The 56,682-nt window shown below is 69.1% G+C and carries 53 protein-coding genes (1 of these 53 cut by a window edge); 36 read left to right on the plus strand and 17 right to left on the minus strand.

Annotated elements, in window-relative coordinates:
• Together ASF27_RS04335 and ASF27_RS04340 are read right to left on the minus strand one after the other, a co-directional pair.
• On the minus strand, positions 1 to 411 hold the 5' portion of the coding sequence (locus tag ASF27_RS04335) for an aspartate-semialdehyde dehydrogenase (RefSeq protein WP_056174782.1). 621 nt of this gene lie to the left of the window's left edge; the window shows 411 of its 1,032 coding nt (coding positions 1-411); it begins with the start codon at positions 409 to 411; its stop codon lies off the left edge, out of view.
• Positions 412 to 657: 246 nt separating this feature from the next.
• Positions 658 to 1,668: an LLM class flavin-dependent oxidoreductase gene (locus ASF27_RS04340; protein WP_056358056.1), complete on the minus strand. Its 1,011-nt coding sequence runs from the start codon at positions 1,666 to 1,668 to the stop codon at positions 658 to 660.
• A gap of 265 nt (positions 1,669 to 1,933) precedes the next feature.
• On the opposite strand from ASF27_RS04340, the gene ASF27_RS04345 reads away from it, so the two are divergent.
• The 4 genes from ASF27_RS04345 (at position 1,934) to ASF27_RS04360 (ending at position 6,116) form a co-directional block, all read left to right on the plus strand.
• Positions 1,934 to 2,806 carry a hypothetical protein gene (locus tag ASF27_RS04345; protein ID WP_244480920.1) on the plus strand — a complete coding sequence of 291 codons (873 nt, stop codon included), beginning with the start codon at positions 1,934 to 1,936 and terminating at the stop codon, positions 2,804 to 2,806.
• Positions 2,807 to 2,911: 105 nt separating this feature from the next.
• The gene (locus ASF27_RS04350) at positions 2,912 to 3,313 is read left to right on the plus strand and encodes a hypothetical protein (protein ID WP_056174784.1); all 402 of its coding nucleotides are present in this window, start codon (positions 2,912 to 2,914) and stop codon (positions 3,311 to 3,313) included.
• Between the two features lie 173 nt (positions 3,314 to 3,486).
• Positions 3,487 to 4,320 (plus strand): VTT domain-containing protein, encoded by an 834-nt coding sequence (locus tag ASF27_RS04355; RefSeq protein WP_056358059.1) that lies wholly within the window; start codon positions 3,487 to 3,489, stop codon positions 4,318 to 4,320.
• Positions 4,321 to 4,631: 311 nt separating this feature from the next.
• Positions 4,632 to 6,116 carry a HAMP domain-containing sensor histidine kinase gene (locus tag ASF27_RS04360; protein ID WP_244480921.1) on the plus strand — a complete coding sequence of 495 codons (1,485 nt, stop codon included), beginning with the start codon at positions 4,632 to 4,634 and terminating at the stop codon, positions 6,114 to 6,116.
• A 31-nt stretch (positions 6,117 to 6,147) separates the two neighbouring features.
• Here the strand turns inward: ASF27_RS04360 and bioB are convergent, their stop codons facing one another.
• Positions 6,148 to 7,170: a biotin synthase BioB gene (bioB, locus tag ASF27_RS04365; protein WP_056358064.1), complete on the minus strand. Its 1,023-nt coding sequence runs from the start codon at positions 7,168 to 7,170 to the stop codon at positions 6,148 to 6,150.
• A 58-nt stretch (positions 7,171 to 7,228) separates the two neighbouring features.
• Positions 7,229 to 8,113 carry a fumarylacetoacetate hydrolase family protein gene (locus tag ASF27_RS04370; RefSeq protein WP_056261767.1) on the minus strand — a complete coding sequence of 295 codons (885 nt, stop codon included), beginning with the start codon at positions 8,111 to 8,113 and terminating at the stop codon, positions 7,229 to 7,231.
• Positions 8,114 to 8,491: 378 nt separating this feature from the next.
• Between ASF27_RS04370 and ASF27_RS04375 the strand changes: the two genes are divergently transcribed.
• Complete coding sequence (locus ASF27_RS04375) at positions 8,492 to 9,811, plus strand: outer membrane protein transport protein (protein ID WP_082478814.1); 1,320 nt, start codon at positions 8,492 to 8,494, stop codon at positions 9,809 to 9,811.
• Positions 9,812 to 10,555: 744 nt separating this feature from the next.
• On the opposite strand, the gene phaC is transcribed toward ASF27_RS04375, so the two are convergent.
• Positions 10,556 to 12,358, minus strand: a complete 1,803-nt coding sequence (gene phaC / locus ASF27_RS04380; protein WP_056358067.1) for a class I poly(R)-hydroxyalkanoic acid synthase — start codon at positions 12,356 to 12,358, stop codon at positions 10,556 to 10,558.
• 148 nt (positions 12,359 to 12,506) lie between these two features.
• Between phaC and ASF27_RS04385 the strand changes: the two genes are divergently transcribed.
• The 4 genes from ASF27_RS04385 to ASF27_RS04400 all read left to right on the plus strand — a co-directional run bounded on the left by ASF27_RS04385 (position 12,507) and on the right by ASF27_RS04400 (position 15,116).
• Positions 12,507 to 12,854 carry a hypothetical protein gene (locus ASF27_RS04385; protein ID WP_244473858.1) on the plus strand — a complete coding sequence of 116 codons (348 nt, stop codon included), beginning with the start codon at positions 12,507 to 12,509 and terminating at the stop codon, positions 12,852 to 12,854.
• A 186-nt stretch (positions 12,855 to 13,040) separates the two neighbouring features.
• Positions 13,041 to 14,288 carry an LL-diaminopimelate aminotransferase gene (locus tag ASF27_RS04390; protein ID WP_056175075.1) on the plus strand — a complete coding sequence of 416 codons (1,248 nt, stop codon included), beginning with the start codon at positions 13,041 to 13,043 and terminating at the stop codon, positions 14,286 to 14,288.
• A 155-nt stretch (positions 14,289 to 14,443) separates the two neighbouring features.
• The gene (locus ASF27_RS04395; RefSeq protein ID WP_056174792.1) at positions 14,444 to 14,656 is read left to right on the plus strand and encodes a hypothetical protein; all 213 of its coding nucleotides are present in this window, start codon (positions 14,444 to 14,446) and stop codon (positions 14,654 to 14,656) included.
• A 142-nt stretch (positions 14,657 to 14,798) separates the two neighbouring features.
• Entirely contained in the window at positions 14,799 to 15,116 is a 318-nt protein-coding gene (locus tag ASF27_RS04400; protein ID WP_244472897.1) for a hypothetical protein, read from the plus strand.
• Here ASF27_RS04400 and ASF27_RS04405 read toward each other — a convergent pair.
• Positions 15,104 to 15,466, minus strand: coding sequence for a DUF2809 domain-containing protein (locus ASF27_RS04405; RefSeq protein ID WP_056358138.1), 363 nt, complete (start codon positions 15,464 to 15,466; stop codon positions 15,104 to 15,106). The genes ASF27_RS04400 and ASF27_RS04405 overlap by 13 nt on opposite strands.
• Positions 15,467 to 15,631: 165 nt before the next feature.
• Between ASF27_RS04405 and prfB the strand changes: the two genes are divergently transcribed.
• Positions 15,632 to 16,760, plus strand: a protein-coding gene (prfB, locus tag ASF27_RS04410) for a peptide chain release factor 2 (RefSeq protein ID WP_156368860.1) whose coding sequence is annotated in 2 segments (ribosomal slippage) — positions 15,632 to 15,700 and positions 15,702 to 16,760 — 1,128 coding nt in all. Because the reading frame shifts where the segments join, the coding sequence is not laid out codon by codon here.
• A gap of 22 nt (positions 16,761 to 16,782) precedes the next feature.
• Here the strand turns inward: prfB and ASF27_RS04415 are convergent.
• Both ASF27_RS04415 and ASF27_RS04420 read right to left on the minus strand, forming a co-directional pair.
• Positions 16,783 to 18,039 carry a M23 family metallopeptidase gene (locus tag ASF27_RS04415; protein WP_082478816.1) on the minus strand — a complete coding sequence of 419 codons (1,257 nt, stop codon included), beginning with the start codon at positions 18,037 to 18,039 and terminating at the stop codon, positions 16,783 to 16,785.
• A gap of 112 nt (positions 18,040 to 18,151) precedes the next feature.
• Positions 18,152 to 18,619: a peroxiredoxin gene (locus ASF27_RS04420; RefSeq protein WP_056358071.1), complete on the minus strand. Its 468-nt coding sequence runs from the start codon at positions 18,617 to 18,619 to the stop codon at positions 18,152 to 18,154.
• A gap of 138 nt (positions 18,620 to 18,757) precedes the next feature.
• On the opposite strand from ASF27_RS04420, the gene ASF27_RS04425 reads away from it, so the two are divergent.
• Positions 18,758 to 22,207: a DUF3971 domain-containing protein gene (locus ASF27_RS04425; RefSeq protein WP_056358075.1), complete on the plus strand. Its 3,450-nt coding sequence runs from the start codon at positions 18,758 to 18,760 to the stop codon at positions 22,205 to 22,207.
• Between the two features lie 24 nt (positions 22,208 to 22,231).
• On the opposite strand, the gene tyrS is transcribed toward ASF27_RS04425, so the two are convergent.
• Positions 22,232 to 23,509, minus strand: a complete 1,278-nt coding sequence (gene tyrS, locus ASF27_RS04430; RefSeq protein WP_056174806.1) for a tyrosine--tRNA ligase — start codon at positions 23,507 to 23,509, stop codon at positions 22,232 to 22,234.
• Positions 23,510 to 23,622: 113 nt separating this feature from the next.
• Here tyrS and ASF27_RS04435 point away from each other — a divergent pair, with 113 nt between their 5' ends.
• The 4 genes from ASF27_RS04435 (at position 23,623) to ribB (ending at position 28,248) form a co-directional block, all read left to right on the plus strand.
• A complete protein-coding gene (locus ASF27_RS04435; RefSeq protein WP_200918687.1) occupies positions 23,623 to 24,762 on the plus strand; it encodes an anhydro-N-acetylmuramic acid kinase in 1,140 nt (379 codons plus the stop codon).
• Positions 24,763 to 24,842: 80 nt separating this feature from the next.
• Entirely contained in the window at positions 24,843 to 25,934 is a 1,092-nt protein-coding gene (locus tag ASF27_RS04440; RefSeq protein ID WP_056358078.1) for a catalase family protein, read from the plus strand.
• An 83-nt stretch (positions 25,935 to 26,017) separates the two neighbouring features.
• Positions 26,018 to 27,121 carry a chorismate synthase gene (gene aroC, locus ASF27_RS04445; RefSeq protein ID WP_056303513.1) on the plus strand — a complete coding sequence of 368 codons (1,104 nt, stop codon included), beginning with the start codon at positions 26,018 to 26,020 and terminating at the stop codon, positions 27,119 to 27,121.
• A gap of 50 nt (positions 27,122 to 27,171) precedes the next feature.
• Positions 27,172 to 28,248: a 3,4-dihydroxy-2-butanone-4-phosphate synthase gene (gene ribB / locus ASF27_RS04450; protein ID WP_056174811.1), complete on the plus strand. Its 1,077-nt coding sequence runs from the start codon at positions 27,172 to 27,174 to the stop codon at positions 28,246 to 28,248.
• Between the two features lie 91 nt (positions 28,249 to 28,339).
• Here ribB and ASF27_RS04455 read toward each other — a convergent pair whose 3' ends face one another.
• Positions 28,340 to 29,269 (minus strand): histone deacetylase family protein, encoded by a 930-nt coding sequence (locus tag ASF27_RS04455; RefSeq protein WP_056175080.1) that lies wholly within the window; start codon positions 29,267 to 29,269, stop codon positions 28,340 to 28,342.
• Positions 29,270 to 29,477: 208 nt separating this feature from the next.
• On the opposite strand from ASF27_RS04455, the gene ASF27_RS04460 reads away from it, so the two are divergent.
• From ASF27_RS04460 to ASF27_RS22995, 7 genes are all read left to right on the plus strand, one after another.
• A complete protein-coding gene (locus ASF27_RS04460) occupies positions 29,478 to 30,113 on the plus strand; it encodes a L,D-transpeptidase (protein WP_056358081.1) in 636 nt (211 codons plus the stop codon).
• 209 nt (positions 30,114 to 30,322) lie between these two features.
• Positions 30,323 to 30,760, plus strand: a complete 438-nt coding sequence (locus ASF27_RS04465; RefSeq protein ID WP_056261806.1) for a hypothetical protein — start codon at positions 30,323 to 30,325, stop codon at positions 30,758 to 30,760.
• Positions 30,761 to 30,956: 196 nt separating this feature from the next.
• On the plus strand, positions 30,957 to 32,960 hold the full coding sequence (locus tag ASF27_RS04470) for an acetyl/propionyl/methylcrotonyl-CoA carboxylase subunit alpha (protein ID WP_056261809.1): 2,004 nt from the start codon (positions 30,957 to 30,959) through the stop codon (positions 32,958 to 32,960).
• 13 nt (positions 32,961 to 32,973) lie between these two features.
• Positions 32,974 to 33,405: a gamma-glutamylcyclotransferase gene (locus tag ASF27_RS04475; protein ID WP_056174820.1), complete on the plus strand. Its 432-nt coding sequence runs from the start codon at positions 32,974 to 32,976 to the stop codon at positions 33,403 to 33,405.
• Positions 33,406 to 33,418: 13 nt separating this feature from the next.
• On the plus strand, positions 33,419 to 33,700 hold the full coding sequence (locus tag ASF27_RS04480) for an acylphosphatase (RefSeq protein WP_056358083.1): 282 nt from the start codon (positions 33,419 to 33,421) through the stop codon (positions 33,698 to 33,700).
• A 90-nt stretch (positions 33,701 to 33,790) separates the two neighbouring features.
• Positions 33,791 to 34,513: a DUF599 domain-containing protein gene (locus ASF27_RS04485; RefSeq protein ID WP_056174824.1), complete on the plus strand. Its 723-nt coding sequence runs from the start codon at positions 33,791 to 33,793 to the stop codon at positions 34,511 to 34,513.
• Between the two features lie 188 nt (positions 34,514 to 34,701).
• On the plus strand, positions 34,702 to 34,977 hold the full coding sequence (locus ASF27_RS22995) for a DUF3253 domain-containing protein (RefSeq protein ID WP_056175082.1): 276 nt from the start codon (positions 34,702 to 34,704) through the stop codon (positions 34,975 to 34,977).
• Here the strand turns inward: ASF27_RS22995 and ASF27_RS04495 are convergent.
• From ASF27_RS04495 to epmA, 3 genes are read right to left on the minus strand one after another with little or no spacing between them, the layout of a single operon-like run.
• Entirely contained in the window at positions 34,920 to 35,771 is an 852-nt protein-coding gene (locus tag ASF27_RS04495) for a YdcF family protein (RefSeq protein ID WP_056358086.1), read from the minus strand. The genes ASF27_RS22995 and ASF27_RS04495 overlap by 58 nt on opposite strands.
• A 48-nt stretch (positions 35,772 to 35,819) precedes the next feature.
• Complete coding sequence (locus ASF27_RS04500) at positions 35,820 to 36,869, minus strand: lysine-2,3-aminomutase-like protein (protein ID WP_056358145.1); 1,050 nt, start codon at positions 36,867 to 36,869, stop codon at positions 35,820 to 35,822.
• A complete protein-coding gene (epmA, locus tag ASF27_RS04505) occupies positions 36,866 to 37,915 on the minus strand; it encodes an EF-P lysine aminoacylase EpmA (RefSeq protein WP_056358148.1) in 1,050 nt (349 codons plus the stop codon). The genes ASF27_RS04500 and epmA overlap by 4 nt, the downstream gene beginning before the upstream one ends.
• A 191-nt stretch (positions 37,916 to 38,106) precedes the next feature.
• Here epmA and efp point away from each other — a divergent pair, with 191 nt between their 5' ends.
• Positions 38,107 to 38,673, plus strand: coding sequence for an elongation factor P (gene efp, locus ASF27_RS04510; protein ID WP_056174827.1), 567 nt, complete (start codon positions 38,107 to 38,109; stop codon positions 38,671 to 38,673).
• 4 nt (positions 38,674 to 38,677) lie between these two features.
• On the opposite strand, the gene ASF27_RS04515 is transcribed toward efp, so the two are convergent.
• Positions 38,678 to 39,643 (minus strand): heparan-alpha-glucosaminide N-acetyltransferase, encoded by a 966-nt coding sequence (locus tag ASF27_RS04515; protein ID WP_244480922.1) that lies wholly within the window; start codon positions 39,641 to 39,643, stop codon positions 38,678 to 38,680.
• A gap of 228 nt (positions 39,644 to 39,871) precedes the next feature.
• Here ASF27_RS04515 and ASF27_RS04520 point away from each other — a divergent pair, with 228 nt between their 5' ends.
• The 8 genes from ASF27_RS04520 to ASF27_RS04555 all read left to right on the plus strand — a co-directional run bounded on the left by ASF27_RS04520 (position 39,872) and on the right by ASF27_RS04555 (position 45,648).
• A complete protein-coding gene (locus tag ASF27_RS04520; protein WP_056174832.1) occupies positions 39,872 to 40,489 on the plus strand; it encodes a cold-shock protein in 618 nt (205 codons plus the stop codon).
• 85 nt (positions 40,490 to 40,574) lie between these two features.
• Positions 40,575 to 41,042: a DUF192 domain-containing protein gene (locus ASF27_RS04525; protein WP_244473866.1), complete on the plus strand. Its 468-nt coding sequence runs from the start codon at positions 40,575 to 40,577 to the stop codon at positions 41,040 to 41,042.
• A gap of 128 nt (positions 41,043 to 41,170) precedes the next feature.
• The gene (locus ASF27_RS04530; protein WP_056358151.1) at positions 41,171 to 41,677 is read left to right on the plus strand and encodes a hypothetical protein; all 507 of its coding nucleotides are present in this window, start codon (positions 41,171 to 41,173) and stop codon (positions 41,675 to 41,677) included.
• 108 nt (positions 41,678 to 41,785) lie between these two features.
• Positions 41,786 to 42,622, plus strand: coding sequence for a dienelactone hydrolase family protein (locus ASF27_RS04535; protein ID WP_056175091.1), 837 nt, complete (start codon positions 41,786 to 41,788; stop codon positions 42,620 to 42,622).
• A gap of 172 nt (positions 42,623 to 42,794) precedes the next feature.
• Positions 42,795 to 43,262, plus strand: coding sequence for a response regulator (locus ASF27_RS04540; RefSeq protein ID WP_056358093.1), 468 nt, complete (start codon positions 42,795 to 42,797; stop codon positions 43,260 to 43,262).
• A gap of 285 nt (positions 43,263 to 43,547) precedes the next feature.
• Positions 43,548 to 44,732: a hypothetical protein gene (locus tag ASF27_RS04545; protein ID WP_056358096.1), complete on the plus strand. Its 1,185-nt coding sequence runs from the start codon at positions 43,548 to 43,550 to the stop codon at positions 44,730 to 44,732.
• A 30-nt stretch (positions 44,733 to 44,762) separates the two neighbouring features.
• A complete protein-coding gene (locus tag ASF27_RS04550; protein WP_056358155.1) occupies positions 44,763 to 45,371 on the plus strand; it encodes a glutathione S-transferase in 609 nt (202 codons plus the stop codon).
• Between the two features lie 76 nt (positions 45,372 to 45,447).
• The gene (locus ASF27_RS04555) at positions 45,448 to 45,648 is read left to right on the plus strand and encodes a hypothetical protein (protein ID WP_056303532.1); all 201 of its coding nucleotides are present in this window, start codon (positions 45,448 to 45,450) and stop codon (positions 45,646 to 45,648) included.
• 103 nt (positions 45,649 to 45,751) lie between these two features.
• Here the strand turns inward: ASF27_RS04555 and ASF27_RS04560 are convergent, their stop codons facing one another.
• A complete protein-coding gene (locus tag ASF27_RS04560) occupies positions 45,752 to 46,933 on the minus strand; it encodes a hypothetical protein (RefSeq protein ID WP_056358099.1) in 1,182 nt (393 codons plus the stop codon).
• A gap of 208 nt (positions 46,934 to 47,141) precedes the next feature.
• Between ASF27_RS04560 and ASF27_RS04565 the strand changes: the two genes are divergently transcribed.
• The 5 genes from ASF27_RS04565 to hpnK all read left to right on the plus strand — a co-directional run bounded on the left by ASF27_RS04565 (position 47,142) and on the right by hpnK (position 52,630).
• The gene (locus tag ASF27_RS04565) at positions 47,142 to 48,242 is read left to right on the plus strand and encodes a flippase-like domain-containing protein (RefSeq protein WP_056261831.1); all 1,101 of its coding nucleotides are present in this window, start codon (positions 47,142 to 47,144) and stop codon (positions 48,240 to 48,242) included.
• The gene (locus tag ASF27_RS04570; RefSeq protein ID WP_056303534.1) at positions 48,233 to 48,844 is read left to right on the plus strand and encodes an ABC transporter substrate-binding protein; all 612 of its coding nucleotides are present in this window, start codon (positions 48,233 to 48,235) and stop codon (positions 48,842 to 48,844) included. Before ASF27_RS04565 ends, ASF27_RS04570 begins: the two co-directional genes overlap by 10 nt.
• Before the next feature lie 94 nt (positions 48,845 to 48,938).
• Positions 48,939 to 50,117, plus strand: coding sequence for a bacteriohopanetetrol glucosamine biosynthesis glycosyltransferase HpnI (gene hpnI, locus ASF27_RS04575; protein WP_056358102.1), 1,179 nt, complete (start codon positions 48,939 to 48,941; stop codon positions 50,115 to 50,117).
• Between the two features lie 58 nt (positions 50,118 to 50,175).
• On the plus strand, positions 50,176 to 51,609 hold the full coding sequence (hpnJ, locus tag ASF27_RS04580; RefSeq protein WP_056094321.1) for a hopanoid biosynthesis associated radical SAM protein HpnJ: 1,434 nt from the start codon (positions 50,176 to 50,178) through the stop codon (positions 51,607 to 51,609).
• 178 nt (positions 51,610 to 51,787) lie between these two features.
• On the plus strand, positions 51,788 to 52,630 hold the full coding sequence (gene hpnK / locus ASF27_RS04585; RefSeq protein ID WP_056303535.1) for a hopanoid biosynthesis-associated protein HpnK: 843 nt from the start codon (positions 51,788 to 51,790) through the stop codon (positions 52,628 to 52,630).
• Positions 52,631 to 53,024: 394 nt separating this feature from the next.
• On the opposite strand, the gene ASF27_RS04595 is transcribed toward hpnK, so the two are convergent.
• Together ASF27_RS04595 and ASF27_RS04600 are read right to left on the minus strand one after the other, a co-directional pair.
• Complete coding sequence (locus tag ASF27_RS04595; protein ID WP_056358104.1) at positions 53,025 to 53,291, minus strand: type II toxin-antitoxin system prevent-host-death family antitoxin; 267 nt, start codon at positions 53,289 to 53,291, stop codon at positions 53,025 to 53,027.
• A gap of 158 nt (positions 53,292 to 53,449) precedes the next feature.
• Entirely contained in the window at positions 53,450 to 56,104 is a 2,655-nt protein-coding gene (locus ASF27_RS04600) for an MMPL family transporter (RefSeq protein WP_056358107.1), read from the minus strand.
• Positions 56,105 to 56,682: the final 578 nt, after the last annotated feature.

The raw sequence follows: 56,682 nt of genomic DNA on the forward strand, positions 1-56,682 counted from the left end.
GACGACGAGCTGGGCCGTGGAGCAGTTCGGGTTGGCGATGATGTTGAGCTTGGAGAAGCCCAGGATCGCGTCCGGGTTCACCTCGGGCACGATGAGCGGCACGTCTTGATGGTAGCGGAACGCCGACGAGTTATCGATGACGACGCAGCCGGTCTGGCCGATGCGCGGCGACCATTCCTTGGAGGTCTCGCCGCCCGCCGACATCAGGCAGATGTCCGTGTCGGAGAAATCGTAGGAATCCAGCGCCTGCACCTTCAGGATCTTGTCGCCGAATGAGACCTCCTGCCCCATGGAGCGGCGCGAGGCGATGGCCACCACCTCGTCGGCGGGAAACGCCCGCTCGGACAGGATATCCAGCATCTCGCGGCCCACATTGCCCGTGGCACCGACGACGGCGACCTTGTAACCCATGATCCTCACCAATCCGCTCGAAGCGCCCGGCCCGGGGCCGGCGCCCGGCACGAGCGCGGCGGCACCATTCGGGATCGGACGCCGTGTCCAGACCCTCCCCGCCGTGCGCCGCGCCGCCCCTTCGGGTGGTGCGGTCGCCTGCCGGCCGCGGAGGTCACACCGCAGCGCGGCATGATTCGTCAAGGGCGGGAGCAAGACGCCTTGCTCCCGAACCTGTCAAGGGTTCGGAGCCCCGGGGAAGGGCGCCTACGCCACCCGCGCCGGCCGCTGCGCGAGCCCGTCGCGGATCTCGGCCAGGATCGCGTAGGAGCGCCGGCGGGCCGCCGGATCGTGGATCGCGCTCGCGACCATGAGTTCGTCCGCTCCGGTCTCGGCCACCAGATCGACGAGGCCCCGCGCGACGGTCTCGGGCGACCCGACGAGGGCGCGGGCGAGCATCCGCGAGGCCTGGGCCTTCTCCGCCGGCGACCAGTAGGTCTCGATGCTGTCGATGGGGGGCTGCAGCAGGCCGCGCGTGCCGCGCAACAGGTGCGTGAACTGCTGCTGGGCCGAGGTGAACAGGCGGCGCGCCTCGGCATCGGTGTCGGCCGCCACCACGTTCACGCCGATCATGGCGTGGGGCTTCGGGCACTGCGGGGAGGGGGTGAAGTTGGCGCGATACGTCGCCAGCGCCGGCAGCAGGGCGTCCGGGGCGAAATGCGACGCGAAGGCGTAGGGCAACCCGAAGGCGGCGGCGAGTTGCGCCCCGAACAGGCTCGACCCCAGGATCCACAGGGGCACCTTCAGCCCCGTGCCCGGCACGGCCTGCACCGCCTGACCCGGCTGGAGATCGCCGAACAGCGCCTGAAGTTCACGCACGTCCTGCGGAAAGGTGTCGGCTGCCTCCGGCATGCGGCGCAGGGCCCGCGACGTGCGCGGATCGGTGCCGGGCGCGCGGCCGAGGCCGAGGTCGATCCGGCCGGGATACAGCGCCTCGAGGGTGCCGAACTGCTCGGCGACCACCAGAGGCGCGTGGTTCGGCAGCATGATGCCGCCGGCACCGACGCGGATGCGCTGCGTGCCGGCAGCGAGATAGCCGACCACCACCGCCGTGGCCGCGCTGGCGATGCCGATCATGTTGTGGTGCTCGGCCACCCAGTAGCGCCGGTAGCCGAGATCCTCCGCGTGTCGGGCGAGCGCGAGGGCGTTGCGCAGGGCATCCCCGGGGGTCGAGCCCTCGGGCACCGGGGCGAGGTCGAGGACGGAGAGCGGAATCATAGCGTGTCGGTATCCCTGATCGCGCCCGAGCTCGGACCTGAACGTCCCCCGTTCGAGAGATCGCGACGGGGAAGCGCGGAGACAAGCCGGGGCTCCCATGCGGCCGCCGCATGGGTCGGCGCCCCCGACCTTTAAGGTGCGATTCACCGAGACCGAGAAATCCGCCGCCGATCCCCGCGTGGGAAACCGGATCGTACCGGGTGATCCGCGAGGGTCGACGCCACGGGTCGTCCAGGGGGGCCGCTCGTCCGGCGGAGGGGTGCGGTTGCGGCGGATCACCACGAGCGACGACACGGGGGAGAGACCCGGTTCGACCGGCGGCCAGCGGCATCCCTCGACGGCCCTGCGGATCTCCGCGCGCCTCGCCTGCGCGGCGGCCGCCATCGCAGCGCTCAGCCTGCTCGCCCGCGAGAGTCGCGAGAACGGCAGGACCGGCCCGCCGCCCGGGGCGCTGGCGGGCGATGCCCCGACGGTCATGTCCGAGGCGCCGAAGCCGTTCGTGCCGAGCGTGGGCGTCGCCGTCCGGCCGGCCGTACCCACCGCCATGGCAGCGCCGCGTTTCCGCCTCGACGATCCCGATGTCCTGGAGCCGGCCCGTGCCGAGGGAACCCGCATCGATCCCGCCAGCGGGCGTCGCGAGGAGACCTTGAACCAGGGCGCCTTCCCGAACATCGAGGCGCCCTATCTGCGCATGACCGTCGGCGATACGGGGCAGGGGGACCCCACCCCCGGCCTGTTCGTCACCCTGGTGCGGCGCGCGGCGGACGGGCCGGGCCTGTCGGTGATCCGCACGGGCGAGCGTGGACGCCTCGCGACCAAGTTCGGCCTGATCGAGACCCTGGAGGCGACCTTCAGCGGCCCCCTCGACCGGGTCTGCACCGGTTTTGCCGGATCGGCCGGCGCGGCGCTCCGCTTCGAAGGCTGGCTCTGCGCTCCCCTCGGGCAGGCACCGGAGCCCCGCGCCGTGGCCTGTGCCCTCGACGCCCTGGTACCCCTGGCGCCAGGCGTTCCCGGCTTCGATGGTCCGCGCGATCCGGCCTGCCGCCCGGCCCCCGACACCCGAACCGGCTCCCTAGCGGTGGTGGGCAAACGAAAAAATGAGGCTCAAGTGCGGCGGAACACGCAAGCGCGGCCATAATTGTGGAACCAGCCCTGGGCTCGCACGTCGTATCCCCATAAGGACGGCCGAGTTTCTTAATCAGTTCGGCCTACACATCCTCCTCTCATCTGAACAAGGTGCATCATGCGCGCTGCCACGATTGCCCTGATGGGCGCCCTGACCCTCTCCGGCGTCGGACTCAACACCGCCGCCGAGGCCCAGGGCCGCTACGCTCCCGCCGGCGTGCGCGTGAGCCAGCCGCTTCCGATCCGCATTCGTCCGCGCAGCTGGCTCGATGCCGGCAACGTCGTCGAAGCCAACAACGGTTCGGTCAGCAACCCGGCCACCAACCCGCAGCTCATCACGGCGAGCTACCTGAACTCCCCGCCCTACGGCCGCAACGATCGTTTCGGCACCGGCATCCTGGCCGATCCGATCACCAACGGTCCCTTCATCGGAGCCCGGTCGAGCGCGATCCGCAACATCGATTTCTCGCCACTCGACCCGATCCTCGATCCGACCTCGCCCCTGGCCGGTCGCTACTGAGCGATCCGATCGCGACGTGAATCGAGCGGCGTCGTCCCCCGGGACGGCGCCGCTTTCGTTCGCCTCGAAGACATGTCCGTTCGCCTCGAAGACATGTCGAATTCCCGTCGCGTCGCGATTACAACGGCGAATCTCCGGCCGCACCGTCGCCCGCCGGGTCGGACGCGCCGCACATGATCACAGAGGAGACGGCTCGCGACGTGCCCCGAGGGTCTGGCTGGCGCCGAGCCCTGCGCTGGCTGCCGATCGCGTCGCTGGTCACCGTATCGCTGGCGATCCTCGTCTCGGGGGTCGCACACCTCCTCGACCTCGACACGCTCCTGGCCTCCCGCGCCTGGCTGACCACGGCGGTGGCAGGGAATCCGATCGGCGCCATGGCGGTGGCGGCCCTCGCCTACGTGACTGCGGTGGTCGTTTCCGTCCCCGCGAGCCTGTTTCTCACGGTCCTGTGCGGCTTCCTGTTCGGCATCGTGCCGGGTGCGCTCATCGCCGTGGCCTCGGCGAGCACGGGCGCGGCCATCGTCTTCTCCATCGGCCGCGGGCCCGCCTCGGAACTGCTGCAACGGCGGGCGGGTCCACGCCTGGCCGGCCTCGCCGAAGGGTTCCGCCGCGACGCCTTCGGCTACGTCGCCTTCCTGCGGCTCCTGCCCATCTTCCCGTTCTGGCTGACCAACCTCGCGCCGGCCGCGTTCGGCGTTCCCCTGCGCACCTTCCTGCTCGCCACGATCGTCGGCCTCAGCCCCGGTGCCCTGGTCTACGCCACCACGGGTGCCGCCATCGAGGAAGTGGTGGCGGCGCACGAGACCGCGAAGGCCGCCTGCATCCTGGCGGACGGCGCGGATTGCGGGCAGACCCTGACCCTGCGCAGCCTGATCACTCCGAAAATGCTCGCCGGCCTCGGTGCCCTGGCGGCCTTCGCGCTCCTGTCCGTCGTGCTGCGCCGCCGCCTGGCCCGACGACCGGGACGGGATCGAGGCGACGACGCGGAAATCGGTTCCGGCATCTGACCCGCGCGGCCGAAAGCGCAGCCCGGTTTTCGTTCATGTAGAATCGTACTAGAAACGGCGTCCAAGCCAACCACATTCCTGTCATGATGCGGGAAAAGCATACCGGCGGGGAGACATCCCGCCAAAACCTGGACTGTCGCCTCGTATATTTTATTCAGAACGGCGATCCGAGCATCGAATTTCGCGTCGCTGTTCCGATGGACCTTGCTGGGCATGATACGTGATGTTCGATGGATCGAGACTTCGATCCGGAACAACGATCACGATTGAGAGCTTTTCACACGAAATTCCTATTGCCGAGGTTGAAAGTCTTGACCAGGTCTCGCTCCGAACCCGAGACTCTCTCCATGGGCACGCCCGTCACCGCCCCGGCGGCGGACGCGGAACCGGTCCATTCCTGGTGGATCCGCCGGAGGATCGGCCTCTCCGGCCGGGTGTTCCTGCTGACCGTCGCCCTCGTCGGCCTGTGCGAGGTCCTGATCTACGTTCCGACGGTGGCGAACTACCGGGTGATGTGGTTGTCGGACCGGATCGCGGCGGCCCGGGTGGCCGCCCTCGTGGTCGATGTCTCGCCCCGTTCCGGCGTCTCGAACGACCTCACCGAACGGCTTCTGCGCGGCGTCGGCGCCCGCGCGGTGATCGTGTCCGGCAGCGACGCCCGCAAGGTCATCGCCCGTGAGCCCCTGCCGGACTCCGTGTCCCGCGTCGTCGATCTCGGGGCCAACAGTTGGGGGCACTCCATCGCGGGCACGTGGTCGACCCTGTTCCTGCCGGCATCAACGCCGATCCGGGTCGTCGGCAAGCCCCAGGAGGGCTTCGATCCGGTGGAGGTCATCCTCGACGAGGCCCCCCTGCGGCGCGCCATGGTGGCGTTCTGCCTGCAGTTGCTCGGCACCTCGCTGATCATCGCGGCGGTCGTCGCCGGCCTCGTCTTCTTCGTGCTGCAGCGGGTCATCGTACGGCCGGTGCGGCTGCTCGTCTCGAACATCACCGCCTTCGCCGACGATCCGGAGGAGACCGCCCGGGTCATCGTTCCGTCGGGGCGCAACGACGAGCTCGGCGACGCCGAGACGGCCTTGGCGCGAATGGAGACGGCCCTGGCCGGCGAGCTGCGGGCCAAGAGGCACCTGGCCGATCTCGGCCTCTCCGTCAGCAAGATCAACCACGAGATGCGCAACCTTCTCACCACCGCGCAACTGCTCGGCGATCGCCTCGAAGGGGTCACCGATCCGGTGGTGCAGCGCGTCGCCCCGCGCCTGGTCGCCACCCTCGGCCGCGCGATCCGGTTCTGCGAGGAGACCCTGGCCTACGGGCGGGCGACGGAACGCCATCCCCAGCAACGCACGGTTCCGCTCGCGCCGCTCCTCGCGGATCAGGCCGATCTGTCCGGGTGCGCGCCGGACTCGCCCGTGGTCATCCAGGAGCGCTGCGCAGCGGACCTCACCGTGCATGCGGATCCCGAACAGCTGTCGCGGGCGCTCGCCAACCTCGTGCGCAATGCGGTCCAGGCCATGGCGGACGAGAAATCGAACGATGCCCCCCGGATCATCCTCGAGGCGAGCCGGACCGGCGACACCGTCATGATCCTCGTCAGCGACAACGGTCCGGGCCTGCCGGCACGCGCGCGCGCGCACCTGTTCGCCCCGTTCAAAGGGTCGACGCGGCCCGGCGGTACCGGCCTCGGCCTCGCCATCGCGGCGGAGCTCATCGGCCTCAACGGCGGCACGATCACCCTCGATCAGAGCGAGACCGGCGTCCGGTTCCGGATCACCCTTCCGGCGGAGAAGCGGGCCTGACTTAAGGCCCCGCGCCGACGCCCCGGCAGGCCTACTCGGCCGCCGCCAGGGTGAGACCCGGGACGGTGATGCCGATGTCGCGCAGCAGTTCGGCGTCGGCATCGGTCTCGTTGTTGGCCGTGGTCAGCAGGCGCTCGCCGTAGAAGATCGAGTTGGCCCCGGCGAGGAAGCACAGGATCTGCGCCTCGCGGGTGAGGTCCTTGCGTCCGGCGCTGAGGCGCACGCGGGCGCGCGGCATCACGATGCGGGCCGTGGCGCACATGCGCACGAGGTCGAGGGGATCGACGGGCGGGCGCTCCGCCAGGGGCGTGCCCGCGACCGCCACCAGGGCGTTGATCGGAACGCTCTCCGGGTGCGGTGCGTGGTTGGCCAGCACCTGCAGCATGGCGGCGCGGTCCGTCACGCCCTCGCCCATGCCGACGATGCCCCCGCAGCACAGGCCGATGCCGGCGTCGCGCACGTTCTGAAGGGTGTTCAGACGGTCCGCGTAGGTCCGCGTGGAGATGATGTCGCCGTAGAAATCCGGCCCGGTGTCGAGGTTGTGGTTGTAGGAGGTCAGCCCGGCCTCGGCCAGACGCATCGCCTGCGAGGGGTTGAGCATGCCCAGCGTCACGCAGGCCTCCATGCCGAGATTGCGCACGCCGCGCACCATGGCGAGGACCGCGTCGAACTCTGGCCCGTCCTTGGGCTGGCGCCAGGCCGCGCCCATGCAGAAGCGGTGTGCGCCGGAGGCCTTGGCGGCGGCGGCCTCCTTCAGCACGGCGTCCACGGGCATCAGCCGCTCGCGCGGGACGCCGGCCTCCTTGTGGTGGGCCGATTGCGGGCAGTAGGCGCAATCCTCGGGGCAGCCGCCGGTCTTGATCGACAGGAGCGCCGCCCGCTGGATGTCGGCCGGGTCGTTGTGGGCGCGGTGAACCTCCGCCGCCCGATAGACGAGGTCGAGAAGCGGCAGGTCGTGGATCGCCTGGATCTCGGCCACGGTCCAATCGTGCCGGATGGCGGAGGTCGCCAGGGCGGGGCGGGGTGCGGCAAGCGCGGTCATCGTCTCGATCATGGCTCCAGAAGACGAATCCCGGCCGGAAAATCAAGCCGGCCGCCGAATTCCCGCGCCCTCAGTGGGTCGGCTCGCCCGCCGCGACCTTGGCGGTCCAGTCGTCGAAGGCCACCACCTCCTGGCGCTGGCTGCCGAGGCCGTCGATGCCCAGCGTCACCACATCGCCGCTCTTGAGGAAGCGCGGCGGCTTGGCGCCCATGCCGACGCCGGGGGGCGTGCCCGTGGTGATGACGTCGCCGGGCATCAGCATCATGAAGTGCGACAGGTAGGCGACGATCTGGGCGACGCCGAAGATCATCGTTGCCGTCGAGCCGGTCTGCATCCGCTCGCCGTTGACGTCGAGCCACAGGCCGAGGGCGTCGAGGCGCGGGATCTCGTCCAGGGTGACGAGCCAGGGACCCAACGGTCCGAAGGTCGGGCAGCCCTTGCCCTTGGTCCAGGTTCCACCGCGCTCGAGCTGGTATTCGCGCTCCGACAGGTCGTTGCAGACGCAGACGCCCGCCACGTAGGACAGCGCCTCGTTGGCGTGGACGTAGGAGGCGCGCGCGCCGACCACGATGGCGAGTTCCACCTCCCAGTCCGTCTTGGCCGACCCCTTCGGCAGGATCACCCGGTCGTTCGGACCGACGATACAGGACGGCGCCTTGTTGAAGACGATGGGCTCGGCCGGGATGCTGGCGCCGATCTCGGCGGCATGGTCGGCGTAGTTGAGGCCGATGGCGATGAAGTTTCCGGTGCCGGCGACGCAGGGGCCGAGGCGCGTGTCGGGCGGCAGCAGGGGCAGGCTCTCGGGGTCGATGATGCGCAGGCGGTCGAGCCCTTCCCGCGAGAGAGCCAGACCGCCGAGATCGCGCACGTGCCCGGACAGGTCGCGGAGACCGCCCCCCGCGTCCACCATCCCCGGCTTCTCGTCCCCGCTCGCACCGTGCCGCATCAGCTTCATCGCGCAACTCCCTCGCATGAACCCAGAGACGCCATCGCTCACCGAGGGCGCCGCCGCAAGGGTGACGCAGACGCGGCCAGACCGAAACCCCACAGCCCGCTGTTACAGGAATGCGACACCCGTCGACGGAAACCGAGCCTCGATCACTTTTGCGTCGAATTGGGGAACGATCACGAGACGGTTCACATCTGAACTAAAATTATCCGTCGTCGGGGCGATACGTGAAGCGCACGAGAACGACAATCATTCGACAGGTCAGTCATGAAAATATACTAGTCAATTCAAGCAACGCTCCGATTTGCGAAGTCGCGAACAGTCCGCCACTCTGCCCCTCAAGATGCCGGCTTCGAGCATCATTCCAGGGCGGGGAAGACATCCATGGCAATCACGTTGCGTTCCATCGCCCTCGCGGGCGTCTCGTCGGCGATGCTCCTCGGCGGGATCGCGGATGTGTCCGCCGGCGCCTTCGGCATCCGCGAGCAGAGCACCCTGGCCCAGGGCCAGGCCTTCGCCGGCGCCGCATCCGGATCGGGCGGCGTCTCGTCCATGTTCTGGAACCCGGCGGCCGTGACCATGCGTCCGGGCTGGGTCACCGAGCAGAACCTCACCTTCATCGGCCTGTCCGGGCACATCACCCCGCAGACCGGCACCAATCCGGGCTTCCTGCCGCTCGGCGGCAGCAACGACATCGGCCAGGGCGCGATCGTGCCCTCGGGCGCGACCTCGTACCAGCTCACCGACCGGCTCTGGATCGGCATCCAGACGGGCGCCCCGTTCGGCCTCGTGACCAAGCCGCGCAACGTCTGGGCCGGCGAGCTCTACGGCCGCTCCAACCGGATCTTCACCCTCGCCTTCAATCCGGTGATCGGCTTCAAGGTGAACGAGTGGCTGTCCGTCGCGGCCGGTCCGAACATCGAGTATTTCCGCCTCACCCTGCGTCAGGCGGTGCCGCTGCCGATCAACCCGGCCGTCCTGCCGAGTTCGTTCCTCAAGGGCGATTCGTGGGGCGTCGGCTTCACGGCGGGCGCGCTCATCACGCCGCGGGACGGCACGATCTTCGGCGTCGGCTACCGCTCCTCGGTCCATCACGACATCGAGGGCTCCATCGGCGTGCCGCTGCTGGCCCTCGCGCCCCTGGGCGGTCAGGTTCGGGCCAACCTCAACACACCGGAAAAGCTCAGCGTCGGCCTCACCCAGGCGGTGTCGCCCGTGGCGCGCGTCAGCCTCGGCTTCGAGTGGGACAACTGGAGCCGGCTGGGCACCGTCGGCATCGTCTCGAAGACCCGCGGCGTGCCCGTGAGCTTCCTGCCCCTGAACTACAAGGACGGGTTCACCTACTCCATCGGCGGCGAGTACGACTGGTCGCCCGCTCTCACCGTGCGGGCCGGCGTGGCTTACGAGGAATCGCCCATCGACGTCTCGAACCGCTCCGTGCGCCTGCCCGACAACGACCGCGTCAACGTCTCGGTGGGCGCGAGCTACCGCTGGAGCGAGAAGCTGACCCTGAACGTCGCCTACTCGCACCTCTTCCTGGACAAGGGCCGCATCCTGTCGGGCGCGGGCCGCGACTACAACGTCCAGAACATCGCCTTCGCGGGCGTGGCCGAGGGCAGCGCCGACCTCGTCTCCGTCGGCTTCCGCTACGTGTTCGGGGACGTGGCGGTGCCGGCCGCCGCACCGATCATCCGGAAGTATTGAGCGCCGCGTCCCATCCCCGACCGTCGCGCGGAGCACCTGGGCCAACCCTCTCCCCTGTGCGGGAGAGGGTGCCTGCGGAGCAGGCAGGAGAGGGGCGACCTCTCCGGATGGGGCGCTCCCCTCATAAGGAACTTCGTCCCGGCCCGACCCGCTGCGCGGGCCACCTTCTTCCGCACAGGGGGAGAAGGATTCTTCGGTGCGTCGCCGGCGCCCGACACCGAAATTTCTTGACAATATTCCTATTTCGTGGTTCAGTCCGGTCACTCGCCTCCCACGCGGGAGGCCCCCCGGCGGACCGGGTCGGGGGGCTCGGGGGAGGAGACGGCGCCTGCGTCGATGGCCCGGTTCGCCATCGCCCCGGGCGGCACACGCGACGCAAGGTGCCCTGGACGGGGAGGCCGTGTTGAGGCTGACTCCGGGACCCTGGGGCGCACCGAGACAACGGACGGTCCGCCCACTACGAGGCGGGCTCGGGGCTTGACCCTGATCAGTCGGCTGCCGCACCGGCGTTCCCGAAAAGGGGCGTCGCGTCGCGCGGAGGTGGGCCGCTACTAGCCGAGTCGTGTCGTGCCGTGTTGGACGCCGTGACGTCGAAGAGGGTCGGCTCCGCCAGACGGGGCCGGGCCGAGGGACGCCGGGAAACCGGCTCAAACCTTTACAAACGTGGTTTCGCGGCGTCCCGCGTCTCCCGTTGCCAGCCGTCCCCCGCGCCGAACCGGCGGCGGGGCGCTGGCGCGTGCGCGGTCAGGCCTTCATCCGCACATACGTTCCGGGCGCGGGCCCGAGGGAGGGAAGACCGGCCGCGCCGGGTACACGCGCCGGCACGCGGGCCGGGGCCTGATGCTCCAGCCACGTGAACCAGTACGGCCACCACGAGCCCTTGGTCTCCGTCGCCGCCGCGATCCACTGGTCCAGGGTCCCGCTCACGGGGCCTCCGGTCCAGAAGCCGTATTTCGGCTTGGCCGGCGGGTTGACCACCCCGGCGATGTGGCCGGATCCGGCCAGCACGTAGTCGACGGGACCGCCGAACTTGGTCGAGCCCTCGAACACCGACAGGGCCGGGGCGATGTGGTCCTCGCGGGTGGCGAGGTTGAAGACCGGCACCTCGACCTTCTTCAGGTCGAGGCGGACGTTGCCGAGCATCATCTTCCCCTGCGCCAGGGTGTTCTCGAGGTAGCAGTTGCGCAGGTAGAACGAGTGGTTGGCCGCCGGCATCCGGGTGGCGTCGGCGTTCCAGTACAGGAGGTCGAAGGGCATCGGCGTCTTGCCCTTCACGTAGTTGTTCACGACGTAGGACCAGATCAGGTCGTTGGGCCGCAGCATGTTGAACGCGGTGGCCATGCCGGTGCCCTCGAGGTAGCCGCGCTTCTTCATGCGGGCCTCGATGAGGCGGATCTGGGTCTCGTCGGCGAACACCTTCAGGTCGCCCGCATGGGTGAAATCGACCTGGGTGGTCAGGAAGGTGGCGCTCTTGATGCGCTTGTTGCCCGTGGCCGCCTGCATCGCCAGGGTGACGGCGAGCAGGGTGCCGCCGACGCAGTAGCCCGCCGCCGCCACCTCGTTCTCGCCCGTGGCGATGCCGATGGCGTCGATGGCCGCCTCGATGCCCTCGCGCATGTAGGCCTCGAAGTCCTTGTCGGCGTGGCGCTCGTCGGGGTTCACCCACGAGATGCAGAACACCGTCAAGCCCTGGGACACCATCCAGGCGATGAGGCTTTTCGCCGGGTTGAGGTCGAGGATGTAGAACTTGTTGATCCACGGCGGCACGATGAGGAACGGGCGCTTGATCACCGTCTCGGTGGTGGGCGCGTACTGGATCAACTCCATCAGGTCGTTGCGGAACACCACCTCGCCGGGCGTCACCGCCACGTTGACGCCGACCTCGAAGCCCGCCGCCGGGTCGGTCTGGCGCACGCGAAGCTGACCCTTGCCGGCCTCGATGTCCTCGGCCAGCATCTTCATGCCGCGCACGAGGTTGGCGCCGTTCTCGTCCAGGGTGTGGCGGATGAGCTCGGGGTTGGTCATCACAAAGTTCGACGGCGACAGGGCGCCGACGATCTGGCGCAGGTAGAACTGCGCCTTGTGCCGGGTGTGCTCGTCGATCCCGTCGGCCTCCTCCACCAGGCCTTCGGCCCAGCGCGAGGTGATGAGGTAGCTCTGCTTGATGAAATCGAAGATCGGGTTGGTCGACCATTCGGCGTGGGCGAAGCGCGTGTCCTTGGCCTCCGGCACGGCGACGGGCTGGGCCGCCTCGCCCTGGAAGCGGTTCCAGGTCTGGCCCCACAGGTTGATGAAGGCCTCGCTGAGCTTCGCCTGCGCCTCGACGGTCTTCTTCGGATCGACGAGCCAGCGTTCGGCCACGGTCCCGAGGGTCCGCACCACGTCGTTGACTTCCTCCGGCGGCTCGGGGGGCGCCTTCAGCACATCGATCTCGGTGGCGGGCTTCATGTAGACGGCAGCGGCCCGACCGAACTCCTCCATGAACCGGCTGGCATTGCGCGACAGGGCGTCGATGTCGGGCAGCGGTGTCGTCCGTTCGGTCGTCACGCGTTCATCTCTCCCTGGCCGAAGGCGCATTCGCGGGGGACCGGCACCGGGGTGGGCGACGGCGGCGCGGGGCCTCGTTTCCGACAAATTAACGCGGCATCGGGAGCTTACGCCAGACCGCGTCGCATTTCATCGGCCAACATCCGTCATGCTCCGGCTCTCCATGATCGCCCCTGCGCGCATCGTCGCGACCGCCGCCTGCCTCGTCGCCGTGGCGGGGTTCGCCGGGGCGTGCTCGAGCGACCTCAATCCCCTGAAGGCGGCCTATCAGCCCGGCCCGGCCGCCCCCGCCTTCGTGGCCGAGTCGCGCAAGCCCGGCGGGGACTTCCTGCCCGTGGGCGTCTCGGCGCCGGCCCGCCCGATCCGGGCGAAATCCGCCGAAGGCACCAAGGCCCTCGAGGCCGAACTCGAAGGCGCGCGCGGCCGCAACGAGGCGCAGGGACGCTCGGCCGAGAGTGCCGGCCGTGCGACCCGCCCGGCCTCCGCGACGCCCTGAAGCATCCGCCGGGACCACCCTGCGGACCACCCCGAGACGAACTTTCCTTGGGAGCGGGGCCAAAAAGATAACGGTCGGCGCGAAACGCGCGAAGTGTTAGACCACGCCGGCATCTCCGGGTGATGACAGCCCTTTACCTTTCGCGCGCCTCGGTCCCGATCCGCGCCCATGGACACCGTGAAGGCCATGACCGACTTCCATCGCATCAAGCGCCTGCCTCCCTACGTCTTCGAGCAGGTGAACCGGATCAAGGCCCAGGCCCGCGCCAACGGCGCCGACATCATCGATCTCGGCATGGGCAACCCGGACCTCGACGCGCCGCGTCACGTCATCGCCAAGCTGGTCGAGACCGCCGGGCGTCCGCGCACGGACCGGTATTCGTCGTCCAAGGGCATCGCCGGCCTGCGCCGGGCCCAGGCGAACTACTACAAGCGCCGCTTCGGCGTGAGCCTGAACCCCGACACCCAGGTGGTGGCGACGCTGGGCTCCAAGGAGGGCTTCGCCAACATGGCCCAGGCCATCACGGCGCCCGGCGACGTGGTGCTGGTGCCCAACCCCAGCTACCCGATCCACGCCTTCGGCTTCCTCATGGCGGGCGGCGTGATCCGCTCGGTGCCGGCCGAGCCGACGCCGGCCTTCTTCCCCGCCGTCGAGAAGGCGATGCAGCACTCGATCCCCAAGCCCGTGGCGATCGTGGTCTGTTATCCCTCGAACCCGACGGCCTACGTGGCGAGCCTCGATTTCTACCGGGACCTCGTCGCCTTCGCCAAGCGCCACGAGATCATCATCCTGTCGGATCTCGCCTATGCCGAGGTCTATTTCGACGGCGAGCCGCCGCCCTCCGTGCTGGAGGTGCCGGGCGCCATCGACTGCACGGTCGAGTTCACGTCCCTGTCGAAGACGTTCTCCATGGCCGGCTGGCGCATGGGCTTCGCCGTGGGCAACGAGCGGCTGCTGGCGGCGCTGACCCGGGTGAAATCCTACCTCGATTACGGCGCGTTCACGCCGATCCAGGTGGCGGCGACCGCCGCGCTGAACGGACCGGAGGACTGCATCGCCGAGATGCGCTCCATCTACAAGAAGCGCCGCGACGCCCTCATCGAGTCGTTCGACAAGACCGGCTGGAAGATCCCCAGCCCCTCCGCCTCGATGTTCGCCTGGGTGCCGATCCCGGAGAAGTACCAGGCGCTGGGCAGCCTCGAATTCTCCAAGCTCCTCCTGGAGAAGTCCGACGTGGCGGTGGCCCCCGGCATCGGCTTCGGCGAGCACGGCGACAACTTCGTGCGCATCGCCCTGGTGGAGAACGAGCAGCGCATCCGGCAGGCCGCCCGCAACATCCGGCGGTTCTTCGACAGCTCCGATCGGACGCTCCACAATGTGGTGCCCCCGGCCGCCGCCCCGGCCGGATCGCCCCCCCTCGCCAAGGCCGGCTGAGGCGCAAGGCCGGCTGAAGCGTACGCCGCCGCACTTGTTGCGCGGCGGCGACAGGCACCGGCAAAGCGGTGCACGGCCGGCCGGCGCGGCTTGTCACCCGTGGCCGGCATCCGCAGGGTCGGGCGATGTCGCGAGTTTCATTCGCAGAGGATCGCATGCGCCGATTGACCCTGATTGCCGCGCTGGCGCTGGCCGCGTCGGCCGGCGCCTGCGCCCCGAAGCCCATCGTCGCCCGTGACCCCGTCCCGGCGCCGGCGCCGGGCCTCGGCTATGCCTGCGACTCGCGCCCGGTGGTGCTGAACGCGTTCTACTCGAACTGCACCCCGATCCAGCGCGAGTCCGAAGTGGTGATCCACTCCAAGGGCTGACGGCAACGCGCCTTTCCGTTTCCCACAGGGCGAGGCCGCGCAGTCGCGTGGTGACGCCGAAGGGCCACGGACAGGGCGCCGGGTTTGCGCCATGGTGGGCGGCAGACGTATCCCTCCGATCCTCTCTCCCTGGAGCCTGCCCGTGTCGCTGACCTCGCGAACGATCCTCGCCGCCGGCCTCGTCGGGCTCGGACTCACCGCATCGGCCGTGGCCGAGACCCGCTACCACGCCGCCGACGGACCGGTGGTCCTACCCACCGACTTCGCCACGGGACGTCCGTTCCCCGATGATCCGCGCGCCATCCCGGTTCCGAGCGTGATGAACGGCGGGGGGTTCGGTTTCACCGGCACCGAGTATTTCAGCGACAGCCACAGCGAAGGCCGCCTCGACGGCTCGACCCGTCCGCGCGAATACGTCCTCAACCCGGCCCGCATCGGCCCGCAGGATTATCGCCGCTGAGGATCGGACGGCGCGCCCCGGGTGGGCGTGCGCCGCAGGCGTGAATCCACGAGGGCAGCGCCGGCGATGCCGGCCGCGTACGCCGTGAGGTTCCACAGGGAGAAGATCCGTCCGAGCAGGAGCTGTCCGGCCAGGGTCGCCCGGAATGCGTCGAGCCCCGGCGCGTGGACGAGGCGCACCAGCTCGACGGCAAGCGCCACGAGGGCGGCCAGGACGACGATGCGGCGGCGCGGGCGCGGCAGGACGGTCGCCACGAGGCCGTAGACCATCGCGCCCCAAAGGATCGACCCGCCATACTTCACCAGGGCCGGCGGCAAGCCCAAGGGCACGAGGCGCAGGACCGTGCCCATCGCCACAACCGCGACGGTGGCGGCGAGGAGCGTCGGGCGTTCCTGGGGCGGGGCGGTCGCGGTTCATGGTCCGGGTCGTCATCGGGGAGCGCTCCGGCGTTTACACCATGCGGGCGGGTCGGTATCACCCGCGCTCACACCTCGCACACGAGCCCGAAACACCAGATGCGCGCCGAGATCGAACAACTCTCGGATGCCGCCAAGCAGTCGATCGGACTGCTGAGGAGGCATCTTTGACTGGGATACCGTCGAAAAACGCCTCGCGGAGCTGAACGCGGCGTCCGAGGACCCGGCCCTGTGGAACGATGCGGAGGCCGCGCAGAACGTCATGCGCGAGCGCACGCAGCTCGACGAGGCCTTCACCTCCATCAAGCGCCTGTCCCAGGACCTCGACGACGCCGCCACCCTCATCGAACTCGGTGAGATGGAGGGCGACCAGGACACGGTTCTGGAAGGCGAGAACGGCGTCCGCGCCGTCGAGAAGGAGGCCGCGCGCCGCCAGATCGAGACCCTCCTGTCCGGCGAGGCCGACGGCTTCGACACCTATCTCGAAGTCCATTCGGGGGCCGGCGGCACGGAGAGCCAGGACTGGGCCAACATGCTCCAACGCATGTACGGGCGCTGGGCCGAGCGCAGGAAGTACAAGGTCGAGATCGTCGAGTGGTCGGACGGCGACGAGGCCGGGATCAAGGGCGCCACGCTCCTGATCAAGGGCCACAACGCCTACGGTTGGCTCAAGACCGAGTCGGGCGTGCACCGGCTGGTACGGATCTCGCCCTACGATTCGAGCGCGCGCCGGCACACGAGCTTCGCCTCCGTGTGGGTCTATCCGGTGATCGACGACCGCATCGTCATCGAGATCAAGGAATCCGACTGCCGCATCGACACCTACCGCTCGTCGGGCGCCGGCGGCCAGCACGTGAACACCACGGATTCCGCCGTGCGCATCACCCACAATCCCACCGGGATCGTGGTGGCGTGCCAGCAGGAGCGGTCGCAGCACAAGAACCGGGCCACCGCCTGGAACATGCTGCGCGCCCGCATGTACGAGGCCGAGTTGAAGAAGCGGGAGGAGAAGGCCAATGCCGAGGCCGCCGCCAAGACGGATATCGGCTGGGGCCACCAGATCCGATCCTACGTGCTGCAACCGTATCAGCTGGTGAAGGACCTGCGCACGGGGACGCAATCCACCGATCCGGACGCGGTGCTCGACGGGGCGCTGGATCCGTTCATGGAGGCATCCCTGGCCCAGCGTGTCTACGGCGGCGCCGACGCGGTCGAGGATCTCGACTGAGACTTTTCGGGCGACCCTTCTCTCAAGGAACCTGAGCGAGGGCGTCGGCCAACCGAAGGAAGCGCTGCGGATCGACGGGCTCCCCGTCGATCCGGGTCTCGTAATGCAGATGGCTCCCCGTCGAGCGGCCCGTCGAGCCGACGCGGCCGACGAGGGCCCCGGCTGCGACCCACTGCCCCGGTGTCACCGCGTAGGCTGAGAGATGCGCGTAGCGTGTCGCCAGCCCGTGGCCGTGATCGATCTCCACCATGTTGCCGTACCCGCCGTTGTAGTCGGCGACCGTGACGCGTCCGGCCGCCGTGGCGTAGGCCGGTTCACCGGTCTCGGCGCGCAGATCCAGGCCCGTATGCATGGCGTAGCCCCGCGTGAACGGGTCGAGGCGCGCCCCGAATGTGCTCGACACCGGCATGTCGCCGGCGATGGGCCGTCGCAGGGGCAAGGTCTCAGTGATGCGGCGAAGGGCGGCCGCCTCGGCGACGGCCCGTTGCGCCTGAGCAGCGGCGATCCCGAACGGATCGTCGCCGAGGGGCACCAGGGGTCCGCCGAGGCCGGGCTCGCGCGACTCGAACCGCGACGGATCCAGGCCTGTTCGGGCAACGAGTCCGCGTAGGCGCTGAGCCGTGCGTCCGGCACTCGCGCCGATGCCGGCGACCGCTCGGGACTGAGCCTCGGCCAAGCCGTCGAGGCGGCGCGCCAGATCGGCCACGACGAGGCCGGTGCGGCGGAAGGATTCCCGGGCGCCGCGCAGATCCAGGGGCTCGACCGGGGAATCTACAGCCGGCACCGGTTCCGGTGTCGGGAACGGCTTGGCCGTGGCGCCGGGACGCCGCTGGGCGGCCTCACGCACGATCTCGTCCTCGGCCGGTACCTGGGCCGGCAATTCGGGCAGGCGGGACGCCATGGGGTCGCCGGCCAAAGCCGAGAGTACGCCCTGACGCGATTCGAGGGCAGCCTGGCGCCGGGACAGATCGGCCAGACGCGTCGCGAGGCCGTCGCGCGTCGTCACCTGCTCCACGGTTGCCCGTTCGAGTTCGAAGCGGAGGGCGGCGATGCGCGACTCGTAGCCGTACTGCATCGTACTCTGCTGCGACACGAAGCGAGCCAGCACTTCGTCGTGGAACACGAGGTAGTAGGTGGCTCCACCGGCCCAGGCCGTCGAGAGTGCCAACGCTGCACCGAGGACCCACAGACCGGGTCCCCGCCCGAAGGGACCGGCTCCCGGTCCGGCCACGGCCTTGGGCTTCGCCGTGTCGTGGGGCTGACGTGTGAGGAAGGGCATCGACGTGAACCTGATCCAACACGCACCATCTGGCCGGATCAGGGTTAACGAAGGCTCACCATCACGCCTTGGGATTCACCATGCGGGTCGGGGGCGTCACGCCGATGCCGGCTCAGGCCTCGCCCTGCGCCGCCGCCAGGACCTCCTCGGCATGGCCCGGAACCTTCACCTTCGGCCAGATCCGGACGATGCGGCCCGAGCGGTCGAGGAGCATCGTCGTACGCTCGACCCCCATGTACTTCCGGCCGTACATGCTCTTCTCGACCCACACCCCGTAGGCCTCCAGCATGGCCTTCGGCTCGTCCGAGGCCAGCGGAAAGGTAAGGTCGTACTTCGCCCTGAACTTGTCGTGGCTCTTCACCGAATCGGGCGAGACTCCGATCACGATCGTGTCGGCAGCCGCGAATGCGGGCCCGAGGGCGTTGAATCCCTGCGCTTCCAGGGTACACCCGCTCGTGTCGTCTTTCGGGTAGAAGTACAGAACCACCTTGCGGCCGGTGAGATCGCCCAGGCGGATGGCGTCGCCGCCAGCCCCGGGCAGATCGAAGTCGGGAGCCTGATCTCCGGTAACGAGGGGCATGATGCCTTCCTTTCGGCCGATTGATGGTGTGCCTGGGGCCAACGCCATGGCCCGGGTCGAATGCCCGAGAAGCCTTTCCTCCACGGACCGCCGCTCGATAGCCCGAGGGTGCGTTCCGATCCAGCGGCTCACGGATTGATGGTTCAGGACACGGTCACGGGTTTGCGGCCGGGCCGCGTGGCCGGACGGCGGCGGCGCTGGGTCCTCTGGCCCGTACTGATCCTCGTGCTCGGCGCCGGCCTCGGGCTCGCCGGCCTGGTTTGGCGCTTGTCCAACGGTCCCCTGCGCATCGACGGCATGTCGGAGCGTGTCGCATCGGCCATCGCCGGCAGCATCGGCACGGGCTGGCGCGTGACCTTGCGCGACAGCGCCCTGGAGCTCGATTCGGAAAATTCCCTGGCCCTGCGGGTGGCCGGGCTCGACATCTACAACTCCGAGGGTGCCCTCGTGGTGCGGGCGCCGCAGGCCGTGGTGAGCCTCGACACCTGGGGCCTCGCCCGCCTCTCGGTCCAGCCGCGCGCCATCGAATTCCGCGACCTCCAGATGACCGCCCTGGTTCACCGCAACGGCGCCATCGCGTTCGCGGCGAACGACCCCGATCAGGCCGGGGCCGTCCAACCCCATACCCTGCCGAGCGTCGACGCCACGCAAGGGGCCGTTTCGCCGATCTCGGCCACCGTGGCGTCGATCTTCGGAGTGGTGCTGGATTCCGCCGGGATCGTCGGGGCGCTCGACCGGGCGCGCATCACCAACGGCCGCCTCACCCTCATCGACGACGACGCCCGCCAGCGCGCGGTGTTCGAGCACGTCAACGGCCTGTTCCGGCGCGACGCCACCCGCAACGCCCGCGTGTTCGAACTGCGCATCGACGGTCCGCACGGGGAATGGCGTTTCGGCGGCGACGTGCAGGAGGCCGGCGGCACCCGCCGCACGGGCATCATCACCCTCGACGATCTGCCGATCACCGACCTGCTGCTGCTCTCCGGTCAGTCGAAGCTGCCGGTGGAGACCGACCTCAAACTCTCGGCCAAGGCCGACGTCGCCCTCGACGCCGGACGGATCGAGTCGATGGCGGCCACGATCCGAACCAGCGACGGCAACTTCCTCATCGAGGAGAAGGACTTCAACCCCGTCACCATCGACAGCCTCGCGGCGAAGGTGAGCTGGGACGAGGCGGGCCGGGCGATGAAGCTCGATGCCCTCGACTATCGCGGCGCCGGCAACTCGGCTCGTCTCACCGGGGCCTGGACCGCAGGGGCTCCGGATTCCGACATCGCCTGGACCATGAGCCTCGCCGGGCGCGACGCCACCCTGCGGGGCGCCAACGCGCAGGACCGCCCCGTCGCGATCGAATCCCTGTCGGCGCATCTCACGGGGCGGGCCGGCGGCATCGCCATCGACGATTTCTCCGTCAAGGCCGGCCCGGCGAGCGGGCGGATCACCGGCACCCTCGGCACCACCGCCGACGACGACGGGCTGACCCTGCGCATCGCCGCGGCCAACACCGATGGGCGCATGGCCATGCGCCTGTGGCCCGAACACGTGGCGCCGGCGGCGCGCAACTACCTCGTCGATTACCTGCGCGGGGGAAAAGTCGACAGCGTCGACATCACCGTCGACATGAGCGGCAGCGAACTCGCCGCCGCGACGCGCGGCGAACCGATGCCCGACAATGCCGTGCACATCGCCTTCGCCGTCTCCGACGCGACGCTCGCGGTCTCGGACGACGCGCCGCCCCTGAGCCGTGGCCGCGTCACCGGTGTCATCACCGGCCTCACCACCACCATCCGCAACGTGACCGCCGACCTGCGCATGGCCGACAACCGCGTCCTGTCCATCACCGACGGATCCTTCGTCATCCCGAAGATCACCCCGGAGGCGGTGGTGGCGCAGATCGGCATGCGCCTCGGAGGCGGGGCCGATGCCCTCGTCTCCCTGATGCAGACGAAGATGTTCAAGACCCTGACCGGCGTCGACATCGATCCGGCCAGCGTGAAGGGCACGGCCGACCTACGCATCGACTTCCCGCTGAACCTCAAGCAGATCCCCGACCTCCCGGACCTGCCGGTGACCATCGGGGGCACGCTCACGGATGTCGGCGTCGACAAGGCCTTCGGCAAGGAGCGCCTCGACGCCGGGCGGTTCACGGTGTCCTACGATCGCGGCGCCTTCGCCCTCAAGGGCGATGCCCGCGTCATGGGCTCGCCCCTCACGGTGGATCTGCGTCAGCCCAAGCCCGGGGCGCCTGGCGAAGTTCTCGTCGGTCTGAGCCTCGACGAGGCCCTGCGCGCCAAGAAGGGCCTGCCCGTCGCGCCCCAGCTCACCGGCGCCATTCCGGTGAGGATCGCCGTGCCCATCGGACGCCCGGGTTCGGGCAAGCCGCCGATCCGGATCGAGGCCGATCTGGCCCGTGCGGGCATCGACGGCATCGTGCCGGGCTTCACCAAGGCCGCCGGAAAACCTGGCCGCCTCGCCTTCACGTTGATCGAGAACGCGTCGGGTGGCGGGTTCGAGCTGCGCGACATCGTCCTCGACGCAGCCCCGGCTGCGGCGCGGGGTACGGCGAGCCTCGGGGCGGACGGCCAGTTCGAGCGGGCCGATCTGTCGAGCCTGAAGCTCTCACCGGGCGATGACATGCGCCTGCAGCTCGAACGCTCCGGAAACACCTATCGGATCGGCGTCAAGGGCGCCGTGGCCGATGCCCGCCCGATCCTGCGCGGGCTCACCGGCCAGGATGGCAAAAGCAAGGGCGACGCCGCCCCCAAGGACATCGACGCCGACCTCTCCCTCGCCATCCTCACGGGCTTCAACGGAGAGGCTCTGACCAACGCCTCCGTCAAGCTCGTCCTGAAGGGCAAGGACGTCCGCTCCGGCCGGGTCCAGGGCCGCTTCGGAGCGGCCCCGTTCACCGCTCAAATCGGCCGCTCGGACCAGGGCCCGACCCTGACGCTGGACACCCAGGATGCCGGCGCGACCCTGCGGTTCGCCGACATCTACAAGCGGATGTATGGCGGCCGGCTGATCATGAGCACCGCTCTCAACGACGGACCGCAGGCGGGCGTCGTGCAGATCCGCAATTTCGTCCTGCGCAACGAGCCGGCCCTGTCGAGCATCATGGCGCAGGGACCGGCGAGCAGCGAGATCGTCGATGCGCGCGGCCGCAAGCAGATCGTGCAGAACGCCGGCAACGACGTGACCTTCGACCGCCTGCGCGCCAATTTCGTCCGCACCGGCGCGCGGGTCGACTTCACCGACGCGGCGATCTCCAACGCCGCCATGGGCTTCACCCTGAACGGCTACCTCGACACGGCGAAAGAACGCACGGACATCAACGGCACCTTCGTGCCGCTCTACGGCCTGAACAACGTGGTGTCGCAACTGCCGATCCTCGGACAGCTCCTCGGCGGCGGGCACAACGAGGGTCTGTTCGCCCTCAACTTCCGCGTCGCCGGCCGGCTGTCGAAGCCCGATGTCAGCGTCAATCCCCTTTCCGCCCTGGCGCCCGGCATCCTGCGCAAGCTCTTCAGCGCCGGCGGGGGCAACGACGGGATCATGGGGGCCGCGCCCATGGGCGAGACCGAACGATAGGCCGCGCAGCCCGGGCCGGGGCGTCTACCCGACCTTCAGCAGCACGTGCTTCTTGCGGCCGAAGGACAGCTTGATCACCCCGTCCGCCGTCACGTCGCCCGTGCGCAGCACCGCCCGCTCGTCGGTCAGCGCTACGTCGTTCACCCGCAGGCCGCCACCCTTGATCTGGCGGCGGGCCTCACTCGTGGACGGCACCAGCTTGGCGTATTCCGGACCGAAGGCCGAGAGCACGCCGAGCCCGGCATCGAGGAGGTCGGCCGAGACGATCACGGTCGGCAGATCCTGCGACACGCTGCCTTCGACGAAGGTCTTCCGCGCCGTCTCGGCGGCACTGTCCGCCGCCTCGCGTCCGTGCATCAGGGCCGTGGCCTCGCTTGCCAGGACCTTCTTGGCCTCGTTGATCTCGGCGCCCTGCAGCGCCGACAACCGGGCGATCTCCCCCATAGGCAGCAGGGTGAACAGCTTGAGGAAGCGGCCGATATCGGCATCTTCGGTGTTGCGCCAGAACTGCCAGTAATCGTACGGCGAGAGCATGCCGGCATCGAGCCACACGGCCCCGGCGGCGGTCTTGCCCATCTTGGCGCCCGAGGCCGTGGTGAGGAGCGGGCAGGTGAGGCCGTAGAGTTGCGGCGTGCCCATCCGGCGCCCGAGATCGATGCCGTTGACGATGTTGCCCCATTGGTCCGAGCCGCCCATCTGCATCGTGCAGCCGTAGCGGCGGTTCAGCTCGACGAAGTCGTAGGACTGGAGGATCATGTAGTTGAATTCGAGGAACGACAGTTCCTGGTCGCGCTCCAGCCGCATGCGGACGCTGTCCATGGACATCATCCGGTTGACGGAGAAATGCCGGCCGATATCGCGCAGCATCTCGATGTAGTTGAGCTTCGTCAGCCATTCGGCATTGTCGACCATGGTCGCGGCGTTGCGGCCGCCCTCGAACTTGAGGAACCGCGCGAACGTCTTCTGAATGCCGAGCTTGTTCTCCTCGATCTGCGCGAGGGTGAGGATCTTTCGTGATTCGTCGCGGCCGGAAGGGTCGCCGACCCGGGTGGTGCCGCCGCCCATGAGGGTGATGGGCGTGCCGCCCGTGGCCTGGAGCCAGTGCAGCATCATGATCGACAGGAGGTGGCCGACATGGAGCGAGGCCGCCGTGCAATCGTAGCCCACATAGGTGGTGAGCCGGCCTTCCAGCGCCGCCGCGTCGATGCCGGCAAGGTCCGAGCCCTGGTGGATGAAGCCGCGCTCGGACAGCACTCGGAGGAAATCGGATTTCGGAGCGAAGGCGTCGGGCGCGGGGGACATGGACGGTTCCGGTGTCGGAGGATCACGGGGGTGGGACACGGCGCGGACCGGCGTGATAGCACCGCGCGTCATTGCGCCGGCTCTTAGCAGGGCTGACCGAGGAAGGCACGACCATGACCATGATGCGCGCCATCGGCCTGATGAGCGGAACGTCCCTCGACGGCGTCGACGTCGCCCTCATCGAGACCGACGGGCACGACGTGCGGGTGGTGCAGAGCCACAACGGCTACCTCGAACCCCTCGGCCCCACGGGCTATCGCGGCTACTCGGACGAGGATCGCGATCTGCTGCGCCGCGCGCTCGCCGATTCGGAGGCCGTCACGGCGCGGGAGGATCGGCCGGGGTGCCTTCCCGAGGCGGAGGCCTTCGTCACCGCTGCCCATGCCGAAGCGGTGGAGAGTTTCCTCGCCGACAACGGCCTGACGCCCGCCGACATCGACGTCATCGGCTTCCACGGCCAGACCGTGGTGCACCGGCCCGACCAGCGCATGAGCGTGCAGATCGGCGACGGGGCGGCGCTCAGCCGTCGCCTCGGCATCCCCGTGGTGTCGGACCTGCGCCATGCCGACATCGCGGCGGGCGGACAAGGCGCCCCCCTGGTGCCGGTGTTCCATCAGGCGCTCGCCCGCGCCTCGGGCTTCGAGGGCGCGCTCGGCATCCTCAACATCGGCGGCGTCGCCAACGCCACCCTCATCGCCTCGAACGGCGAAGTCATCGCCTTCGACACCGGGCCGGGCAACGCGCTCATCGACGACTGGATGCGCGAGCGCACGGGCCGCCCCCTGGACGACGGCGGCCGCACCGCCGCGCGGGGACGCCCCGATGAGCCGCTGTTGGCCTGGCTCCTCATCCACCCGTTCTTCGCGCGCCGGCCGCCGAAGTCGCTCGATCGCAACTGGTTCTCGCACAAGCTCGCCGGACAGCTCTCGACGGAGGACGGCGCGGCGACGCTCACGGCCTTCACGGCCCGCGCCGTGGCGCGGGCGTTGGACCACGCGCCCGAGATTCCGGCCCGCTGGATCGTCGCCGGCGGAGGGGCGCGCAACGGCGAACTGGTGCGCCTCCTGAACTACCACCTGCGCGCCGAGATCACGACGGCCGACGCCATCGGCTGGTCCTCGGCCTATCTCGAGGCCCAGGCCTTCGCGCATCTCGCCGTGCGCTCGCTGAAAGGCCTGCCGATCACCTTCCCGTCGACCACGGGGGTGCGCGAGGCGATGACGGGCGGCGTGCTGGCGCGGCCGGAGGACTGAAGGCATTCACACCGATTCGTGACCGGACACGGTGGCGGCGGCGCGCGTTCTCTCCTGGAATTCCTCCAGACGAGAGAACCATGGGCGAGACCTACCTGCGCTATCACGACGGCATCGAGACGCCGAAACCCGACGAGGATGCGGTGATCGACAAGATCATCGCCTCGATGATCCGCGAGAGCGGGACCACGGCGAAGCGCTACGGCCACGCCGTGCGTGCCTCCCACGCCAAGGTCAGCGGCGTGGTCGTGGGCGAGCTGCACATTCCAGACAACCTGCCGCCGGAACTGGCGCAGGGCCTGTTCGCCAAGCCCGGCACCCATCCGGTGGTGGTGCGCTTCGCGCAGGGCCCCGGCGAGCTCCTCAAGGACTCCGTGTCCACCCACCGCGGCATGGCCATCAAGGTGTTCGGCGTCGAGGGCGAGAAACTCCCGGGTCACGACGCCCCGACGCAGGACTTCGTCCTCGCCACCGGCCCGGTCTTCCCCAACCCCGACGCGGCGGGCTTCCTCGGCAGCATGAAGCAGCTCGAGCTCGGCACAAAAGCGCCGGAAGATGTGAAGGTCATCGTCTCGAAGATGGCCCAGGCCGCCAACACCCTAGTGAAGACCTTCACCGGCAAGGACACGCCGATCTTCGACTTCTTCGGCCACGCCCCGAAACATCCCCTGGCCGAGCCGTATTACAGTCAGGCGGCCCTGCGGTACGGCGACCACGTCGCCAAGCTCGGCGCCTTCCCGGCGACGGCGGCCCAGGGCGCCCTGGCCGACGCGACCCTCGACCCCGGGGCGGACCCGGACGTGTTCCGCCATGCCGTGACGGCGCAGTTCCGCGAGGCCGAGGCGGTGTTCGAGATCCGGGTCCAGCTCTGCACCGATCTCGACGCCATGCCCATCGAGGACGCCTCGAAGGAATGGTCCGACACGAAAAGCCCCTATCGCACGGTGGCCCGCCTCGTCTTGCCTGTGCAGGTGGCCGACAGCCCGGCGCGCCTCGCCTACGCCGACGATGTGCTGGGATTCCGCCCCGCCCATAGCCTCGCCGCGCACCGGCCGCTCGGCTCCCTCATGCGGGCACGCCTCAAGACCTACGCGGCCCTCTCGCGCTTCCGGCACGAGCGCAACGCCGTGTCCGAGGTGGAACCCCGGGGAATCGCTGACGTCCCGGCCTGAAGACCGCCGGGCCGGCGCCGCATGGGACGGGCGCCGGCCCGGCATTTGTGACTCGCGAAGACCCGCGCTAGAGCGGGGGCACCATGTCCCACAACACCTTCGGCCACCTCTTCCGCGTCACCACCTTCGGCGAGAGCCACGGCGTCGCCCTCGGCTGCATCGTCGACGGCTGCCCGCCCGGGGTGCCCATCGAGGCCGCCGATATCCAGGCGGAGCTGGACCGTCGCAAGCCCGGCCAGTCGCGCTTCACCACTCAGCGGCGCGAGCCCGATCAGGTCCGCATCCTCTCGGGCGTGTTCTCGGACGACCGCACCGGCGGCCGGCAGCTCACCACCGGCACGCCCATCGCCCTGGAGATCGAGAACACCGACCAGCGCTCGAAGGATTACTCGGAGATCCGCGACAGCTACCGGCCGGGCCATGCCGACTACGCCTACGACGCCAAGTACGGCATCCGCGATTACCGCGGCGGCGGACGCTCCTCGGCCCGCGAGACCGCCGCCCGCGTCGCCGCCGGGGCCATCGCGCGCCGAGTCCTGCCGGACGGCGTCGTCATCCGTGCCGCCCTGGTGCAGATGGGCCCGCACGCCGTCGACCGGTCGCGCTGGGACTGGGACGAAGTCGCCCGTAACCCGTTCTTCTGCCCCGATGCCGGGACGGCGGCGTTCTACGAGACCTACCTCGATGAGATCCGAAAGGACGGCTCGTCCATCGGCGCGGTGATCGAGGTGGTGGCCGAGGGCGTGCCGCCCGGCCTCGGCGCGCCGATCTACGGCAAGCTCGACGCGGATCTCGCCGCCGCGATGATGTCCATCAACGCCGTGAAGGGTGTCGAGATCGGTGACGGTTTCGCGTCCGCTGCCCTGCGCGGCGAGGACAACGCCGACGAGATGCGCTCGGGCAATGCCGGCGCCCCCACCTTCCTCGCCAACCATGCCGGCGGCGTGCTGGGCGGCATCTCCACCGGCCAGCCGATCGTCTGCCGATTCGCCGTGAAGCCGACCTCGTCGATCCTGACGCCGCGCATGAGCGTGACCAACGACAACCGGGACGTCGACCTCGTCACCAAGGGCCGCCACGACCCCTGCGTTGGCATCCGCGCCGTACCGGTGGCCGAGGCCATGATGGCCTGCGTCCTTGCCGATCACTATCTGCGCCACCGGGGGCAGGTGGGCGAGCGGGCCTGAGCCCGCCCCACCCCGCCGTACCCGCCATCGTGATTCCGAGAGATTTGCCCGTGCCCCACACCCATGTCACGCAGGCCATCGAGGCCTATGCCCGCGGCGAGATCGTCGTGGTCACCGACGACGACGATCGCGAGAACGAGGGCGATCTCGTCGTCGCCGCCTCCCTCTGCACGCCGGAGAAGATGGCCTTCATCGTCCGCAACACCTGCGGCATCGTCTGCGCGCCCCTGACCCGGGCCGAGGCCAGGCGCCTGCGCCTCGATCCCATGGTGGCGGCCAACGATGCGCCGCTGGGCACCGCCTTCACCGTGACGGTGGACGTGAAGCACGGGCTCACCACCGGCATCTCCGCCGAACAGCGCTGCAACACCGTACGGGCGCTCGCCAACGGCAACATGGGCGAGTCGGACTTCGTACGGCCCGGCCACGTCTTCCCCCTCATCGCCAAGGATGGCGGCGTGCTCATGCGCTCCGGCCACACCGAGGCGGCCGTCGACCTGTGCAAGCTCGCCGGTCTCCCGCCCGTCGGCGTGATCTGCGAGCTCGCCAACGACGACGGCACCGTGATGAAGGGCCCGCAGATCACGGCCTTCGCGGACACGCACGATCTGAAACGCGTCTCGGTGGCCGACCTCATCGCCTACCGGCAGGCTCGTGAAAAGCTGGTCGAGCGCGTCGGGACCTTCCCGGTGACCACGGAGGCGGGCGTGATGACGGGCTACGCCTACACCACGCCATTCGAGACCGTGCAGCAATTCGCTTTCGTGTACGGCGACATCGGCGACGGGCGCGACGTGCTGGTGCGCCTGCACCGCTCCAACGTGGTGGCCGACGTGATCGAGGGCGGCCGGCAGATCGAGGCGGTGAAACGCCGCTTCGTCCAGGAAGGCCGGGGCATCCTCGTCTACCTTCGCGATGGCTCGGCGGGTGTTCCGCTCCAGTCCTATGCCGAGGAGGGCGCGGAGGCCCAGCGCGTGCGGGCCTGGCGCGAAGTCGGCCTGGGCGCACAGATCCTGCGCGACCTCGGTGTCGTCTCGATCCGGAACCTCGCGACCTCGTCGCGGGCCTATGTCGGTCTGTCGGGCTTCGGGATCGAGTTTTTGGGGGACGAGCGCCTGGAGGGGTAAGATGCCGTGAGGTCATCCTGAATCACCACAGGGAAGCGCAACACGGAGAAAGGCCGGATCGCAGCCTCGTCCGCCGTGATCCGGCGGACGCTCACCGCCCCATCAGCGCGTCCACGTGCGCAGCCACAGACAAGCCCAGGCCCTTGAGGCTGTAGCCGCCCTCCAGCACCGAGACGACGCGCCCACCCGCGTGCTTCTCGGCGATCTCCATGACCCGGCGCGTGGCCCAGCCGAAATCCGCCTCGTCGAGCTGGATATGGGCCAGGGGATCGAGGCGGTGGGCGTCGAACCCCGCCGAGATCACGATGAGGTCGGGGGCGAACGCCTCCAACCGGCGCAGGATGCCGGCCTCGAACACCTCCCGGAAGCGCTCGCTGCCGTCGCCGGCGCGCAGGGGCACGTTGACGATGGTGTCGTGGTTGCCGCGCTCCGAGGCGGCGCCCGTGCCGGGATAGAGCGGCATCTCGTGCGTCGAGGCGTAGAGGACGCTCGCGTCGTCCCAGAAGATGTCCTGGGAGCCGTTGCCGTGGTGGACGTCCCAGTCGATCAGGGCGACGCGGGAGGCGCCGTGCGCCTGCCGCGCATGGCGCGCCGCGATGGCCGCGTGGTTGAACACGCAGAAGCCCATGGCCTGCATGCGCTCGGCGTGGTGGCCGGGCGGACGCATGGCCACGAAGGCGTTGCGGCACTCGCCCTTCATCACCGCGTCGACGGCATGGACCGCCCCGCCGACGCCGCGCAGGGCCGCCTCGATGGTGCCGGGCGACAGCAGGGTGTCGCCGTCGATCTGGACGAAGCCTTCGCGCGGGGCGGCTTCGATGAGAGCCTGCACGTAGGGTACGGGATGGACCAGGGTCGGCACCGCCGCGTCGGCGAGGGGGGCGAGCCCACGCACGAGGCCGGCGAATCGCTCGTCCTCCAGCACCCGGTCCACGGCGCGGATCCGCTCGGCACTCTCGGGGTGCCCGGCCGGCATGGCGTGGTCGAGGGCAGCGGGATGGCTCACGTAAAGCGTCGTCACATCATCCCTCCCGAGCGGATGCCCGCCGTTGTCGTTGCGTTGAAGCAACAGGCGATGCAATTGCGCCACGTCTTCGTCGCGTGACCCTACGTTGGGATGCGCGCTCGGGTTAGGTTGCGCAAGACCTCATCAACCAAGTTCCTCATCAACCAAGTTTGTGTCGCGCCGGATTTTCGGCACGACGCGGGCATGCCGACAGGCCCGTTCCATGCGCCCACTTCCCCTCCTGGCCGCCCTCGCGTGCGCGCTCTCCCTGACCGCCTGCAACACGCAGACCGCCAACGTCGCCGCGCCGGGGGTGACCCAGACGGCCGCGGCGACGTCGGCCGCCCTTACAGGCGAGGCGCGCGACAAGGCGTGGATGAAACTCGCGCCCAGTGCCGTCATCGACCCGAAGATCGCCCGCGCCACCGTCGATTACCCTACCCGGGAAGCGCCCGGCACCGTGATCGTGGTCACGAAGGAGCGCCGGCTGTACTTCGTGCTGCCCGACGGCAAGGCCGTGCGCTACCCCGTGGCGGTCGGCCATGCGGGCATGGCCTGGGCCGGTACGGCGGAAGTCGACCGCAAGGGCGAGTGGCCGGACTGGAACCCGCCCCCCGAGATGCTGGCGCGCCGGCCCGATCTGCCCAAGCGCCTCGAAGGCGGACCGACGAGCCCGATCGGGGCGCGTGCCCTCTACCTCGCCGAGGGCAAGAAGGACACGCTGTTCCGCATCCACGGCACCAACGAGCCCGAGAAGATCGGCCAGGCGGTCTCGTCCGGCTGCATCCGCATGCTCAACGACGACGTGGTCGACCTCTACGACCGCGTGCCCATCGGCTCGAAGGTCATCGTGCGCTGATCGCACGGAGAGCGCACCGCCATCCGCCCGACGGGCGTCCGCGTCCCTCGGGTTTAGACATCTTTCGATAAGTCTCATTCGTGATCAGGCTTTAACCTGAACGTTGATTCAGATTTGGCCGTTAACTACTTGAAGCCTCCCGGCCCGCATAGTCCAACCATAGACACGGGCACAGACCGGCAAAGTCGAGACCGGAGAGGAATCAAGACATGATCAACCATTCGCTGCAGCTCTTCTGCAACCGTACCGTCGCCGCCGGCCGGATCACGGCCGCCGACGTCCAGGCTCTCGCCCGCGACGTGCTGCCGGACGGCTTCCTTACCCGCGACGAGGCCGACATGCTCATCGCCCTCGACCGGGCCGTGCCTCAGATCGATGCCGCCTTCGGCCCCTTCCTCATCGCGTCCATCGTCGATTTCGCAGTCTGGGGCGAGCGGCCCACGGGCACCATCGATGCCGGCACCGCCCGCTGGCTCGCCGCCTCCCTGCGCAACGGCACCGGCCCGACGCTCCTCGCCGGTCAGATCGCCCAGGCCGTGGTCCGCGAGGCCCAGTCGTGCGACGAAGCCCTCATCGCCTTCGCCCTGGAAGCCAACCGGCGCCGCGCCGCGGAGCCGGCCCGGATGGAGTTTCTCGCCGCGGCCTGAGAGGTCCTGCGGCGCGAACCTCCTGCAGGGCGAACGACCGGGGCAAGCTCCGGGCGCGCCGGGCGAGCACCGAACCGAAGAAACCCCGTCGTGCCGGGCCGGTCAGCTTTCCGAAGTCGGAGAACTGCTTTAACGGGAACGAGCTTGGGCGTCCCGCGCGCCCCGACCTTTCCTGACCGACCAGAGTGCCGGACCGATGTTCGAGAAGATCCTGATCGCGAACCGTGGCGAGATCGCCTGTCGCATCATCAAGACCGCCCGCCGCATGGGCATCAAGACCGTGGCGGTCTACTCGGACGCCGATCGTGACGCGGTGCACGTCGCCATGGCGGACGAGGCCGTGCATATCGGCCCGGCCCCGGCGGCGCAGTCCTACCTGCTCATCGACAAGATCATCGACGCCTGCAAGCAGACCGGCGCCCAGGCCGTGCATCCCGGCTACGGCTTCCTGTCCGAGCGCGAAGCGTTCCCGCGTGCCCTCGAGGCCGCCGGCATCGTCTTCATCGGCCCGAACCCGCACGCCATCGCGGCCATGGGCGACAAGATCGAATCGAAGAAGGCCGCCTCCGCCGCCAACGTCTCCACGGTGCCGGGCTTCCTCGGCGTCATCGAGAGCCCGGAGCACGCCGTCACCATCGCGGACGAGATCGGCTATCCGGTCATGATCAAGGCGTCGGCCGGCGGCGGCGGCAAGGGCATGCGCATCGCCTATTCCTCCGACGAGGTCGCCGAGGGCTTCGCCCGCGCCAAGTCCGAGGCCGCCTCGTCCTTCGGCGACGACCGGGTGTTCGTCGAGAAGTTCATCACCGATCCGCGCCACATCGAGATCCAGGTGATCGGCGACAAGCACGGCAACGTGATCTACCTCGGCGAGCGCGAATGCTCGATCCAGCGCCGCAACCAGAAGGTCATCGAGGAGGCGCCGTCGCCGCTCCTCGACGAGGAGACACGGCGGAAGATGGGCGAGCAGGCCGTGGCTCTGGCCAAAGCCGTGAACTACGACTCCGCCGGTACCGTCGAGTTCGTCGCCGGCCAAGACAAGTCGTTCTACTTCCTCGAGATGAACACCCGCCTGCAGGTCGAGCACCCCGTCACCGAGATGATCACCGGCCTCGACCTCGTCGAGATGATGATCCGCTCGGCCTACGGCGAGACGTTGCCCCTGGCGCAGACGGACGTGAAGCTCAACGGCTGGGCCGTCGAGAGCCGCGTCTACGCCGAGGACCCCACCCGCAACTTCCTGCCCTCCATCGGCCGCCTCACCACCTACCGGCCGCCGGCCGAGGGTCGGTTCGGCGACGCGATCGTGCGCAACGACACCGGCGTGGAGGAGGGCGGCGAGATCGCGATCCACTACGATCCGATGATCGCCAAGCTCGTGACCTGGGCGCCGACCCGGGCGCAGGCCATCGAATCACAGGGCGAGGCGCTGGACGCCTTCGCCATCGACGGCATCCGCCACAACATCCCGTTCCTGTCGGCCCTGATGGCGCATCCGCGCTGGCGCTCGGGCAACATCTCCACGGGCTTCATCGCCGAGGAGTTTCCCGAGGGCTTCTCCGCCCCCGAGCCCAGGGGCGAGATCGCCCAGGTCATGGCGGCCGCGGCCGCTGCCATCGATCACAAGCTCAACGAGCGCAAGCGCGGCATCTCCGGCCAGATGCGCGATCCGGCCCTGCTCCACTTCGAGCGCGACCGTGTCGTGATCCTGGCGGATGCGTCCTATCCGGTGACCGTCGATGCGGTCGGCGGCACGCTCATCGTCACGGGCGAGGACGGCACCACGTGGACTGTGCAGAGCGAGTGGCGCCCGGGCGAGCCCGTGTGGCAGGGCGAGATCGCCGGCAAGCGCGTGGCGATGCAGGTGCGCGGCCTCCTCAACGGCGTCGCGCTCCAGCATGCGGGTGCGGCGGCGCAGGCCCGGGTCTACACCCGGCGCGAGGCCGAACTCGCCGCCCTGATGCCGGTGAAGGTCGATGCCGGCTCGGGCAAGCAAGTGCTCTGCCCGATGCCCGGTCTCGTCAAGGCGATCCTGGTGCGTGAAGGCCAGGAGGTGAAGAACGGCGAGCCGCTCGCCATCGTCGAGGCGATGAAGATGGAAAACGTGCTCCGGGCGGAGCGCGACGCCACCGTCTCGAAGATCGCGGCGAAGGAGGGCGACAGCCTCGCCGTCGATGCGGTGATCCTCGAATTCGCCTGACGCGGCGCGGCCCGTGCCGCTCTACTTCGCCTACGGGGCCAACATGGACGCGGCCGCCATGGCCGCGCGCTGCCCCGGCTCGCGCCTGATCGGGCAGGGCCGGCTCAACCGCCACCGCTTCATCGTCATGCGCGAGGGCTACGCCTCGGTGGTGCGTGATCCGCGCGCCACCGTGTGGGGCGTGGTCTGGGAACTCGCGCTGGCCGACGTGCCGGCGCTGGATCGCTACGAGGGCGTGGCCGGCGGCCTCTACACCAAGGCCTACCAGCCCGTCACCCTGAAGGGCGGAGCCAAGCGTGCCCTGATCTATCTCGGCGGCAGCTCCGCCCAGGGAGCACCGCGTCCGGGCTACCTCGAATCGGTCCTGGCGGCGGCGGATGCGGCGCAGCTGCCGACCCCTTACATCGCCGAACTGCGCGGCTGGCTGCGGGGCCGGGCCGCCTGACAGGAGCATTGCCATGAGCCGGATCAGAACCGTCGAGGCGATCATCCACGGCCGCGTGCAGGGCGTCGGCTACCGTTTCTGGACCAAGGGCGAGGCCGAGCGCCTCGGCCTCTCGGGCCATGTCCGCAACCGGCCCGACGGCACCGTGGCGGCGACCTTTTCGGGGGAGGCCGACGCCGTCGCGGCCATGCTCGCCGCTTGCCGGCAGGAGGGGCCTCCAGGGGCACGCGTGACGGAGATCACCGAGGCGGAGGGACCGGTCCCGGCGGCGGGCTTTCAGATCCTGCACGACTGAAACGGCAGCACGGGCCCGACCCTGGACAGGGAGCGGCCATCCGGGCTAGCGCCGGAGCGGTCGCGATCGGCCCGGCATCAGGCGCACCCGATGATCACGGCGGACTTCTCCTACCTCGATTTCGCGGCCCTGTGCTTCTTCGTGGCGGCCTGGGCCGGCTACGGCATGGCGGTCTCGCGGATGCGGGGCCGGCGCACGAGCCTGAGCCAGATCATGAACCGCCAGCGCGAGATCTGGGCGGAGCAGCTCATCCACCGCGACAACCGGGTGGTGGACACCACCATCAACGCCTCCCTCCAGAACGGTACCGCGTTCTTCGCTTCGACCTCCCTCATCGCGCTCGGCGGCGTCCTGACCCTGTCGCGCTCGGGCGACGACGTACTGACCCTGTTCGGGGCGCTGCCCTTCGGCGCCGTCGCCACCCGGACGACCTGGGAGATCAAGGTCGCGGGGCTGGCGGTGGTGTTCATCTACGCCTTCTTCAAATTCTCCTGGGCCTACCGGCTGTTCAATTACGGGGCGATCCTGCTCGGCGCGGTGCCGCCCAAGGGCTCCAGCGCCAGCATGGCGGAGATGGAACTCGCCGCGCGGCGTGCCTCCGCGATGAACATCGCGGCCGGGTCCCATTTCGCGCGCGGGCAGCGGGCGTTCTTCTTCGCGCTCGCCTATCTCGGATGGTTCGTGAGCCCGGTTCTGCTGTTTCTCACCACGACGGCGGTGGTCTGCGTGATGTGGCGACGTCAGTTCAGTTCGAAAATTCGCGCCGCCCTCCTGGCGCAGGACGACGGGACAGGGCAGGGGTTGGACCCATGACCAATCCGAAGAAACCACCCCGCAAGACCGCCATCGCCCGGATCGCCGCCGCAAAGGCCCTCAAGGGCAAGAAGGCCGCTGCCAAGAAGGCGAGCGAGGCACCCGGCACCAAGGCGCCGCCGGCCCCGAAGGCGGCAGCCCCGCTCCCCCCCACGCCATCGGTCCGAAAGGGCCCCAGCGAGGAACTCATCGCCGAGACCATCCTGCGCCTGCTGGCCGAGCGCGGTCCCGGCAAGACCGTCTGCCCCTCGGAAGTCGCCCGCGACATCGGCGGCGCCCAGCCCGAAGTGTGGAGCCCGATGATGCAGCCGGTGCGCCGCATCGCCGTGCGGATGACCAAGGCCGGTCAGATCGCGATCATGCGCAAGGGCAAGCCCGTGGAGGATGTCGACGATTTCCGTGGCATCTACCGGCTGGCGCTGCCAGCGGCCGACGTCGATTCGGCCGGAACCGACGAAGCCTGAGGCGCCGGCATCCAGGCGTCGGTGTAGCCGGSGAGCCGATAGACCACGAGGCCGATCCACTCCTTGACCACGACATCGAGGAGGGCGAGCCCGTCGGAGGCGAAGCTGTTGAAGCGCGCCGCGTCGCGCGGCCCGGCGGTGCGGTAGTCGACGGGATAGGCGGCCACGGTGAAGCCCGCCGCGCGGAAACACCCGACGGCGCGCGGCATGTGCCAGGCCGAGGTGACGAGGAGCCAGCGCTCGCCGGGCTTCGGCTTGACGAGATCGGCGGTGAAGGCGGCGTTCTCGCGGGTGTTGCGCGAGCGGTTCTCCAGGATGAGACGGGTGCGCGGCAGGCCGAGGCCGTCGGCGGTGCGGCCGACGATTTCGGCTTCCGACACCTCGCCCGGCCGCAGCGCGGCGCTTCCGCCCGTGAAGGCGAGACGCGCGTCGGGATACCGCCGGGACAGATCGATGAGGGCGAGCTGGCGTTCCCCGGCGTCGTTGACAACGAACTGGTCGCGCGCCGCCGACAGGCGCGTCTCGACGCCGCCGCCGAGGACCACGATGCCGGTGACCGGGGTTCCGTCGTCGACGAAAGCCGGGAACCGATCCTCCAAAGGCAAGGCGACCCAGAGGGCGAGGGGCGAGAAACCGGCGACGAGAAGCCCGAGGCCCGCCGCCCCGGCGAGCACACGTCCGAAGCGACGCCAGCGCCCGACGGCTATGAGGAGCATCCCGGCGACCACGGCGAGAATCAGCGCGTTGGACGGCGTGATGACGAAGAAGATCAGCTTCGAGAGCGGAAAGAACATGGCGCGGGAGCGGCCTTCAGGGGAGGGAACGCGAGACCCGGACCGGCCTCATGCCTCAGGGATCGGCGGGTAGGCATGGACACGACCCTGCGGATCCTCGACCCGCCAGCCGGCCGCCGTGGCGCGGAGGTAGTCCGGCCCCACCGGCACCTTGCCGTGGCCGCCGGGGATGTCGAGGACATAAAGCGGCTGGGCGAGGCCCGACAGCCGGCCGCGCAGATGCCCCATGAGGGCGCGCCCCGCATCGAGATCGGTGCGCAGGTGACCGGTGCCGGGCGCGAGATCGCCGTGGTGGAGGTAATACGGCTTGATCCGATGCTCCACGAAAGTCCGCATCAGCCGGCCCAGGGTGTCGGGGTCGTCGTTGACGCCGGCGAGCAGCACGGTCTGGCTCACCATGGGGATGCCGGCATCGACGAGGCGGGCGATGGCCGCCGCCGCCGCGGGGGTGAATTCGCGCGGGTGGTTGGCGTGGAGCGCCACGAACACCGCGCCGCCGAACTGCTTCAGGGCCGCGACGAGGCCGTCGGTCACGGTCGCGGGCTCGACCACGGGGACGCGGGTGTGGAAGCGCAGCACCCGTACGTGCGGGATTTCCCGCAGCGCCGAGGCGATCCGGGCCAGCCGCCGCGGCGAAAGGGCGAAGGGGTCGCCGCCCGTGACCACCACTTCCCAGATCTCCGCCCGGCCGGCGATATAGGCGAAGACTGCATCGAGTTCGGCGTCGCTCAGGGTGCCGAGCCCGTCGGGGCCGACCCGCTCGCGGCGGAAGCAGAATCGGCAATAGACGGGGCAGACATGGAGCGGCTTCAGCAGCACCCGGTCGGGATAGCGGTGGACGAGGCCGGCGAGCGGGCTGTGGGCGTCGTCGCCGATGGGGTCGGCATCCTCCTCCGGGCGCGTCGCGAGTTCCTCCGCCCGCGGCACGAACTGGCGGGCGATGGGATCGTGGGGGTCGGCCGGATCGATGAGGTCGGCGAGGTCCGGCGTCACCGACACGGCGTAGCGGGCGGCCACGGCCTCCAGGGCGGGGAGGGCCGCGGCGTCCACCAGCCCGGCCAGCGCGAGGTCGGCGGGGCTCTTCAGGGGGCGGTTCACCGGCGCCCCCCGGTGACGGGCGTCCACAGCACATCCTCGATATGAGGCGCGCCGACGGCGAGCATCACCAGCCGGTCGAGGCCGAGCGCGATGCCGCTGGCCTCTGGCATGAGGGCGAGGGCGGCGAGGAACGCCTCGTCGATGGGGTAGCGCTCGCCGTAGACTCGCTCCTTCTCGTCCATCTCCAGGGTGAAGCGGCGGCGCTGCTCGGCCGGATCGGTGAGTTCGCCGAACGCGTTGGCGAGTTCGACGCCGCAGGCGTAGAGTTCGAACCGCTCGGCCACGCGCGGGTCGCGGGAGCTCGGCCGGGCCAGCGCCGCCTCGGACACCGGGTACTCGCACAGGATCGTCGGGCGCCCGATGCCGAGACCGGGCTCGATGCGGGCGACGAGAACGCGGCTGAAGAGGTCCGCCCAGGTGTCGTCCTCCGCCACCCGCAGGCCCATTGCCAGAACGGCCGCCGCGAAGGCATTCCGATCCGTCGTTCCGTCAGGCGCGACGGTGGCCAGGAGATCGATGCCGACCTCCGAAAAGGCCTCGGCAAGGGTCACGCGCCGGAAGGGCGCGAACGGGTCGGCCTCGCGGCCCCGATAGGCGAGGCGCCGGGTGCCCGCCGCCTCGGCCGCCAGAGCCAGCACGTCGGCGCAATCGCGCATGAGTTCGGTGTAGTCCTCGCCCGCCCGATACCATTCGAGCATCGTGAACTCGGGGTGGTGCAGGGGGCCGCGCTCGCGGTTGCGGAACACCCGCGCGAAACTCACGATCCGACGTTCGCCCGCCGCCAGCAGGGTCTTGCAGGCGAATTCCGGGGAGGTGTGCAGATAGAGCGGATGGGGCACGCCATCGGGACCGAGGATCTCCGTCGCGAAAGCGGAGAGGTGTGCCTCGTTACCGGGCGACACCTGAAGGCTGGCGGCCTCGACCTCGATGAAATCGGCCGCCGCGAAATGGCCCCGCAGGGCGGCGGTGATGCGGTTGCGCGCCATCAGGGCCGGACGCCGGTCGGCGTGGCGGTCCGGATGCCACCAGGGGGAGGGAGCGGTCATCGCCGGGGCCATATCACGGGCGGCCGGGCGTCTCCACGTCTCAGGGCCTTCCTTCCATCCTCCACCCGGTCCTGCGGCTGGCAACGGGGGCACGGATAGGGTAGTGGCGGAACGACGATGTCGCTCCCGCGGACCCGAACCGCGCCGGGGCGACCGACCCGTTTCTCGAGACACGAACAGGACCTGACCCCGTGAAGGTGATCGCTTCCACGCTCCGCAAGGGCAACGTCGTCGACAAGGATGGCAAGCTCTACGTCATCCTGACGATCGAGAACATCCACCCGGGCAAGGGCACCCCGGTGACGCAGCTCGACATGCGCCGCATCACCGATGGGGTGAAGGTGTCCGAGCGCTACCGCACCACCGAGTCGGTGGAGCGCGCCTTCGTCGAGGACCGGGAGCACACCTTCCTGTACGAGGACGGCGAGGGCTTCCACTTCATGAACCCCGAGACCTACGATCAGGTGGCGATCCAGAAGGACGTGATCGGCGATGCCGCGCCCTACCTTCAGGAGGGCATGAAGGTGATGGTCTCGATCCACAACGACGTGGCGCTCACCGTCGAGCTGCCCCAGCGCGTCACCCTCGAGATTACCGAGACCGAGCCCGCCATGAAGGGCCAGACGGCGTCGTCGTCCTACAAGCCGGCCATCCTGTCGAACGGCGTGCGCACCGCCGTGCCGCCGCACATCGCCGTCGGCACCCGCGTCGTCATCATGACGGAAGACGGGTCCTACGTGGAGCGCGCCAAGGATTGAGGCGTCATGGCGCCGGGGCCGTGCCCTCGGCGGCTTCGTAGCAGCCCTGCGACAGGGCCTGCGCCCTCGCCCGCTCGGCGACCGTGAAGGTCCGCTGCGCCTGCGCCCATAATCCGTCGCGGCGGAACGCGCCGACGACGCAGCGCGCCGCGACCCGACAGGCCGCGGCCTCGCCCCCGGTCGCGACGCAGTTGCGGGCATAGACCGTCCGAAACTCCGCCTCACCGGCGCGCGGATGCGGCCCGGTGAGGGCGGCGAGGCCGGAGAACAGGGCCAGCAGCACGGGCTGGTGGACGAGGTAGACGGCGAGGCTGTGCCGCCCCGCCCAGGCGGTCGCCCGCCCGGGCCCCCGCACGGCCCGCCAGCGGCCGAGGCGGGTCTTCGCCAGGCGCGGTCCGCCGAGGCGCCCGGCGACGATCCCCACTAGGACCAATCCGAACCACGGGAACAGCGGCACGTAGTCGTTGGTCTGCGGCAACGTCTTGCCGAGGCCGAGGAAGAACAGGACCGGGCTGTCGAGGGCGCTCCCGTCCGCCAAGCCCCACCCCGCAACACCGGGAGCCGCGATCACCAGGGCGGCGCAGACAGCCGTGACCACGGCCGGGGCGAACAGGAACGGCAGGGCGAGCACGCTGGCGACCACGATGCAGTGCAGGATGCCGAAGAACACGTAGCTCCCGGGAAACAGCAGATAGGTGGCGACCGTGACGGCCAGCGCCGCCCCGCCGATGCGGGCGAATCGTGTCAGCACCGCCCGTCGCCGGATGCCGGTGCCATGGGCGAGCACGAGGCCCGCCCCGACGAGGATCAGGAAGCTGCCGGCGATGAGGTGGGCGGCGATCCGGCCGGGCGGCGTGAGCGCGTAATTCTCCGGGGTCAGCCGGAGGTACCCGAGATCCCAAGTGGCGTGGTAGGCCGCCATCGCCGCGAGCGCCAAGCCCCGGGCGACGTCGAGGGCGTCGATCCGCATCCGCGGGGGCGGAACGGGAGCCGCGTCGGAATCGGAAGGGGAGGGAGCCATGCCGCTCGCCGTACCATCGAACCGGCGCCCCCGCGATCCCCTGTGGCACCGGCACCCGCGTCCCGAACAATGCAACATGGATCAACCCGGCGGGTGATCAATTAGGCTTCCGGAAGGTGACGACTTCGTTAATCTCCCTTCCGGATCGCGTGGCGTGATTCGGGTGTGGGTTGCTGAATGTCGGACGATTTCGGGGCGGGCTCCTACGGGGGGCATTCGGCTGACACGCACGCGGATGCCCGCTCCGGCGAAGGCCTGGGTGGCGAGGTCCAGCGCCCCCTCGACCTCATCGAGGTCGCCGGCCGCATCAAGTGGTTCGACGTCGCCAAGGGCTTCGGCTTCATTGTTCCCGACGACGGGACGGCCGACGTGCTGCTGCACATCACCTGCCTGCGCCGCGACGGCCATCAATCCGCCAGCGAGGGCGCGCGCGTCGTCGTCGAGGCCACGGAGCGGCCGCGCGGCTGGCAGGCGTTCCGGGTGATCTCCCTCGATCAATCCACCGCCCTGCACCCGTCCGAACTGCCGATGCCGCGTACCCATGTGAGCGTCACGCCGACGAGCGGACTCGAGACGGCCGTAGTGAAGTGGTTCAACCGCCTGCGCGGCTTCGGCTTCCTCAGCCGAGGGGACGGCACGCCCGACATCTTCGTGCACATGGAGACGCTTCGTCGCTACGGCATCGCCGAACTCAAGCCCGGCGAGACCGTTCTCGTCCGCTACGGCGACGGCTCCAAGGGCAAGATGGCGGCGGAAGTCCGCTTTCCCGACGGTGTGCTGCCCGCCTCGCACTGACACCGCCCGCCACCGACGAACCTTCGATCGACGATCGTCCCACCGAAGATTTTGCCACCGACGAATGAGTACCGCGTTGTCGAATATGCCCGCCTTCCTGCGTGCGCTCTGCGCCGTTCTGTTCCTCGGTTCGGGCCTTCAGGTCGTACCCGCGCAGGACGCGGCCTCCGGTCCGACCGAACCCCTCACCATCGCATCCCGGAACGGGCGCCACGCCTTCGCCGTGGAGGTGATGCGCACGGATGCCGACCGTTCGCGCGGACTGATGTATCGCCGCACCATGGCGCCGGACCACGGCATGCTGTTCGACTTCCAGGCCGTCGCCCCCGTGGCCATGTGGATGAAGAACACCTACCTGCCCCTCGATATGGTTTTCATCCGCCAGGATGGATCCGTTGCCCGCGTCGCGCAGAACACCGAACCGCTCTCGACCAAGGTCATTCCCTCCGGCGAGCCGGTCCTGTCCGTGCTCGAGCTCAATGCCGGCACCACCGCGCGGCTCGGCATCCACGCCGGTGACCGTGTCGAGCATCCCCTGTTCCGTAAACCCTGACGCCTCAATCGAACACAACAAGAACATCGCTTGACGCTCGATTCGATTCGAGCCAATGTTCCCTCATTGTTCTAAACGACGCGCCCATCACCGACCGGGTGATTCGCGTGGCGCCGATGGGGGACATCATGATCAGCCGGCATCTGGACGAGACCCGCGTCACCGCCGAAGCCCCGTTCGAGAACGCCGAATGGAGCGTTTCGCCGGAAGGACTGGAGCATCGCCCCAGCGGTTATTTCATCGCCCGCGATGTGCTCGGCATGCGTCGGGGCGACCTGTGGGAATGGCCGCTTCACCTTTCGGAAAAGAGCTGGTGCCGAGCCCTTCCGTTCCGTGAAGCGTTCCTCGCGGCGCTCAGCGCCTTCGAGATCCCCCGGGACGCGGGTCTCATTGCCTCCTTTGCGACCGGCTTCGGTCTGAAGGCCGGCCAGGGTCCCACGAAAACAGCCGACGATTTCGTGGCCCTCGGCGATGTGCTCCGCCCCAAGGGCCGCAAGCAGGTGGATACGCGCAACAAGCAGGCGGATGCGCGCAAGCGGAGCGTTTCGCCCGAGATCCGCGGCGGGCACCGACGGAACGGTACGCCGGTGCCGTATCGCGCGGTCGAAGCCTCCCCCCAACGCGCCGCTTACTGAAGCACGTTGCTCTCCGGTCACTTGGCCCTAGATGGGGGTCGAGGACTGGAGAACAGCATGAAACAGGATCGCGCAGGCGGAACCGGCATTGCAAGCGGCCTCGAAGGCATGCTGACGCCGCCCTTCTCCCGGCGTGGCTTCGTGATGACGAGCCTGATCTCCGGGCTCACCCTCGCGACCACCGCCGTCGAGGCGCAGGTGATCCATACGGACGCAAGCGGTCTCGTGGCGGGCGAGGTCCAGATCCCCGCAGGCGACGGCCCGATGCCGGGCTATCGCGCCATGCCGGAAGGACAGGGACCGTTTCCGGTCATCCTCGTCATCGAGGAGATCTTCGGCGTCCACGATTACATCAAGGATATCTGCCGGCGCCTGGCAAAGGCCGGCTACTGTGCGGTGGCGCCCGAATTGTACGCGCGTCAGGGCGATCTCTCGACCATGACGGACGTCAAGGTGATCGTTCGGGACGTGATCTCGAAGACGCCCGACGCACAATGGATCGCTGATCTCGATGCCTCCGCCGCCTGGGCCGTCGCGGCGTCGAACGGCGACGCGTCACGACTCGCGACGATGGGCTGGTGTCGGGGTGGGCGCGGTGTCTGGCTCTACGCCGCCCATCGCCGCGACCTGAAGGCCGGTGTGGCCTGGTACGGCGCGCTCGGCGGTGAGCGTACGGCCCTGCAACCCCGCACGGCGGACGATGTCGCGGGAGAGATCAACGCGCCGATCCTCGCCCTCTACGGCGGCGCGGATACGGGGATTCCCGTCGCCTCCGCCGAGGCAGCGCGCGACAAGGCCCGGGCGGCGGGCAAATCCGTCGATCTCGTGGTCTACCCGGACGCCCCGCACGGCTTTCACGCCGATTACCGGCCAAGCTATCGCCGCGAGCCTGCGGAGGATGGATGGACGCGCGCTCTGGCGTTTTTCAAGGCGAGAGGCGTGTGACGACTGCAGAGGCTGTGCGACGTGATTGACGGGAAGTGCGGCACAGTTGCTGCATCGACCAAAAAAGCGCCCTGTTCGACGCCCGCAGGAACGACACATTCACCGGGTAGTTCACAGTTCTGGCAATACGAGGATCGGCCCGCCATCCTGGCTTGAAGAGCGTTCCGGACCCATGAGTGCTGCACCTCCGTCGGACGCACGCCCCGTCATCCTCGTCGTCGAGGACGAACCCGACGAGCGCTACCTCGCGGCCGAGATGCTGGAAGAGACCGGTTTCCGGGTGATCGAAGCCGAGACCGCCGAGCGCGCCCTGGCGATTCTCCAGGATCGCGGCAACGAAGTCAGCGTGGTGTTCTCGGATGTGCGGACTCCGGGTCCTATCGGGGGGTTCGAGTTGGCTCGTATCATCGGGGTCACCTGGCCCCGGGTGCGCGTGCTTCTCACGTCGGGCGACGCCGGCGACCAGCCGAGCGATCTGCGGATGTCCGCGACCTTCATTCCGAAACCATGGCGCGCCGAAGACATTCTCGCCTGGGTGCAGGAGGCGGCCGGTCGGTCCGCCGAGACGCAGACCGGGCCCGACGTCATCGGACTCGGCTGGCCCGAGACCAAGATCATCGTCGGTAAAGTGGAAACTTGAGGACATACGGATCGTCCGGGTCGGTGGCGTGAGGACAGATCCTCACTCGTGCATCGGATTCGAGGCGAGGCATCGCGGTTCACCGCCGGCCGTGACGATCTTCGGGTCTAGAATCGCCTGTCTAGATTTGCCCGATCCGGCTCGACGAGTTCGGATACCCCACCGAGTGCGGCGGGAATGCCGCACTCGGTGGGAGGTTTTGCCCCAGCGTCGCACGCATCCCGCGATCTGCTATGTCTCGACCAGCGGTCCGCTGCCGTTCCGAATTCGCCCGTCGAGCACGCCATGCGCCTGAATGTCCGCCCCGGCCTCATCGCCGCCTGCTTGTGCAGCCTTGCTGCCCTATCCAATCCCGCGTCGGCCGCTGCTCCGCCGGTGCAGCCGATGGAGGGGCCGGGCAGCGTCGGTGATCGCACGGCCACCATCGTCAAGCGGGCCCTCGGCCGGGCCAGCGCCGCGACGTTCGTCTTCCACAAGGCCGGGGTCGCGCCTGCCGAAGGGCGGCCCGTGGCCATCTTCCTCCACGCCTGGGGCGCACCGAACCCGCAGGCCTACGGCTCTTGGATCGATCACCTCGCTCGCGCCGGCTACCTCGTGGTGTTCCCACGCTTCCAGGAGATCAATCGGACGCGACCGGCCGACGCTTCCGCCAATGCGGCCCGCCTGATCAAGTCTGCGCTGTCGGACCTCGCCGGCGATGCCGACGCCAAGCCGGACGAGAAGCGCATCGCCCTCATCGGCCATCTCGCCGGGGCACCCATCGCCGCCAACATCGCAGCCGACGCGGCCGGTCAGGGCCTCCCCACCCCGCGTCTCGTCTTCGCGATCATGCCGGGTGGCATCGCCAGCGACGCCAAGGCACGCGGCATCGTCCTGCATGATCTCTCGAAGATCGCGCCCGAAACCCTCGTGGTCACCGTGATCGGCGATCGCGATGCCCGCGCGGCGGATCTCGCGGCGCGTCGCCTCCTGCGGGAGGCGAGCGCCGTGACACCCGAGCGCAAGCTGTTCCTGCGCGCCCTGTCGGACGATCACGGATTCCCCGCCCTCACCGCGACCCTGGCCTCCCCGGCGGGTGCGGACGCCGCCTATGACGGCGGCGCCCTGAAGCTGCCCCCCGATCCGCCGCGCGACCCGAAGCAGCCGGCCCCTCCGTTCAAGTGGACGCCGGACATGGCGCTCACGGGCGAGCAAACCACCCTGGTCGCGCAGATCAACAACGCCCGGACGGACAGCCTGGACTATCTCGCGTACTGGAAGACCTTCGATCTTGCGGCCGCGGCGGCCTTCAACGGCGCCGATGCACAAACCTTGAAGAGCAACCCGCGGTTCAGCGACATGGAGCGTTGGGCCGACGGCTGGCCGGTCAAGCGTCTCGTCATGGAAACGCCGCGGCTGACACCACATCCGGCCCCCGTCGCCGCTCCGGCGGCAGCGGCGCGCGCCAAGCCGGCACCCCGCCGGCCCTGAGTCCCGCACGATCTCGCACCGGTGGCCTCGATGAAGCTCTTCCATTCGCATTTCTCGCCGTTCGTGCGGAAGGTCATGGTCGTCGCCCATGAACTCGGCCTCGCCGAGCGCATCGAACTCCTACCCAGTGCCGCCCACCCGACGAAGCGGGACACCAATATCCTCGCGCTGCACCCCCTGGCCCAGGTCCCGACCCTGATCGCCGACGATGGTCACGCCATCGCCGACAGCCGCGTGATCTGCGAGTACCTCGATGCGCTGGGCGGCGGCATGTTCCCCGCGCCCGGCCCGGCACGGTGGTCGGCCCTCAACGACCAGTCCACGGCGGACGGCCTCCTCGATGCCGCGCTGCTCATCCGCTACGAACTGACCGTACGAGAGGAGGGCGAACGTTCGAGCGCGTGGATCGCCGGACAGACGGCCAAGATCGAGAGCGCGCTGGATACGTTCGAGACCGGCGTCGCGGCCCTGGCCGACCGCGTCGATATCGGCACCATCGCGGTCGCCTGCGGGCTGGGCTACCTCGATCTGCGCTTCCCGGATCTGGCTTGGCGCCGGCGCAGTCCGGCCCTCGCCGCCTGGTTCGAAGGCTTCGACGCGCGCGCGTCCATGCAGGCGACACGACCGCCGGCGGCCTGACCCCCGGCGTCACGGCACGGGGAGTTCCTGGCGCAAGCCTTGCGAAGCAGCATCCGGGTCCACCGGACGAATCGCCATGCCCGATTTCCTCGCCACCCTCCTGGCAGCCCTGGTGTTCTGCCTCGGCCTGATCGCGCTCAACGCCCTGACGCGGCTGGCCCTGCAGTGGCAGGTGGCGCCGACGGACCTCGCCGAGAACGGCATGCTGCAGTATGGGCTCGCCGCGGCCGCCGCCGTGACGGTCTGGTCGCGGACCGTCCGACCCCGGATCGCCTGACCCGTCCGATCGGGCGCAACCCGAGCCGGTCGCCCGATCGCCGGTCGCTCGAGCGCGAGTTGGACGCGCGACGCGGTCGCACGTCCAACTCGAGTCGTCGATCCTAGAAGTAGGACTTCAAGGTCCCGCGGCGGCGCACGTCGAGGGTGGCGCAGTGGAACGAGCCGCCGAACGGGCCGTAGGACAGGAACGGCGCCGGGATCGGATCGAATCCCCAATCCTTGAGCGCCTTGATCAGCGTCGGCTGGCTCTGGTCGACGACGATCTTCTTCTCGTCAATGGCGAGCACGTTGATCGAGGTCCAGGGCGAGCACATGGAGATCTTGCTCATGAAGCCCTCGACGGGATCGGGGCGCGGCGCGATCAGGATGTCCCACGTCTTGAGCACGGCCGGCAGCTTCTCGACGTCGATGTAGTCCGGGTTCACCAGCACCTTACCGGGTGCGAGCGGCATGAACGAGGAGTCGATGTGCATCGGCTGCGGGCAGCGGCTCTCGATCTCGTGGATGCGGAAACCCGGACCGAGGTGGCGGCGCAGCCACTCGATGCCCATGAGGTTGGTGACGTTGGAGCGGGTCACGAACAGGTCGCGGCCGCAGCGGACGAAGTCGGCGGCGTCGAACACCGGCTCGAACTCGTTCACAGTGAACTGCATCGGCTCGCCGGCCTTCAGGTTCGGCACCCGATAATCGTAGTTGTACAGTTCGTCGGTCAATTGCGGGCGGGGAGCCGAGGTCCAGCGCGCCCCATTGCGAAAATATTCCTTGAAGAGCGCGCGGTAGGCATCGCCCTCGAAGTAGCGCGAGCGCCAGCACATCGGGCTCTCGATGATCTCGTCGCCGATCACGAGGTACGGGTCGCGCGGACACGCGACGCAGAAGCCGCGCGAGGACCAGCGCGGCGCGCGGAACTTCTTCGAGAAGTCGATGCTGTCGGGGCGGCGGATCTTCACGCCCTCGCCGGCGAGGATCGAGATGAAGTTGTCGAGCTCCTGCTGGGCGAGCTTCTTCATGAACTTCGGATAGCGGAAGCCGGACGCGAAGCGGTAGAACGGCTGGGCGGCCCGCGGCAGGTTGAAGATCACCGTCAGGTGGTGTGTCGGAATGGTCGCACTGTCGAGGCTTCCGACGATGACCTCCTCCAGGGGGTCCCACTCGTTCCAGGCCATCACCGGCGAGGACGGCTTCGGCGTTCCCGGCATGCCGAGACCGGCGGTGGCATAGCGGTCGCCACGACCGTCCTGATCGACGGCCTCGCCCGTCGTGATGTGTGATTCGCGGTCCATGATCCGTACCCCTGTCGCGCGTCCTGCGGGTGATTTTCGGGGCTGCGCCCCCCTGCCGCTTTGGTCCGCACTGTGTCTATCGGGTGATAGACAACGGTTCCCAAAGCTGCAACTTCCGATGACGTTCATCGCTTCCGGCGGTCTTCTGACCCGGAAACACGGCGGGATTTCAGCAGAGATCGGCCGAACCGACGTCCGAAAGGGGACCATGAAGCGTTTGACGACCTTGGCCCTGATCGTTGGTCTCTGCACCGTCGTCGGTCTGTTCCTGTCCTCGGGCCTCGAAGACGTTGCGGCCGCCGTGGTCAGCGCCGGATGGGGCGCCCTCGTCGTCGTGCTCGCGCGCGCCGTGGCCGTCGCCTGGGCGGGCTTCGGCTGGTTCGTGATCTTCCCGCGCTTCGAACGTCCGTCCCTGCGCGACAGCGTTGTCCTTCGCTTCGTGCGCGAGGGCATCAACACCCTGCTGCCCGTGGCGCAGGTCGGGGGCGACTTCGTCGCTGCCCGGCTCTTGACCAAGCGTGGCGTCTCGGGGGGCGTCGCCGGGGCCAGCATGTTCGTCGATCTGATGACCCAGGCGGTCACGCAGTTCCTGTTCACCGTGGCCGGCGTCGCCCTGCTCGCCTGGCTCGCCGGAGACGGGCCCATCGTCCGCACCGTGGCCGGCGGCCTCGCCGTCGCCGCACCGGCGCTCGCCGCGTTCTATCTCATCCAGCGCCGCAGCGGTCACAAGGTGATCCAGGGGCTGGTCAGCCGCTTCGCCGGCTCGCGCGAGTGGCGCGCGCTCGGCGCCATCGACGTGCTCTACGATGCCCTGAAGCGTCTCTACGGAAATCACGGCCGGGTCGCGGGCGGCATCGGCATCCACCTCGTCGGCTGGCTCATCGGCACCATCGAGGTCTACGTCTGCCTGCATTTCATGGGCTATCCCGTGAGCTTCTTCGAAGCGGTGGTGATCGAGAGCCTGGCGCAGGCGGTGCGCGGCGCGGCCTTCGCCGTGCCCGGGGCGCTGGGTGCTCAGGAGGGCGGCCTCATCGCGCTCTGCGCCATCTTCGGCATCCCGGCCGAGGCGGCACTGGCCCTCTCCCTCGTCAAGCGCCTTGCCGACCTCCTCGTCGGAGTTCCTGGCCTCCTCGCGTGGCACGCCCTCGAGGGCAAGGCCGGACCGGCTCCGGAGAGCGGCGAAGCGTTGCCGGCCCGTCACGCTCCGCCCCAGACCGCTCCCATGGGCGTTCCCTACGGCAACGATCGCGGCACCACGCTTCTGCGCCCCGTAGACGGCGAACTGGGGGAGCTGAAGAAGTGCGCCTGATCCCCGTTCTCCGCGCCAGCCTCGTCGCCGCCCTGCTGTCGCTCGGCGCGCCCGCACAGGCGGCCGACGACTTGGCAGTGGGTGCCGTCCGCACTCTCTACGGCAGCTTCGAGAGCGCCCTCAAGGACGGCCCCGGCGACGTCCGCACCCGGGCCGCCGCCATCGGCCCGACGCTCACCGAACGCATGGATTTTCCCGCCATTGTGCGTGTCGCCGTCGGCCCGAAATGGAACGGATTCACCCCCGAGCAGCAGGGTGCCCTGACCGAAGCCTTCGCCCAGTATTTCATCGCCACCTACGCCACCCGACTTCGGCAGGCCGCCGGCGGGACCTTCACGGTGAAGCCCGAGAGCGAGGCGCGCGGCGCGAACCGGCTGGTCCAGAGCGAGGCCGCCAACGCCGATGGTGATTCGTCCCAGGTCGATTACCTCGTCGGACCGGGCAACCGCATCCAGGACGTCTATCTCAACGGCAACGTCAGCGAGGTCGCATCCCTGCGCGGCAGCTTCGCCGACCCCCTCAAGGCGGGCGGTGCCGACGGGCTGCTGAAATTCCTACGCGAACGCACGGCCGGCATGCTCACCGTCAAACCGGCGCCTTAGAGTCCGGCCACAGCCGGTCTCACCACCGACGTCCCGATCTTCGCGCCGCCCCCTCGCGGCACTCTCACGAGCCCCGTGACCGAGCGATGCCCCCATGGAATTGATCTGGCTCTCGCACCTGTTGCTGCTACTCGCGCTCGCGGGCTGCCTCTACGGTCTGGCCGCCGCGGCTCTCGCCGGCCGGTTCGCCCGGCGCCCGGCGCCCGTCCTCGTGGGCGCGGCGCCGTCGGTGACGATCCTCAAGCCGCTCTGCGGCATGGAGCCGAACCTCTACGAGAACCTCGAGACTTTCTGCCAGCAGGCCTATGCCGGCCCCGTGCAGGTGGTGTTCGGCGTCCAGAATGCCGCCGACCCAGCCATCCCCGTGGTGCGCCGCCTGGCGCAAGCCTATCCTGCCCTGCGCCTCGACCTCGTCGTCGACGCGCGCCAGCACGGCTCCAACCGCAAGGTCTCGAACCTCATCAACATGTCGGGCGAGATCGCCCATAGCGTAGTGGTGCTGGCCGACAGCGACATGGTGGTGAAGCCGGATTACCTCGCCCGCATCGTCGCCGAGCTGGGCCAGCCCGGCGTCAACGGCGTCACCTGCCTCTATCACGGGGTGCCGGCGCACCGGGGCATCTGGGCCCACCTGTCGGCGCTGGCCATCGACGTGCAGTTCCTGCCCAACGTGGTGATGGGCACCTCCCTCGGGCTCGCGAAGCCCTGCTTCGGCTCCACCATCGCCTTCACGGCGAAGGCGCTCGCCGAGATCGGCGGGTTCGAGACGTTCCGGGACGATCTCGCCGACGATTACGCCATCGGCGAAGCCCTGCGCGCCGGCGGCGGCCTCGTGGCGATCCCGACCTTCACCATCGGCCACACCTGCGTCGACACCGATCTCTCCGGCCTGTGGAGCCACGAGCTCCGCTGGAACCGAACCATCCGCAACGTCGATCCGGCGGGCTACGCCGGCTCCATCGTCACCCACGCCTTCCCGCTCGCCCTCATGGGCGCGCTGATCCCGGGGGCGGGCACCAACGCCCTGGTGGTCGCCGCCCTGGCGCTCGCATGCCGCATCGTCCTGTGCGTGCGCCTCGAGCGGGCCTTCGGGCTCGCGTCGCACCCGTACTGGCTGTTGCCGATCCGCGACATCCTCTCGTTCATGAACTTCGCCTGGAGCTTCGTCTCGGGTGCGGTGACATGGAAGGGCCACGATTATCGGGTGGTTGCGGATGGCACACTGATCCCCGAGCGAAGCCTCGGCCACGATGCTGGTGCATCCTCGCTCTGATCTTCGCTTCTAGCTTCCCGCCCGCCCCCGTTCCTTTCTCGCTGAGGCCTTGAACCCCATGCGCACCCTCTTCCTGCAGGCTCCCACCTTCGACGGCTTCGACGGCGGCGCCGGCTCCCGCTACCAGGCCAAGCGCGAGATCAAGTCGTTCTGGTACCCGACCTGGCTCGCCCAGCCGGCGGCCCTGGTGCCGAACTCGAAGCTCATCGACGCGCCGCCGCACAACATCAAGCTCGCCGAGATCGTGGCTCAGGCCAACGACTTCGACCTCGTGGTGCTCCACACCTCGGTGCCGTCGTTCAAGTCCGACGTGAAGACCGTCGAGGCGCTGAAAGCCGCCAACCCGAAGCTCATCGCCGGCCTCATCGGCGCCAAGGTCGCGGTCGACGCCGCCGGCGCCATGGCCCAGGCCCCGTGCATCGATTTCTGCGCCCGCAACGAGTTCGACTTCACCGTCAAGGAAGTCGCCGACGGCACCCCGATGTCGGAGATCAAGGGCCTGTCCTACAGGGACGCCAACGGTGTCGTGATCCACAACGTCGATCGCGAGATCATGACGGACATGGATCAGCTGCCCTTCGTCACGAGCGTGTACAAGCGCGACCTGCAGATGGAGAAGTACTTCATCGGGTACCTGAAGCACCCCTACATCTCGTTCTATTCCGGCCGTGGCTGCAAGAGCCGCTGCACCTTCTGCCTCTGGCCGCAGACCGTCGGCGGCCACACCTACCGCACCCGCTCGGTCGCGCACGTGATCGAGGAGATCAAGTACTGCCTGAAGGAGTTCCCGCAGACGAAGGAGTTCTTCTTCGACGACGACACCTTCACCGACAATCTTCCTCGTGCTGAAGAAATCGCGCGCGAATTGGGCAAGTTGGGCGTGACCTGGTCGTGCAACGCCAAGGCGAACGTGCCGCGCGAGACCCTGAAGGTCCTCAAGGAGAACGGCCTGCGTCTGCTCCTCGTCGGCTACGAGTCCGGCAACCAGCAGATCCTGAACAACATCAAGAAGGGCATGCGCGTCGAGGTGGCCGAGAAGTTCACCAAGGATTGCCACGACCTCGGCATCGCCATCCACGGCACCTTCATCGTCGGTCTGCCCGGCGAGACCCGCGAGACGATCCAGGAGACCATCGCGTTCGCCAAGCGCATCAACCCGCACACCATCCAGGCGTCCCTGGCCGCCCCCTACCCAGGTACCTTCCTGTACAAGCAGGCGGTGGAGAACGGCTGGCTCGACATCGCCAATGCTGAGCTCGTCGACGAGAACGGCGTGCAGATCGCGCCGCTGCACTACCCCCACCTGTCGCATTCCGAGATCTTCGCGGCGGTGGAGGAGTTCTACCGGAAGTTCTACTTCCGCGCTCCGAAGATCGCCTCCATCGTCTCCGAGATGGTCCGCTCACCCGACATGATGAAGCGCCGCCTGCGCGAAGGCGTCGAGTTCTACCGCTTCCTCAAGGAGCGTCAGGGCACCGCCAAGGCCGCGTAAGCAGCTCAGGTCATCGACCGATCGCGGCCGGGCCCAAAGCCCGGCCGTTCGCGTTCCCGGGTTCGGGGCCAAGGCCCCGGCGGGTCGAGGGCGGAGCCCCGCTCTTCCTCCTTCCAGGGCTCCGCCCTGGACCCGCGAGAGGGCTTGCCCTCTCGAAACCCCGTCGTTGGGAGTTTTCGTGAAGCGTCTCGTCGTGACGGCCGACGATTTCGGCTTGAGCCTCGCGGTCAACGAGGCCGTCGAGCAGGCCCATCGCGAGGGCATCCTCACGGCCGCGAGCCTGATGGTCGGCGCGCCCGCCGCTGCCGATGCCGTGGCTCGCGCCCGGCGCCTGCCCACGCTCCGGGTCGGGTTGCACCTGGTGATGGTCGAGGCGTGGCCGACCCTGCCGGCGGCCAGCCTGCCCGATCTCGTCGGCCCGGACGGCCTCATCCGCAGCGATATGGGCCGGCTCGGCCTCGACCTCGCCCTGAAGCCCTCGGCGCGGCGTCAACTCGCGGCCGAGATCACGGCCCAGTTCGAGGCCTACCGGGCGACGGGCCTGCTCCTGGACCACGTCAACGCCCACAAGCACTTCCACGTCCACCCGCTCATCGCCGGCGCGGTGCTGTCCATCGGCCGCCGCTTCGACATGCGGGCGATCCGCGTGCCGCGCGAGCCACGCGCGATGCTGCGCGCTGCCGAGCCGGGCGCCGACCCGAAGCCCGCCCTCGACAGTGCGCCGTGGGCGGCGCTGCTGGCCGTGCGCGCGCGTCAGGCCGGGCTGCTGATTCCCGACCGGACCCTGGGGCTCGCCTGGTCCGGCTCCATGACGCCGGAGCGCGTCGCCGGTCTCCTGGCCCATCTGCCCGATGGTCTCACGGAACTCTACACCCATCCCGCCACCGGTGGCGGGTTTCCCGGCGAGGCGCCCGGCTACGCCTACGCGGCCGAGCGCGATGCCTTGATCGCGCCGGCTGTTCTGGCGGCCTTGGCGGCCTCCGGGGCGATCCGCGGTGGCTTCTCGGATTTCACCTCATAGGTCGCCGCCTCACGGAAAGCGGGCAGCGAGGGGGTGGTCGCGCAGGGCGTGATCGACGGTCGCCAAGCGGCACGACTCGACATGACACTGTGCGAGCAGCATCCGATCGAAGGGGTCGCGCGTCGGCGGAACGGGGTCGATGCAGGCCAGAGCATGCGCCGCACTGACGGGAAGACGTGCGATGCCGAGGGCTTCGTAGAAGAGCGGCAGACTCTCAAGCGGAAGGTCGGGGTCGAGCTTCCCCAGCCCCGTCTTGATCGCAATCCCCCATAAACTCGCGACACTTGCGAACGCAAGGTCTCGGGTTGTCTCAGGCATTCCGCAAAGGAGTAGCTGACCTGATGCAACCGTCCGAGGAAGATGGCGAGTAGGATGTGACTGTCGAGGATCAGTCTCACGGCAGCGGAAGCGGTCGAAGCAGGAAGTCTTTCGGCCAAGGGTCGTCGAAATCGCCCGGGATGAACCCGACAGTGCGACGAATTCCGTGCTCGCGCAGGAATGCCTCGCCCGCGGCGAGGTCGATTCCCCCGGTTCGCTTCTTATGCGGTACGAGATCGAAGACCGGCGTGCCGTTCCGTGTGACGACGATCACGTCGCCGCCATCGACGCGCTCGGCTAACTCCGAAGCCCGGTCCTTCACGTCGTCGATTGAGACGATCATGTGGGACAAGCGCTCCCATGACTGCTCACAACCTGAGAATGCGTACGCCAGTCCTGAAATAGCGTCCAGTGTCGGTCTTCGTGGGTCGCGTCCACGTACGCAAAACGGGCACGGATCCGATCCGCGCCCGTTCGTCGTTCCGGGAAGGAAGGCGGGCCTTACTTCGCCGCCACAGCCTCGGCCGGGCGCCGGGCTTTCAGGTCCGGCGGCACGGCGGCGTCGCCTTCGGGGCGCTTCGGGGCGGGCTGCTTCGGCGGCGGGCCGAGGAAGGCCGGAACCACGAAGAACGCCGCCACCAAGGTGAAGAACAGCGACAGGGCCAGCAGCTTGCCCATGCTGGCCGTGCCGGGATGGCTCGACAGCACGAGGGAGCCGAACGCCGTGCCGGTGGTCAGCGCAGAGAAGAAGATCGCCCGGGTCAGGCTGGACGCCAGCATGTCGGCGACGCCCGCCCGCCAGGCGATGACGTAGTAGATGTGGAAAGCCACACCCACGGCGAGCATCAGCGGCATGGCGATGATGTTAGCGAAGTTCAGCGGCATGCCGACGATATGCAGCGCCATCAGGGTCCACAGGGTCGCGAGCACCAGGGGCCCGAGGGTCATCGCCACATCCCAGGGTTTGCGCAGGGCCACCGACAGGATGATGAAGATGAGCACCAGGGCGGTCAGCGCCGCCTGCACGAAGGCCCCCAGGATGGTGTAGCTCGACGAGGTGGTGGCGACTGGCGCGCCCGTTGCGTGAGGCGCCACGGTCTGCACCTCCTTGGCGAAGCGACGCAGGACGACGTTGTCGTTGGCGTCTCCGCTCGGGTGGACCTCGATCCGCGAACGCCCGTCCGCCGTGACCCACTCCGCCTTCAGCTTGGGCGGCAGGTTGGCCAGGGTGATCTTCTGGGGGTTCAGCAGACCGCCCAGACGCGTCAGCAAGGTCTTGAGGTCCGTGGTCAGGGCGACGCTGGCGGCCTCGCGCTTGGCGACGGGCGCCGCCGCCAGGGCATCGAGGGTGGTTGCGAGGGCACCGGCGGTCTTGGCGGCCGTGAGCGTCCGCAGGGCAACGGCCGTGTCCCTGATCGCCTTGACGTTGTCGGCGTCCGTGGGCGGCGGCGGCTTGCGGCCCGGGTTCAAGGCCGGACCGAGAAGCTGGGCCGTATCGGCGATGACGGCGAGCTTCGCGTCCTGGTCGCGGGGCACGAAGGTGTCGATGTCGATGACCTTGGCGACGGACGGCAGCTTGCGCAGCTTCGCGGCGATCTCCGGCACCGCCTCGGGGGAGGGGGCGAGGACGTCGATGAGGTTCGGGCTCGTCTCCGGGTCCTTGATTAGATCGAGATAGGTGGCGATCGATTCCACCTTCGGGCTGCGCAGGTGCATCGGATTGGAATCGAACGGCAGCTTGAACAGCAGGGGAATGCCCGCCACGGTCACGAGGCCGACGCCGATGAGGACGGCCTTGCGGTGCTCGATGATCCAGTGGTCGACCCCCGCCATCCAGGCGGTCTCGACGGCCTTCGCCTCGGTCTTCGGCTTGAACACGGCGATGAGCGCCGGCAGCAGGGTGAGCGAGAACAGGTAGGCGACGATCATGCCGACGCCGGCGATGAGGCCGAGTTCGGACACGCCCCGGAAGGCGGTGGGCAGGAAGGCGAAGAAGCCGGCGATGAGCGAGATGGCGGCCAGTGTCAGGGACCAGCCGACGCCGCGCGCGGCGGCACTCAGGGCCGAGGGCAGGTCCGGCTGCTCGAACCGGTCCGCTCGGTAACGGACGGCAAACTGGATGCCGAAATCGATTCCGAGCCCCACGAAGAGGGCGGCGAAGGCGACCGAGATCGGGTTCAGCTCGCCCACCATCAGCAGCCCGAGGGCCGCCGTGACGATGAGGCCGGCAAAGGTGGTGATGAGCACCGCGCCCACCAGGGAGGCGGAGCGCAGGGCGAGCCAGACGAACAGCACGATGGCGCCGGTGGTGACGCTGTAGTTGAGGAACGCGTCCTCGGCGAGCGTCGCGAACTCATCGTCGGCCACGGCCACGGGGCCGGTCAGGCGCATGCGGGCGCCACCGCCGACCTCGTACTCGCCATTGTTGATCTTGAGATCCGCCGCGATCTTGCGGACGACCGCCGTCGCCGTGGCGCCGGGCTGAAGGGCGTTATAGTCCAGCACCGGCTGGATCATCACGAACTTGCGCAGGTCGGTGCTGTGCAGCTTGCCGTTGGACAGGAGCGTCTGCCACGATAGGCGCGCCGGCTCGCCGGCCAGGACCTTGCGCAAAGTCGCGTCGATCTGGGCCATCGGCCGGTCGAGGTCCTCGACCTTGGCGTCGCCGCTCTTGACGCCCTTCGCCCCGAGGCTGAGCACCCGCATGATGCCGCGCAGGGACGGGTCGGCGGCGAGCGGCCCGAGCAGGCCCTGCTGCTGGACGAGCTGCTCGGTGGTCTTGGTCAGTTCCTCCTGCGACATGAGCAGGAAGCCGTTCTTCTCGTAGAACGGCCCGCCGTCCGGGCGGTAGACGGACTCGATGGTGTCCTTGCGCTCGGCCAGGGCCTTGGCGAGATTGGCCGCCGCCTCCTCGGCCTCCTCGGGCGATTTCCCGTCGATGACCGCCACGAGGGTTCCGGTCCGCTGCGGGAACGCCTTCTCGTAGGCGATCTCGTCCTGGCGCCAGGGGACGTCCTTGTCGATCAGCCGCTCCACATCGGTGTTGATGCGGAATAGGTGGGCGGCCATGCCGGCGCTCGCGGCGGTGGCGAGGGCGACCAGGGCTATGACCAGCCAGCGGCGCTGGACGGAAAACGCGACGAGCCGTTCGATCACGGGTATCCTGCCTGCTTATGCGATGTGGTCCGGGCGGGGCCGGCGGGGTCTGTGGCCACCGGCCGTGGAGCCGGAACACGCGGATCGCGCCATGTCCGACCGTCGGGTATCACCAATCGGCACGATCCACGAATGCGAACACCCTCCCGGCGGCGGTCGGCCGACGGCTTCGATACGACGAAACCGCGCGCGACGCGCCGATCCTGACGCTTGGCTCAGTAAGGGTCCTGCGTCCAGAATGCAACGCATCCCATGTTTTGCGAAGGTCCGGGCTTTCGGAGGCGGAATCGGCTTCACGGCATGCGTGGCATGCAGGTCGGTAGTCCAGCGCCGTCAGGAAGAAGCGCCGGTCGGTACGACGCCTCGCCTCAGAAAACTCACGATCCGGGGGCTTGTCTTCCACCATCACGGCGGCTGGGGGTTCCGGCTGGCCGTCCCGTCACCAACGCCCACTGCACGCCGATCCCCGGCCCTGTGGCCGGATTATCCCAGGGTCGCGGAAACCCGCACGGTCGAGGTCGGTTGTGCGTCGTTTCGGATTGGTTCCAATCTAGGTCGCTGGAATTCCGATTTTTTTC

This window comes from Methylobacterium sp. Leaf102 (assembly GCF_001422425.1).
Classification (GTDB): domain Bacteria; phylum Pseudomonadota; class Alphaproteobacteria; order Rhizobiales; family Beijerinckiaceae; genus Methylobacterium.

Coding starts and splice junctions, on each gene's coding strand:
- ASF27_RS04595 (WP_056358104.1), bottom strand. CDS start 53,291: ATGATCGTCTCAATCGACGACGTGAAGGACCGGGCTTCGGAGTTAGCC.
- ASF27_RS04530 (WP_056358151.1), top strand. CDS start 41,171: ATGATCAGCCGGCATCTGGACGAGACCCGCGTCACCGCCGAAGCCCCG.
- ASF27_RS04405 (WP_056358138.1), bottom strand. CDS start 15,466: ATGGGCACGGTCCTGCGCCTCGTGCCCTTGGGCTTGCCGCCGGCCCTG.
- ASF27_RS04515 (WP_244480922.1), bottom strand. CDS start 39,643: ATGCGGATCGACGCCCTCGACGTCGCCCGGGGCTTGGCGCTCGCGGCG.
- ASF27_RS04555 (WP_056303532.1), top strand. CDS start 45,448: ATGCCCGATTTCCTCGCCACCCTCCTGGCAGCCCTGGTGTTCTGCCTC.
- ASF27_RS04560 (WP_056358099.1), bottom strand. CDS start 46,933: ATGGACCGCGAATCACACATCACGACGGGCGAGGCCGTCGATCAGGAC.
- aroC (WP_056303513.1), top strand. CDS start 26,018: ATGTCCCACAACACCTTCGGCCACCTCTTCCGCGTCACCACCTTCGGC.
- ASF27_RS04520 (WP_056174832.1), top strand. CDS start 39,872: ATGTCGGACGATTTCGGGGCGGGCTCCTACGGGGGGCATTCGGCTGAC.
- ASF27_RS04340 (WP_056358056.1), bottom strand. CDS start 1,668: ATGATTCCGCTCTCCGTCCTCGACCTCGCCCCGGTGCCCGAGGGCTCG.
- ASF27_RS04465 (WP_056261806.1), top strand. CDS start 30,323: ATGATCAACCATTCGCTGCAGCTCTTCTGCAACCGTACCGTCGCCGCC.
- ASF27_RS04470 (WP_056261809.1), top strand. CDS start 30,957: ATGTTCGAGAAGATCCTGATCGCGAACCGTGGCGAGATCGCCTGTCGC.
- ASF27_RS04480 (WP_056358083.1), top strand. CDS start 33,419: ATGAGCCGGATCAGAACCGTCGAGGCGATCATCCACGGCCGCGTGCAG.
- ASF27_RS04390 (WP_056175075.1), top strand. CDS start 13,041: ATGACCGACTTCCATCGCATCAAGCGCCTGCCTCCCTACGTCTTCGAG.
- ASF27_RS04395 (WP_056174792.1), top strand. CDS start 14,444: ATGCGCCGATTGACCCTGATTGCCGCGCTGGCGCTGGCCGCGTCGGCC.
- ASF27_RS04545 (WP_056358096.1), top strand. CDS start 43,548: ATGCGCCTGAATGTCCGCCCCGGCCTCATCGCCGCCTGCTTGTGCAGC.
- tyrS (WP_056174806.1), bottom strand. CDS start 23,509: ATGTCCCCCGCGCCCGACGCCTTCGCTCCGAAATCCGATTTCCTCCGA.
- hpnJ (WP_056094321.1), top strand. CDS start 50,176: ATGCGCACCCTCTTCCTGCAGGCTCCCACCTTCGACGGCTTCGACGGC.
- epmA (WP_056358148.1), bottom strand. CDS start 37,915: ATGACCGCTCCCTCCCCCTGGTGGCATCCGGACCGCCACGCCGACCGG.
- ASF27_RS04375 (WP_082478814.1), top strand. CDS start 8,492: ATGGCAATCACGTTGCGTTCCATCGCCCTCGCGGGCGTCTCGTCGGCG.
- bioB (WP_056358064.1), bottom strand. CDS start 7,170: ATGATCGAGACGATGACCGCGCTTGCCGCACCCCGCCCCGCCCTGGCG.
- ASF27_RS04565 (WP_056261831.1), top strand. CDS start 47,142: ATGAAGCGTTTGACGACCTTGGCCCTGATCGTTGGTCTCTGCACCGTC.
- ASF27_RS04370 (WP_056261767.1), bottom strand. CDS start 8,113: ATGAAGCTGATGCGGCACGGTGCGAGCGGGGACGAGAAGCCGGGGATG.
- ASF27_RS04355 (WP_056358059.1), top strand. CDS start 3,487: ATGATCACAGAGGAGACGGCTCGCGACGTGCCCCGAGGGTCTGGCTGG.
- ASF27_RS04540 (WP_056358093.1), top strand. CDS start 42,795: ATGAGTGCTGCACCTCCGTCGGACGCACGCCCCGTCATCCTCGTCGTC.
- ASF27_RS04550 (WP_056358155.1), top strand. CDS start 44,763: ATGAAGCTCTTCCATTCGCATTTCTCGCCGTTCGTGCGGAAGGTCATG.
- ASF27_RS04435 (WP_200918687.1), top strand. CDS start 23,623: ATGACCATGATGCGCGCCATCGGCCTGATGAGCGGAACGTCCCTCGAC.
- ASF27_RS04385 (WP_244473858.1), top strand. CDS start 12,507: ATGCTCCGGCTCTCCATGATCGCCCCTGCGCGCATCGTCGCGACCGCC.
- ASF27_RS04440 (WP_056358078.1), top strand. CDS start 24,843: ATGGGCGAGACCTACCTGCGCTATCACGACGGCATCGAGACGCCGAAA.
- ASF27_RS04425 (WP_056358075.1), top strand. CDS start 18,758: ATGGTTCAGGACACGGTCACGGGTTTGCGGCCGGGCCGCGTGGCCGGA.
- ASF27_RS04485 (WP_056174824.1), top strand. CDS start 33,791: ATGATCACGGCGGACTTCTCCTACCTCGATTTCGCGGCCCTGTGCTTC.
- ASF27_RS04535 (WP_056175091.1), top strand. CDS start 41,786: ATGCTGACGCCGCCCTTCTCCCGGCGTGGCTTCGTGATGACGAGCCTG.
- ASF27_RS04460 (WP_056358081.1), top strand. CDS start 29,478: ATGCGCCCACTTCCCCTCCTGGCCGCCCTCGCGTGCGCGCTCTCCCTG.
- ASF27_RS04415 (WP_082478816.1), bottom strand. CDS start 18,039: ATGCCCTTCCTCACACGTCAGCCCCACGACACGGCGAAGCCCAAGGCC.
- hpnI (WP_056358102.1), top strand. CDS start 48,939: ATGGAATTGATCTGGCTCTCGCACCTGTTGCTGCTACTCGCGCTCGCG.
- ASF27_RS04525 (WP_244473866.1), top strand. CDS start 40,575: ATGCCCGCCTTCCTGCGTGCGCTCTGCGCCGTTCTGTTCCTCGGTTCG.
- ASF27_RS04420 (WP_056358071.1), bottom strand. CDS start 18,619: ATGCCCCTCGTTACCGGAGATCAGGCTCCCGACTTCGATCTGCCCGGG.
- ASF27_RS04350 (WP_056174784.1), top strand. CDS start 2,912: ATGCGCGCTGCCACGATTGCCCTGATGGGCGCCCTGACCCTCTCCGGC.